The 57,671-nt window shown below is 66.1% G+C and carries 48 protein-coding genes (1 of these 48 only partly in view); 23 read left to right on the top strand and 25 right to left on the bottom strand.

The window, feature by feature from the left end; genetic code table 11:
* On the top strand, positions 1–86 hold the end of the coding sequence (locus QX070_RS01940; RefSeq protein ID WP_315734336.1) for an acyclic terpene utilization AtuA family protein. Its footprint begins 1,249 nt before the window's first position; 86 of the gene's 1,335 nt are visible here — the last part of the coding sequence; the start codon falls outside the window, past its left edge; it ends in the stop codon at positions 84–86.
* Positions 87–171: 85 nt separating this feature from the next.
* Complete coding sequence (locus tag QX070_RS01935; protein ID WP_315734333.1) at positions 172–1,722, top strand: GMC family oxidoreductase; 1,551 nt, start codon at positions 172–174, stop codon at positions 1,720–1,722.
* Between the two features lie 3 nt (positions 1,723–1,725).
* Here QX070_RS01935 and ggt read toward each other — a convergent pair whose 3' ends face one another.
* Positions 1,726–3,399, bottom strand: coding sequence for a gamma-glutamyltransferase (gene ggt / locus QX070_RS01930; protein WP_315734330.1), 1,674 nt, complete (start codon positions 3,397–3,399; stop codon positions 1,726–1,728).
* A 215-nt stretch (positions 3,400–3,614) separates the two neighbouring features.
* On the opposite strand from ggt, the gene QX070_RS01925 reads away from it, so the two are divergent.
* Together QX070_RS01925 and QX070_RS01920 are read left to right on the top strand one after the other, a co-directional pair.
* Positions 3,615–5,108, top strand: a complete 1,494-nt coding sequence (locus QX070_RS01925; protein WP_315734328.1) for an amidohydrolase family protein — start codon at positions 3,615–3,617, stop codon at positions 5,106–5,108.
* Entirely contained in the window at positions 5,105–6,034 is a 930-nt protein-coding gene (locus tag QX070_RS01920; protein WP_315734326.1) for a GTP-binding protein, read from the top strand. The genes QX070_RS01925 and QX070_RS01920 overlap by 4 nt, the downstream gene beginning before the upstream one ends.
* A 16-nt stretch (positions 6,035–6,050) precedes the next feature.
* Here QX070_RS01920 and QX070_RS01915 read toward each other — a convergent pair whose 3' ends face one another.
* Complete coding sequence (locus QX070_RS01915; RefSeq protein WP_315734324.1) at positions 6,051–7,187, bottom strand: GGDEF domain-containing protein; 1,137 nt, start codon at positions 7,185–7,187, stop codon at positions 6,051–6,053.
* 101 nt (positions 7,188–7,288) lie between these two features.
* Positions 7,289–8,365, bottom strand: coding sequence for a J domain-containing protein (locus tag QX070_RS01910; protein WP_315734322.1), 1,077 nt, complete (start codon positions 8,363–8,365; stop codon positions 7,289–7,291).
* A gap of 482 nt (positions 8,366–8,847) precedes the next feature.
* Between QX070_RS01910 and QX070_RS01905 the strand changes: the two genes are divergently transcribed.
* The 4 genes from QX070_RS01905 to QX070_RS01890 all read left to right on the top strand — a co-directional run bounded on the left by QX070_RS01905 (position 8,848) and on the right by QX070_RS01890 (position 15,087).
* The gene (locus tag QX070_RS01905; RefSeq protein WP_315734320.1) at positions 8,848–9,723 is read left to right on the top strand and encodes a dihydrodipicolinate synthase family protein; all 876 of its coding nucleotides are present in this window, start codon (positions 8,848–8,850) and stop codon (positions 9,721–9,723) included.
* A gap of 196 nt (positions 9,724–9,919) precedes the next feature.
* Positions 9,920–12,259, top strand: a complete 2,340-nt coding sequence (locus tag QX070_RS01900) for a xanthine dehydrogenase family protein molybdopterin-binding subunit (protein WP_315734318.1) — start codon at positions 9,920–9,922, stop codon at positions 12,257–12,259.
* A gap of 406 nt (positions 12,260–12,665) precedes the next feature.
* The gene (locus QX070_RS01895) at positions 12,666–13,727 is read left to right on the top strand and encodes a linear amide C-N hydrolase (RefSeq protein WP_315734316.1); all 1,062 of its coding nucleotides are present in this window, start codon (positions 12,666–12,668) and stop codon (positions 13,725–13,727) included.
* A 241-nt stretch (positions 13,728–13,968) separates the two neighbouring features.
* On the top strand, positions 13,969–15,087 hold the full coding sequence (locus tag QX070_RS01890; RefSeq protein ID WP_315735676.1) for an amidinotransferase: 1,119 nt from the start codon (positions 13,969–13,971) through the stop codon (positions 15,085–15,087).
* Between the two features lie 12 nt (positions 15,088–15,099).
* On the opposite strand, the gene QX070_RS01885 is transcribed toward QX070_RS01890, so the two are convergent.
* The 4 genes from QX070_RS01885 to QX070_RS01870 form a co-directional block, all read right to left on the bottom strand.
* The gene (locus QX070_RS01885) at positions 15,100–15,417 is read right to left on the bottom strand and encodes a multidrug efflux SMR transporter (protein WP_315713960.1); all 318 of its coding nucleotides are present in this window, start codon (positions 15,415–15,417) and stop codon (positions 15,100–15,102) included.
* A gap of 685 nt (positions 15,418–16,102) precedes the next feature.
* A complete protein-coding gene (locus QX070_RS01880) occupies positions 16,103–16,351 on the bottom strand; it encodes a hypothetical protein (RefSeq protein WP_315734314.1) in 249 nt (82 codons plus the stop codon).
* Positions 16,352–17,205: 854 nt separating this feature from the next.
* Complete coding sequence (locus QX070_RS01875; protein ID WP_315734311.1) at positions 17,206–18,630, bottom strand: sensor histidine kinase; 1,425 nt, start codon at positions 18,628–18,630, stop codon at positions 17,206–17,208.
* The gene (locus QX070_RS01870; RefSeq protein WP_315734309.1) at positions 18,605–19,270 is read right to left on the bottom strand and encodes a response regulator transcription factor; all 666 of its coding nucleotides are present in this window, start codon (positions 19,268–19,270) and stop codon (positions 18,605–18,607) included. The genes QX070_RS01875 and QX070_RS01870 overlap by 26 nt, the downstream gene beginning before the upstream one ends.
* Before the next feature lie 120 nt (positions 19,271–19,390).
* On the opposite strand from QX070_RS01870, the gene QX070_RS01865 reads away from it, so the two are divergent.
* From QX070_RS01865 to QX070_RS01840, 6 genes are all read left to right on the top strand, one after another.
* Entirely contained in the window at positions 19,391–20,170 is a 780-nt protein-coding gene (locus tag QX070_RS01865; RefSeq protein WP_315734307.1) for an ABC transporter ATP-binding protein, read from the top strand.
* A 17-nt stretch (positions 20,171–20,187) separates the two neighbouring features.
* Positions 20,188–21,054: an ABC transporter permease gene (locus QX070_RS01860; RefSeq protein ID WP_315734305.1), complete on the top strand. Its 867-nt coding sequence runs from the start codon at positions 20,188–20,190 to the stop codon at positions 21,052–21,054.
* A gap of 41 nt (positions 21,055–21,095) precedes the next feature.
* A complete protein-coding gene (locus QX070_RS01855) occupies positions 21,096–22,112 on the top strand; it encodes an ABC transporter substrate-binding protein (RefSeq protein WP_315734303.1) in 1,017 nt (338 codons plus the stop codon).
* 178 nt (positions 22,113–22,290) lie between these two features.
* The gene (locus QX070_RS01850; protein ID WP_315734301.1) at positions 22,291–22,902 is read left to right on the top strand and encodes a LemA family protein; all 612 of its coding nucleotides are present in this window, start codon (positions 22,291–22,293) and stop codon (positions 22,900–22,902) included.
* Positions 22,903–22,917: 15 nt separating this feature from the next.
* Positions 22,918–23,817 carry a YgcG family protein gene (locus QX070_RS01845; RefSeq protein ID WP_315734298.1) on the top strand — a complete coding sequence of 300 codons (900 nt, stop codon included), beginning with the start codon at positions 22,918–22,920 and terminating at the stop codon, positions 23,815–23,817.
* Positions 23,818–23,834: 17 nt separating this feature from the next.
* Entirely contained in the window at positions 23,835–24,332 is a 498-nt protein-coding gene (locus tag QX070_RS01840; RefSeq protein WP_315734296.1) for a TPM domain-containing protein, read from the top strand.
* Positions 24,333–24,507: 175 nt separating this feature from the next.
* Here QX070_RS01840 and QX070_RS01835 read toward each other — a convergent pair whose 3' ends face one another.
* Positions 24,508–25,491: a YafY family protein gene (locus tag QX070_RS01835; RefSeq protein ID WP_315734294.1), complete on the bottom strand. Its 984-nt coding sequence runs from the start codon at positions 25,489–25,491 to the stop codon at positions 24,508–24,510.
* An 86-nt stretch (positions 25,492–25,577) separates the two neighbouring features.
* Here QX070_RS01835 and QX070_RS01830 point away from each other — a divergent pair, with 86 nt between their 5' ends.
* Positions 25,578–26,222 carry a glutathione S-transferase family protein gene (locus QX070_RS01830; RefSeq protein ID WP_315734292.1) on the top strand — a complete coding sequence of 215 codons (645 nt, stop codon included), beginning with the start codon at positions 25,578–25,580 and terminating at the stop codon, positions 26,220–26,222.
* A 117-nt stretch (positions 26,223–26,339) separates the two neighbouring features.
* On the opposite strand, the gene QX070_RS01825 is transcribed toward QX070_RS01830, so the two are convergent.
* Positions 26,340–27,200: a right-handed parallel beta-helix repeat-containing protein gene (locus tag QX070_RS01825; RefSeq protein ID WP_315734290.1), complete on the bottom strand. Its 861-nt coding sequence runs from the start codon at positions 27,198–27,200 to the stop codon at positions 26,340–26,342.
* 384 nt (positions 27,201–27,584) lie between these two features.
* Here QX070_RS01825 and QX070_RS01820 point away from each other — a divergent pair, with 384 nt between their 5' ends.
* Complete coding sequence (locus QX070_RS01820) at positions 27,585–28,247, top strand: hypothetical protein (RefSeq protein ID WP_315734288.1); 663 nt, start codon at positions 27,585–27,587, stop codon at positions 28,245–28,247.
* Positions 28,248–28,347: 100 nt separating this feature from the next.
* Here the strand turns inward: QX070_RS01820 and QX070_RS01815 are convergent, their stop codons facing one another.
* Positions 28,348–29,037 carry a hypothetical protein gene (locus QX070_RS01815; protein ID WP_315734286.1) on the bottom strand — a complete coding sequence of 230 codons (690 nt, stop codon included), beginning with the start codon at positions 29,035–29,037 and terminating at the stop codon, positions 28,348–28,350.
* A gap of 815 nt (positions 29,038–29,852) precedes the next feature.
* On the opposite strand from QX070_RS01815, the gene QX070_RS01810 reads away from it, so the two are divergent.
* Both QX070_RS01810 and QX070_RS01805 read left to right on the top strand, forming a co-directional pair.
* On the top strand, positions 29,853–31,790 hold the full coding sequence (locus tag QX070_RS01810) for a hypothetical protein (RefSeq protein ID WP_315734284.1): 1,938 nt from the start codon (positions 29,853–29,855) through the stop codon (positions 31,788–31,790).
* Positions 31,791–31,917: 127 nt separating this feature from the next.
* Positions 31,918–33,492 carry a hypothetical protein gene (locus QX070_RS01805; protein ID WP_409998859.1) on the top strand — a complete coding sequence of 525 codons (1,575 nt, stop codon included), beginning with the start codon at positions 31,918–31,920 and terminating at the stop codon, positions 33,490–33,492.
* 1 nt (position 33,493) lies between these two features.
* Here the strand turns inward: QX070_RS01805 and QX070_RS01800 are convergent, their stop codons facing one another.
* From QX070_RS01800 to QX070_RS01790, 3 genes are all read right to left on the bottom strand, one after another.
* Complete coding sequence (locus tag QX070_RS01800; RefSeq protein ID WP_315734282.1) at positions 33,494–34,702, bottom strand: CoA transferase; 1,209 nt, start codon at positions 34,700–34,702, stop codon at positions 33,494–33,496.
* Positions 34,703–34,954: 252 nt separating this feature from the next.
* Positions 34,955–35,155 carry a cold-shock protein gene (locus QX070_RS01795; protein WP_315734280.1) on the bottom strand — a complete coding sequence of 67 codons (201 nt, stop codon included), beginning with the start codon at positions 35,153–35,155 and terminating at the stop codon, positions 34,955–34,957.
* 253 nt (positions 35,156–35,408) lie between these two features.
* On the bottom strand, positions 35,409–37,136 hold the full coding sequence (locus tag QX070_RS01790) for an adenylate/guanylate cyclase domain-containing protein (protein WP_315734278.1): 1,728 nt from the start codon (positions 37,134–37,136) through the stop codon (positions 35,409–35,411).
* 184 nt (positions 37,137–37,320) lie between these two features.
* Between QX070_RS01790 and QX070_RS01785 the strand changes: the two genes are divergently transcribed.
* Positions 37,321–38,868, top strand: a complete 1,548-nt coding sequence (locus tag QX070_RS01785; RefSeq protein WP_315734276.1) for a glycosyltransferase family 39 protein — start codon at positions 37,321–37,323, stop codon at positions 38,866–38,868.
* A 3-nt stretch (positions 38,869–38,871) separates the two neighbouring features.
* On the opposite strand, the gene QX070_RS01780 is transcribed toward QX070_RS01785, so the two are convergent.
* The gene (locus tag QX070_RS01780; protein WP_315734274.1) at positions 38,872–39,900 is read right to left on the bottom strand and encodes a TIGR01620 family protein; all 1,029 of its coding nucleotides are present in this window, start codon (positions 39,898–39,900) and stop codon (positions 38,872–38,874) included.
* Entirely contained in the window at positions 39,897–41,360 is a 1,464-nt protein-coding gene (locus tag QX070_RS01775) for a YcjX family protein (protein WP_315734272.1), read from the bottom strand. Before QX070_RS01775 ends, QX070_RS01780 begins: the two co-directional genes overlap by 4 nt.
* 191 nt (positions 41,361–41,551) lie before the next feature.
* On the opposite strand from QX070_RS01775, the gene trhA reads away from it, so the two are divergent.
* Both trhA and QX070_RS01765 read left to right on the top strand, forming a co-directional pair.
* Positions 41,552–42,247 carry a PAQR family membrane homeostasis protein TrhA gene (trhA, locus tag QX070_RS01770; RefSeq protein WP_315734270.1) on the top strand — a complete coding sequence of 232 codons (696 nt, stop codon included), beginning with the start codon at positions 41,552–41,554 and terminating at the stop codon, positions 42,245–42,247.
* A gap of 24 nt (positions 42,248–42,271) precedes the next feature.
* Complete coding sequence (locus QX070_RS01765; protein ID WP_315734269.1) at positions 42,272–43,063, top strand: SDR family oxidoreductase; 792 nt, start codon at positions 42,272–42,274, stop codon at positions 43,061–43,063.
* Positions 43,064–43,849: 786 nt separating this feature from the next.
* Here QX070_RS01765 and QX070_RS01760 read toward each other — a convergent pair.
* A complete protein-coding gene (locus tag QX070_RS01760) occupies positions 43,850–44,323 on the bottom strand; it encodes a MarR family winged helix-turn-helix transcriptional regulator (RefSeq protein WP_315734268.1) in 474 nt (157 codons plus the stop codon).
* Between the two features lie 86 nt (positions 44,324–44,409).
* Between QX070_RS01760 and QX070_RS01755 the strand changes: the two genes are divergently transcribed.
* Both QX070_RS01755 and QX070_RS01750 read left to right on the top strand, forming a co-directional pair.
* Positions 44,410–45,207 (top strand): SDR family NAD(P)-dependent oxidoreductase, encoded by a 798-nt coding sequence (locus QX070_RS01755; protein WP_315734267.1) that lies wholly within the window; start codon positions 44,410–44,412, stop codon positions 45,205–45,207.
* A 423-nt stretch (positions 45,208–45,630) separates the two neighbouring features.
* Positions 45,631–47,325 (top strand): outer membrane beta-barrel protein, encoded by a 1,695-nt coding sequence (locus tag QX070_RS01750; protein ID WP_315734265.1) that lies wholly within the window; start codon positions 45,631–45,633, stop codon positions 47,323–47,325.
* A 428-nt stretch (positions 47,326–47,753) separates the two neighbouring features.
* Here the strand turns inward: QX070_RS01750 and QX070_RS01745 are convergent, their stop codons facing one another.
* The 9 genes from QX070_RS01745 to QX070_RS01705 all read right to left on the bottom strand — a co-directional run bounded on the left by QX070_RS01745 (position 47,754) and on the right by QX070_RS01705 (position 57,578).
* Positions 47,754–49,529: a hypothetical protein gene (locus QX070_RS01745; RefSeq protein ID WP_315734263.1), complete on the bottom strand. Its 1,776-nt coding sequence runs from the start codon at positions 49,527–49,529 to the stop codon at positions 47,754–47,756.
* Between the two features lie 4 nt (positions 49,530–49,533).
* Entirely contained in the window at positions 49,534–49,824 is a 291-nt protein-coding gene (locus QX070_RS01740) for a hypothetical protein (RefSeq protein WP_315734261.1), read from the bottom strand.
* A gap of 33 nt (positions 49,825–49,857) precedes the next feature.
* Positions 49,858–51,504 (bottom strand): benzoylformate decarboxylase, encoded by a 1,647-nt coding sequence (gene mdlC, locus QX070_RS01735; protein ID WP_409999148.1) that lies wholly within the window; start codon positions 51,502–51,504, stop codon positions 49,858–49,860.
* Positions 51,505–51,589: 85 nt separating this feature from the next.
* A complete protein-coding gene (locus QX070_RS01730; RefSeq protein WP_315734257.1) occupies positions 51,590–52,438 on the bottom strand; it encodes a MaoC family dehydratase N-terminal domain-containing protein in 849 nt (282 codons plus the stop codon).
* Between the two features lie 2 nt (positions 52,439–52,440).
* Complete coding sequence (locus tag QX070_RS01725) at positions 52,441–53,553, bottom strand: CaiB/BaiF CoA-transferase family protein (protein WP_315734255.1); 1,113 nt, start codon at positions 53,551–53,553, stop codon at positions 52,441–52,443.
* Between the two features lie 9 nt (positions 53,554–53,562).
* Positions 53,563–54,729, bottom strand: a complete 1,167-nt coding sequence (locus QX070_RS01720) for an acyl-CoA dehydrogenase family protein (RefSeq protein WP_315734253.1) — start codon at positions 54,727–54,729, stop codon at positions 53,563–53,565.
* A 162-nt stretch (positions 54,730–54,891) separates the two neighbouring features.
* On the bottom strand, positions 54,892–55,473 hold the full coding sequence (locus QX070_RS01715) for a thiamine pyrophosphate-dependent enzyme (protein ID WP_315734251.1): 582 nt from the start codon (positions 55,471–55,473) through the stop codon (positions 54,892–54,894).
* On the bottom strand, positions 55,473–56,018 hold the full coding sequence (locus tag QX070_RS01710; protein WP_315734249.1) for a thiamine pyrophosphate-binding protein: 546 nt from the start codon (positions 56,016–56,018) through the stop codon (positions 55,473–55,475). Before QX070_RS01710 ends, QX070_RS01715 begins: the two co-directional genes overlap by 1 nt.
* Before the next feature lie 288 nt (positions 56,019–56,306).
* Positions 56,307–57,578, bottom strand: coding sequence for a cytochrome P450 (locus QX070_RS01705; RefSeq protein ID WP_315734247.1), 1,272 nt, complete (start codon positions 57,576–57,578; stop codon positions 56,307–56,309).
* Between the last annotated feature and the right edge of the window lie 93 nt (positions 57,579–57,671).

The following is a 57,671-nucleotide window of genomic DNA, read 5'->3' as shown; positions in this document are numbered from 1 at the left end:
AATCGGCGCGCGAGGTGATCGCCGTCGTTTCCTGTCTCGTTCCCGAGGACGTGCCGCAGCTCTGCGTCGGCATGCTGGTGGCTTGAGCTTTCGAGGGCTTCACGGATCGCTCCCGGCAGCGCAAGCTGGTGGTCATGGTTGCGATGCCTGAGAACAGCGAGAATTCAGTCCATGTATGACGTCATTGTCGTCGGCGGCGGCTCCGCGGGAGCGGCCGTCGCTGCGCGCCTGTCGGAAGACTCCCAGACGCGGGTCCTGCTGCTGGAAGCCGGCGCCGACTGGCGCGCGGACGACGCGCCGTGGGAGATCGTGACGCCCAATCCGATTCCGATCATCCATGATCGCGCCTTCCAGGAGAAATGGCAGTGGCCGCAGCTGATGTCCCGCCGCGTCGCCGGGCAGGACATGCGCTTCTACTGGCGTGGCAAAGGGCTGGGCGGCAGCTCGATGATGAACGGCCAGATCGCGATCCGCGGTGTGGCCGATGCGTTCGACGAATGGGCGGCCAATGGCTGCACGGGATGGTCGGCCAAGGACATCATGCCGCTGTTCGCGGTGATCGAGGACGATCTCGCATTCGGCGATCGCGAGGGGCACGGTCGCGGCGGCCCGCTTCCGGTCTACCGCGCACCGCCTGACAAGTGGGGCCCGATCGACCGCGGCTTGCGCGATGCTGCGCTGGCGAGCGGCTATCCCTGGTGCGACGATCTCAACGGGCCCGACGGCGAAGGCGTCGCCTGCTATCCGATCAACAGCCGCAACGGCCGCCGTATTTCCACCAATGAGGGTTATCTCGAGCCGGCCCGCGGCCGTTCGAACCTCGAGATTCGCGGCCGGGCGCTGGTCGATCGGCTCCTGATCAGCGACGGCAGGGCGACCGGCGTGCGCATCCACATCGAAGGTGAAGGCGTGAAAGACGTCGCGGCGCGCGAGGTCGTGCTGTGCGCCGGCGCCATCCATAGCCCCGCGATCCTGCTGCGCTCGGGGATCGGCCCCGCGGCGGATCTGCAGGCCATGGGGCTTACCGTCGTGCGCGATCTTCCCGTCGGCCGGCACTTCTTCGATCACCCGCTGTTCCGCACCACCATTCAGTTGCGCGAGGCGCTGCGTCCGACCGACCGCGACACGCGCCACACCAATTGCTGCGTCACCTACTCATCGGGCCTCGCCGACGGCGGCAAGCGCGACATGATCCTGATCGCGTTCAATCACCGCGGCATCGGGATCCCCGGCGCGATCGGCGCCGGCCTGTTCAACGCCTTGTCACGGGGCACGCTCAAGCTCGTCTCGACCGATCCGAGCGTGGATCCGATCGTCGAGGAGAACATGCTGGCTGATCCGCGCGACATCGCGCGGATGCGTGACGCGGTGAAGCGGCTGGCGCTGATCACGGTGCAGCCGGCGCTGCGCGACATCGCCGACTGGATTCGCCTCGGCGATACGGAGCTCACGCTGCCGCAGGCGGCGGCGCTGCCCGATGCCGAGCTCGACGCGCTGCTGCGCCAGGTCACCGGCGACATCCAGCACGCCGCGGGGAGCTGCCGCATGAGCGGCTTCAACGATGACGATGGCGTGGTCAATCCGGATGGCACCGCGAAGGGGATCGCGGGGCTTCGCGTCGCCGACGCCTCGATCATGCCGTCCGACTGTCGCGCCAACACCCACTTGACGACGGTGGTGATCGGCGAGGCGATCGCGCGGATGATGCGAACGAGCCGATAGGCGCTACGCGATCGCGAAGCGAAGCCCGGCGCGGGCGCGCCCGCCGGAGATCGCGATCGGGGTGCCGTCGGCGCGCCAGCACGCGGCCCCCGTCAGCGTGCCGTCGTCGCCGAACGCAATCGCATTCATGCCGCCGGCCACGACCGGCTCGCGCCTGATCTCGTGGCCGCGTGCGGCGAGCTCCCGCGCCACATGGTCGGGAAACGCCGGCTCGAGCTCGAGCACGCCGCCCTGCGTCCAGAGCCGCGGCGCCTCCACCGCCTCCTGCAGCGACATGCCGTGGTCGATCAGGTTGACCAGCGCCTGGAAGGCCGAGGGAAAGATGCGCAAGCCGCCGGGCAGGCCGAGCGCATAGCGCAAGCGGCCGTCGCGCAGCGCCATCATCGGCGCCATCGAGGTGAAGACGCGCTTGCCCGGCTGGATCGACAGCGCGCGGCCCGGATGCGGATCGAAATTGTACATGTAGTTGTTGGCGGTCATGCCGGTGCCCGGGATCTGCACGCAGGCGCCGAACAGGCCGTTGATGGTCTGGGTCGCCGCGACGACGTTGCCCTCGGCATCGGCGACCGTGACATGGGTGGTGTTGGCGGACTCCGTCGGCGCAAGGCCCGGGCCGAAACTTCGGGCCCGGCTCATGTCGATCTGCGCCCGCCGCTCCGCGGCATAGACCTTCGACGTCAGCCGCTCGACCGGCACGTCGACGAAAGCGGGATCGGCGGTGGCGACCGCGCGGTCGGCGAAGGCGATCTTCAGCGCTTCGGCGAGCAGATGCACGCCATCGGCCGAACCGAAGCCGAGCCCGCCGACGTCGAAGCCTTCGAGGATGTTCAGCATCTGCACGATATGCACGCCGCTGGAAGACGGCGGCGGCGGGCCGATGATCTCATGGCCGCGATAGAAGCCGCGGATCGGCGCGCGCTCGATCACGCGGTACGCGGCGAGATCCGCTGCATCGATCAAGCCGCCGTTCTCCGCCATGTAGCTGGCCAGCGCGGCACCGAGCGCTCCGCCGTAGAGCGCCCCGGGTCCCTGGTCCGCGATCAGATGCAGCGATGCCGCGTAGTCGCTCTGGATGACGCGCGTGCCGGCCTTCACCGGCGCGCCGCCGGGCAGGAACAGCGCGGCGAGACGCGGATCGCGCGCGAGATCGCTCGCGACCAGTCGCACGCAGTCGTTGAGATAGGGGCTCGCGATGAAGCCATGCTCGGCGAGCCGGATTGCCGGTGCCATGACCTCGGCCAGCGGCAGCCGGCCGTAGCGTTCCAGCGCCTCGCACCATCCCTTCAGCGCGCCGGGCACGGCGACCGCCAGCGCGCCGATGACATTGCGGCGGCCGCGGGTCTCGCGCGCCAGCGCGATCTCGTCGGAGACCGGATCATACATGCCGGGGTCAGCGCGCGACGGCGCGGTGCTCAGGCCGTCGAGCACGACGTGGCGGCCGTCGGCGAGGCGGATGTGCGACAGGCCGCCACCGAGAATTCCGACCATCATCGGCTCGACCACGGTGAGCGCAAACAGGGAAGCGACCGCGGCATCGATCGCATTGCCGTCGCGTATCAGCATCTCGGCGCCGGCGCTGGAGGCGAGCGGATGGTTGGTGACGACCATCCCGCGCGAGCCCGTCGCCGGCTGCTTCTCGCAGGTGAAGTCGGCGATGCGCCGTGTGGGCGAAGCCATTCGGGTCTCCTCTGTCGAACGGCGGATGCCGAGAGGTCGTTTTTCGCAATCCTGACCGATCCCTTGCGCAAGGGGAAGAGCGGCGCCCCAGTTCGACGAACTGATAAGTGCGTCACGCATGGCTCGGAGAGCATCGATCTCTCCCGCCGCGTTCTCATCGCCGCGCATCTGTGTTAGGCCTGCGCGCAGTTCCACTTTGCGAGCCCAGCTGATTCATGCCTCACTACGATCTGATCATTCGCGGCGGCCGCGTGCTCGACCCCGAAACGCAACTCGACGTCACCGCCGACGTCGCGATCAAGGATGGCGCGATCGCCGCCGTGGGCGACGTCACCGGAGCGGCGGATCAGGTCATCGATGCGGCCGGCCTTGCCGTCGTGCCCGGCTTCATCGATCTGCACGCGCACGGCCAGTCGCTGCCGGCGGACCGCATGCAGGCGTTCGACGGCGTCACCACGACGCTCGAGCTCGAGATCGGCGTCATGCCGGTGGCACGATGGTATGACGAGCAGGCGGCGATCGGCCGCCTTCTCAACTATGGCGCCGCTTCCGGCTGGGTGTTCGCGCGCATCGCGACGATGACGACGCAGCAGACCGCATCCAGCATCGCCGGCATGGGCGAGGCGATGCGCGACAAGCGCTGGGTCGAGGAGGTCGCGACTGCGGCCGAGACCGCGGAGATCGTCGAGCGCACCCGGCAGGGGCTGGAGCAGGGCGGCCTTGGCATCGCCTTCCCGAATGCGTATGCGCCCGGCACCGGCATGAAGGAGCTGTCGGAGCTGTGCAGCCTGGCTGCCAAGCAGAACGTGCCGACCTATACGCACATTGCCTACATGTCGAATGTCGATCCGCGCAGCTCGGTCGACGCCTATACGCGGCTGATCGGGCTTGCCGGCTCGACCGGTGCCCACATGCACATCTGCCATTTCAACAGCACCAGCCTGCAGGATGTCGAGCGCTGCGCCGAGCTGGTGCAGACCGCGCAGGCGCAGGGCCTCAAAGTCACGACTGAAGCCTATCCCTACGGGACCGGCTCGACGGTGGTCGGCGCCGGCTTCTTCGCCGATCCGGCGTTCTGCCAGCGCATGGGCACCGGCTATGACGCGATCGAGATGGTCGCCGAGCGTCATCGTCTCGGCAGCCGCGACGAATTGCTCGCGCGGCAGCAGGAAGATCCCGGCGCATTGGTGCTGATCCATTTCCTCGATGTCGCCGTCAACCAGCGCCACCGCGACCTGCTCGACGTCTCCGTGCTGTTTCCAGGGGGCGCCATCGCGTCGGACGCGATGCCGTGGATCCTGTCCAACGGCACGGACTACACCGGCGACGCCTGGCCGTTGCCGGACGACGCAGTGTCGCATCCGCGCTCATCGGCGACGTTTACCAAATTCCTGCGCGAATGGGTGCTGGACCGCAAGGCGGTGCCGCTGATGGAGGGCCTCGCCAAGTGCACGCTGATCCCGGCCCGGATTCTGGAACCATCGACGCCCGCGATGCGAAAGAAGGGACGGCTGCAGGCCGGCTGCGACGCCGACATCGCGGTGCTCGATCTCGCCAGCCTGCGCGACCGCGCCGACTTCCTCAACATGAACCGGCCGTCCGAGGGCGTGCGGCATCTGCTCGTCAATGGCCGCGCCGTCATCGCAAATGGTGATCTTGTTCGCGATGTCAGGCCGGGACAGGCGGTGCGCCGTCCGGTCCTGTCATGATCGTCCCGGTCCTGCTGGTTGCCGGATCGCTCGGCGCCGGCAAGACGACCCTGCTCAATCATCTGCTCGCCAACCCGGACGGGCGGCGCATCGCCGCCATCGTCAACGACTTCGGCACGGTCGACATCGACGCCCAACTGCTCGGCACTGTGACGGAGGAGGTGATCAGCCTGAAGAACGGCTGCATCTGCTGCTCGCTGCAGGGCGACCTGCTGCGCACGCTGTCGTCGGTCATCAAGCGCGATCCGGCCCCGGATGCGATTGCGATCGAGACCTCGGGCATTTCCGATCCGGCCGAGATCATTCGCAACCTGATGGATCCCGTGATCTTCAAGGTCGCGCCGCTGGAGACCGTCGTCACGCTGGTCGATCCGCAGCGGCTGCGCGACGATCCTGAGATCGAGCACGACGCGCTGTGGCGCTCGCAGCTGCGCGCCGCCGATTTCGTGCTGCTGAGCAAGGCCGACCTGCTCGACCGCGCCGCCCTCGACGAGGTCCGCGCCGTCGTGGGCCGCACCAAGCCGCAATCGGCGATCTTCGAGATCGCCCATGGCATCGTCGCGCCGGACCTGCTGTTCAGCCGCGACATTCGAGCGCCGCGAGAGCTGCCCAAGCAGGTGCCGACGATGTCGCAACCTTTCGCAACCCTGACTTGGACCTCCCAGGCCCCGCTGTCGCTGGCCCGCTTTCAGCAGGTGATCGGAAAGCTCGCGCCGCGCACGCTGCGCATCAAGGGCATCCTGCTGTTCACCGACCATCCGGGACAGCCGATCCTGTTTCAGTCGGTGGCGACGCGCGGCACGTTGGCGCCATCGCCGGTGCCGCCCGCGGACGGCCTCACGGCCCAGCTCGTGCTGATCGGACGCGAAGGTGAGCTCGACGCCGCCGAGATCGACGCACTGCTGCGCGAGATGGTCGTCGTTTGAGATCGAAGGGCGCGCGTCAGCTCGCCTGCCGCAATGCGCCGTCGGCGGCTTCGGCCCAGGTGCAGCAGCCGCCCCCGGCGCGCTTGGCGGCGTAGAGCGCGCTGTCGACCTCGCGCAGCACCTCGTCCATGGCCTCGTCCGTGAGCGGCCGGTCGTTCACCAGCAGGCCGGCGCTGGCGCCGATCACCACGGGGATGTCGGACAGCAGGAACGGCATCGATAGCGAGCGGACCGCCTCGCGCGCGAGCCCCAGCGCCTCGTCGCGTCCGTTCGCGCCGCGCGCGACCGGCCTCAGCAGCATGAACTCGTCACCGCCGAAGCGCGCGGCGAGGCCGCCCGGGCCGACACAGCTCGACAGCCGGGTCGCGACTTGCCGCAACAGCTCGTCGCCCGCGTGGTGCCCGTGGCGGTCGTTGACAGGTTTGAAACCGTCGAGGTCGATGGCAATGATCGCGATGGTCCCGACCGCGCGTTCAAGCGCGGCCAGGAAGGCGGCGCGGTTCGGCAGGCCGGTCAGGAAATCATGGTTGGCCTGGCGGGCCAGTGCGTGCTTGGCCTCGAGCCGTTCGATGAAAGCGGTGCTGAGATGACGCGATGCCTCGCGGATCGAAAACCAGAACAGCACCAGCAGAACGGCGCCGAGCTGATAGGGCAGCTCGGGGCGCATCAATCCGGCGATCAGCGTCGGGGCGAGCAGCACGGCGGTGGTCGTCAGCACGACCCACGGGCGGATCGCCGCGCGGGACACCATGCCGACGCAATAGGACATCGACAGGCCGAAGGCGATCCATGCGCCCGGAGCATCGTTGAGCTGGAACGCGCGAAAGGTGAGGGCCCCAAGCGCAAGGCCGAAGGCGGCGGCGCCCGCGGCGTAGACCTTCTCCCAGAGGATCACGTCGCGATCGGACAGGCGCCCCGCATATTGCTTGTAGCGCAGCAGGCTGACGACGCGACCGATGGCGTTGACGATGATCGCGAACGAGATCGCAATGTAGCCGGGATCGTCGTGCAGGACCGCAAGCGTGACAGAGCCGGTGATGGCGGCCGCATTGATCGACATGACCTGCGGCAGAGAGGTGTACAGGAGATCGACGAGCTCGCGCCGGATCGCCGGGTTCGGATGGATGAATCTGGAAAGCAGCCCGTGTCCCATGGGGACACCATGCGACACCTTTCCTAACAGTTGATGGGCTTGAACGATTCGCGCGACGAAGGTTCGAAGTTACCTTAAATCTTCGTCAATCCGTCAATCGCTCAAGGCGCGCGGCTGGGATCGGTGGTCGGATAGATCGGCGTCGCCGTCGACATTCGCGAGGGCATCGGCGCCGCCGCCGCCACTTTCGGCGCCTCGGCCTTCGGCGTTTCCGCCTTGATGTCGGATTTGGGCGGCTCGAGCTTCAGCGGCCGCAGCGGCTGACGCTTCGCCATCGCGTCGAGCACGGCGCGGTTGGTCTTCTCGATGCGCTTTGCGGCCGCGACGTCGGCAAAGGCGCGGTCGAACTTGCGCATGCGATAGAACACGATGCCGCGGTCGATATAGGCCTCGTGGTAACGGGGGTCGAGCTGGATCGCGGCGTCGAGATCGGCCAGCGCCGCCGCGAAATCGCCCTTCTGGAACGCGGCCATGCCGCGATCGTGACGGGCCTGGGCCTCGCTCGACGCCGTGCCGCCGGCGAGCATTGCATCTGCCGTGCATGGCGCGGTCGCGCCCGCCGCGCAGGGCGCACGCTCCTGCTCGGCCGAATAGACCACGTCCACCTTGCTGACCCGCAACGGCAGCGGCTCGGCGGGAGCGGAGGCATTGCTGCTCGACGCATTGCCGTTGCCGACCGTCGTGCCGGCAGCCGGGTCGCTGCCGGGATTCGCGGCCGCGTCGCTGGCCGTCGCCGCGTCAGTGAGGCTATCGATCGGCCTGGCGGGAACCTGGTTCGGCTTTACCTTGTTGGTCGCAACCACGATCGGCTCGAGCGGCGCGACGGATGCCGAGGACATGTGGGTGAATAGGAGGTAGCCCGTCAGCGCCAAGGCGGACGCGCCGGCCAGCGCCATCACGCCGGACGCGACTTTGTGCACCTTGGCGACGACGGCGAGCTTGGAATCCTGCCGATGCTCGTCCTGCGCGGCGCCGAGCAGCCGGTCATAGGCCGTGCGCTGCTCCTTGTCGCCAAGAATGTCGTTGGCGCGGATGATCTGTCGAAACCGCAGCGCGGCGTCCGGATCGCCGGGATTGACGTCGGGGTGGCTCTCTTTGACCGCTTTGCGGAAGGCCACCCGGATATCGTCAGCGTCATCGTCCGGAAGAGCTCCGAGTAAATCGTAAAGCGTCTTCATCGTCGTTCTCGCTGCAGGCTTCCCTCGTCTCCGATCGAAATTCCTACGGCGAATTTACGCTGGAGCACTCGTACTAACTGTTTCCGCTTGGCATGATGGTTGGTCAATCCGGCGGAAAAATGACTGAAAATGGCGAAGTTCGTAGCCATTTTTGCCGTGTTTGAGCCATCGCGCTCGTCCTTCCTCGTCATGGTGCGCGCAATCTCAGATTGAATCGCTGCTCTCTAGTCGCCTCCGCCGCCGGACCTTCCTCTATGGTGAAGAGAAAGTTTGAAGCCGGATTTAACGGGAGCTGATTGGCAGGTCAGTTATTTGCGACAACATGCGATTGCCGCAGCAGTGTGGCACCGCCGCTCACCCGCCCGCGCGAGCCAGGTTCCGTCAGGGCGGACGCCGTTTTTGGAAACGCTCCGTGCAGCGGAAGCCGCCCGCGATCAGGCGCCTGCTTGCGGAACCAGCGGCGCGGCCGCTATACCGGCCGCATGACTGAATTTCATGGTGTCTTTCCCTACCTGGCCTCGCCGATCGGCGCGGATGGCACGATCCGTACGGAGGTGCTGGGGCGTCTGTGCGACGACCTGATCCATGCCGGTGTGCACGGCCTGACGCCGCTCGGCTCCACCGGTGAGTTCGCCTATCTCGATCGTGCCCAGCGCATGGCCGTCGTGGAGACGACCATCGATGCGGCGCAGGGCCGCGTTCCCGTGATCGCAGGCGTGGCCTCGACCGCGATCGCTGACGCGGTGGCGCAGGCCAAGGCTTACCAGAAGCGCGGCGCAACCGGCATCCTGGCGGTGCTCGAAGCCTACTTCCCGGTCAACGACGCCGGCATCGAGGCGTATTTCCGGGCGATTGCCGATGCGGTCGACGTTCCCATCGTCATCTACACCAATCCCCAGTTCCAGCGCTCGGACCTGTCGCTCGATGTCATCGCGCGCCTCGCCGAGCATCCGCGCATCAACTACATCAAGGACGCGTCCACCAACACCGGCCGGCTGTTGTCGATCATCACTCGCTGCGGCGACGCCATCAAGGTGTTCGCTGCGTCCTCGCACATTCCGGCGGCGGTGATGCTGATCGGCGGCAAGGGCTGGATGGCCGGGCCGGCCTGCATCATCCCGCGCCAGAGCGTCGAACTCTACAATCTCTGCAAGGCGTCCCGCTGGGACGATGCGATGCTGCTGCAGAAGAAGCTGTGGCGCGTCAACGAGGCCTTCGCCCGCTTCAACCTCGCGGCCTGCATCAAGGCCGGCCTGTCGATCCAGGGCTACGACGTCGGCGATCCCGTGCCGCCCCAGGCCCCGCTCACGCTCGAGCAGCGCAAGGTCGTCGAAGAGGTCCTCAGCAGCCTGGGGTAATGCCAAGATCCTTACTGCCGTCATGGCCGTGCCGACCCGGCCATCCATGCCGAGCGGAAACGAAGTCGTGGATGCCCGGGCCCAGCCCGGGCATGACAGTGTGGTATGCCGCACCAGCACAATCACGGCTTGGCCAGCGGAACTGCGATCCGCTAAAACGCATGCAATTGCATTTGAACTGACCAAGGACTGACGAATGAACATTCTTCCCAACAATATGCGGTTTGGTGCGGGGCAGCCCGTCAAGCGTCTGGAGGATCAGCGGCTGCTGACCGGGAAGGGACAGTTCATCGACGACAAGGCGGAGGACGGCGCGCTCTGGCTCTACGTGCTGCGCTCGCCGCATGCCCATGCGAAGATCGTGTCGATCGACACCGCCGCCGCCCGCGAGATCGCCGGCGTGCAGGCGATCTATACCGGCGCGGACCTCGTCGCCGACGATGTCGGCACCATTCCGACATTGGCGATCTTCAAGCGTCCCGACGGCAAGCCGATGACGGTGCCGCCGCGCCGCCTGCTGGCGCACGAGATCGTCCGCTTCACCGGCGAAGCGGTCGCCGCCGTGGTCGCGACCTCGCGCACGATCGCGCAGGAAGCGGCGGAAGCGATCGTCGTGGACTACGAGGTGCTGCCGGCGGTGACCGATCCGCTGAAGGCGCTCGAGCCGGGTGCGCCCGTCGTCTGGGCCGAGGCGCCGGACAATATCGTTGCCGCGATGAGCTATGGCGATGCCACCAAGGTGGAGGAGGCCTTCTCCAGCGCTGCGCACAAAGTGTCGCTCGACATCACGAGCCAGCGCCTGGTGCCCTCGGCGATGGAGCCGCGCTCGACCATTGCCGAGATCGAGAAGAAGACCGGTCGGCTGTTGCTCCATGTGCAGTCGCAGACGCCGGCCTCGACCCGTGACGTGCTTGCGGAAGCCGTGCTGAAGCGGCCGAAGGAAAGTGTGCGCGTGCTGGTCGGCGACATCGGCGGCGGCTTCGGCCAGAAGACCAACCTCTATCCGGAGGACGGCATCGTCGCCTATGCCGCGACCAAGCTGGCCAAGAAGATCCGCTGGCGCGCCGAGCGGACCGACGAGTTCGTCGGCGGCACGCATGGCCGCGATCTCACCTCGACGGCCGAGTTCGCGCTCGATGCCAAGGGCAGGGTGCTGGCCTATCGCGTGCGCTCGATCGGCGCCACCGGCGCCTACTCGTCGGGCGCGGCCAACATCATTCCGCTGGTGCTGGGGCCGTTCGTGCAGACCGGAGTCTATGACCTGCCGCTGGTGCATTTCGAGGTCAAGACCGTGATGACGCATACGGCGCCGGTCGGCGCCTATCGCGGTGCCGGACGCCCCGAGGCGGTCTTCATCGTCGAGCGGCTGTTCGATGCGGCCGCGCGCCAGATCGGGATCGATCCGCGCGCGATCCGCAAGGCGAACTATATCAAGCCGGCGCAGCTGCCCTACACCAACGCGGTCGGACAGGTCTATGATTCCGGCGCCTTCGCCCACATGCTGGAGCGCGCGTCCAAGCTTGCCGATTGGGACGGCTTCAACGCGCGCAAGCGCGAGGCGAAGAAGCGTGGCATGCTCTACGGCCGCGGCCTGACCAGCTATATCGAATGGACCGGCGGCCGCGCCCACACCGAGAAGGTGTCGCTGCACGCGACCTCCGAGGGCCGCGTCATCCTGCATTCCGGCACCATGGCGATGGGGCAGGGGCTGCAGACCACCTACACCCAGATGATCTCCGATACGCTCGGCATTCCCCTGGACAAGATCGACGTCGTGCAGGGCGACACCGATCTCGCCACCGGCTTCGGCAGCGTCGGCTCGCGCTCGCTGTTCGTCGGCGGCACCGCCGTGGCGGTGTCGTCAAACGATCTCATTACCAAGGCGCGCGAGAAGGCGTCGAACCTGCTGGAGACCGCGGTCGAGGACATCGAATATCGCGATGGCGTCCTGACGGTCGTTGGCACCGATCGCCGCATCAGCCTGTTCGAGATCGCCGGCAAGGAGAAGCAGGCCAAGCTCTCGGTCGACAGCGAGGGCGAGGTCGATGGTCCGAGCTGGCCGAACGGCACGCATGTCTGCGAGGTCGAGATCGATCCGGAGACCGGCATCAGCCGCGTGGTACGCTACACCACGGTCGACGACGTCGGCGTCGCGGTCAATCCGATGCTGGTCGCCGGCCAGATCCATGGCGGCGTCGCCCAAGGCATCGGCCAGGCGCTGTACGAGAACGTCGCCTATGATGCCGACGGCCAGCTCCTGACCGCGACCTATCAGGACTACTGCATCCCGCGCGCCGACGACGTGCCGCCGATCGTGGTCACCCTCGACGATTCTGCGCCGTGCCGCACCAACCCGCTGGGCGCCAAGGGCTGCGGCGAGTCCGGTGCGATCGGCGGTCCGCCCTGCGTCACCAACGGCGTGATGGACGCGCTGTTCGAGTTGGGCATCACCAACCTGCAGACGCCGCTGACGCCGGAGAAGGTGTGGCAGGCGATCTCCGAGGCGAAGGCGGCAAAGGCCAAAGCGTCGGCCTGAGCGAGCGCGCGGGACGCTCCCGCGCGGGACGCTCCCGCGTCGGACGTGCTCCTGTTGCGTCGCTCAACGCGCCGATCTGCGCCGAGCTGTTCGGTGACGAGGGCGGCGAGGGTTACGCCCGCATCTGGTCGCGCCCCTGCATGCGCAGCGGCGACTGATCTCGCTGCGTCATAGCCCGCCATTCCGGGGCAGCCCGTCAGGGCTGAATCCGGAATCTCGAGATTTTCGGTGCAATTGCGCCCTGAGGGGACGATGCTGTCGGATCGCCCCGCCGAGCCCGGCAAGATAACGATCTCATGCGAATCGTCGCGGCGCCGCGACCGCGAGCGACGATGATTGACCCAGATCAAGGTCGCCGACTTGCACTCGCCTCTAGATTGTATCCAACACAACGAGGAGCGCGACCATGCGGCGGTGTGCGGACGTGATGCGCGGGGCGATGGCTTTGGCAATGGTCGCGTTTGGATCATCTCTGGCGGACGCGTGTTCGCGCGTCCTCTGGGCCGATAATGGTCAGGCCGTTGTCACCGGGCGCAACATGGATTGGCCCGAAGACATGCGCACCGATCTCTGGGCCTTCCCGCGCGGCCTTGCGCGCAAAGGCGAGAGCGGCGACGACAACGAACTGAGCTGGACGTCGAAATACGGCAGCGTCGGCGGGGCGGTTTATAATCTGGCGATCGCCGACGGCATGAATGAAAAAGGTCTTGTCGCCAACCTGCTGTGGCTCTCCGAGAGCGATTACGGAAAGCGCGATCTCAAGCGCCCCGGCCTCGCGCTGTCGCTATGGGCGCAATACAACCTCGACAACTTTGCCACCGTTGCCGAGGCCGCGGCCGACATCGAAACCGGTCGCTATCAACTCATCACCGCCGGCATGCCCGGATACGCGACGGCGACCGTGCATCTGTCGCTTTCGGACGCGACGGGCGATTCGGCGATCATCGAAATCGTCGATAGCGGCAAGGTGCGCGTTCATCACGACCGCCGCTATCTGGTCATGACGAACTCGCCGCCCTTCCCCGAGCAGCTCGCCAATCTGAAAAAATACCACGTCTTTGGCGGCACCGAAGCGCTGCCGGGGACGAGCGAAGCGGCCGACCGCTTCGTCCGCGCCGCCTATTACATCCAGAACCAGACCAAGCCGTCGGACACCCGCCAGACCGTGGCCCGCATGTTGTCGGTCATGCGCAACGTGGCGCAGCCTTTCGTGCGGCCAGACCCGAAGCGGCCGGAGGCGTCGCATACGATCTGGCGGGCCGTCGCCGACTCAACCGACCGGCTCTATTTCTTCGAATCGACCCTCAGCCCGAACATCGTCTGGGTCAACTTGCCGCTCATCGACCTTTCCGTCGGCGCTCCGATCCGCAAGCTCGACCTGTCCGGGGCGGACAGCGATCTGGTCGGCGAGGTGAGCAGCCAGTTCAAGCCGGCCGCGCCGCTCGAATTCAAGAAAGGCGGCTCCTGACGGGGCGGAATCCTGAGGATAGATACAACGTCATCCTTATATCTGCGTTGTGGCGCTCGCACGCCGCGCGACATGATTGCGGGCGCTCGCCGTGCAGCCCTGCCACCGCACCGGGCCGGAAGCGCCGCGCCGTTTGTTAAGGACGGATTGTGGTGCATTGCAGCACTGAGGCTATGCGCCGGCGATGCTGTCGCACCAGAGTATTCCTGCCACATCAGCAACCTCCTGCTTTGGTCATGCCATGATCACGCACGAAATCGGCCCGGATGCCGACCGCAAGGTAAGGATCTCTCCGGTCAACTCGCACAATGAGTGGGATCCACTCGAGGAAGTGATTGTCGGAAGGCTCGAAGGCGCGACGATCCCATCCGCCCATCCGGTCGTCGCCTGTAACATTCCGGGAATGGCTGCACGGGCGCAAGCGCTGCTCGGGGGCTTCCGCTATCCAAGGATGTTGATTGAACCGGCTCAGCGCGAGCTCGATGGCTTTATTGCGCTGTTGCAGTCGCTTGGCGTGGTGGTCACCCGACCGGAACCGGTTGATTTCAAGAAGCGCTTCAGCACGCCCGAATGGTCTTCGCGCGGCTTCTGCAACTCCTGCCCGCGCGATAGCATGCTCGTGATCGGAGACGAAATTATTGAAACGCCCATGGCGTGGCCCAGCCGCTATTTCGAGACCCATTCCTTTCGTCCGGTCCTGAAGGACTATTTCCGTCGCGGCGCCCGCTGGACTGCCGCGCCACGGCCGCAACTCACGGACGAACTGTATAACGCCGATTTCAGACGGCCCGAAGAAGGTGAGCCGATGTCATATATTCTGACTGAATTCGAACCGGTGTTCGACGCTGCCGATTTCGTTCGCTGCGGGCGCGATCTGTTTGTAACCCTCAGCAATGTCACCAATGCATCCGGCATCGAATGGCTGCGCCGCCATCTCGGCGACGGCTATCGCATCCACGAGATCGAGAGCCGCTGTCGTAGCCCGATGCACATCGACACGACCATTTTGCCGCTGGGGCCGGGCAGGCTTCTGATCAATCCCGAATACATCGACGTCAGCCGCCTCCCGGACATACTGAAGAAATGGGACATTCTCGTCGCTCCCGAGCCTGATCCGATCACCGATCGCTTGCTCAATATCACGTCGCTATGCGGAAAATGGCTCAACATGAATGTGCTGATGGTGGACGAAAAGCGCATCATCGTTGATCCGCATCATGTGCGAACGATGCGTGCGATCGAGCAATGGGGTTTCGAGCCGATCCCCTGCGAATTCCTGCATTACGCCGCATTTGGCGGCGCATTCCATTGCGCGACACTCGACATCAGGCGGCGCGGGGCGCTCGAGAGCTATTTTTGAGGATTGGCACGCCTATCCGGACTCGAGGCGCAGTCCGACGATGCCAAGTACAATGAGACCAATCGAGGCGAGCCGGGTCGCGGTCGTCGGCTCGTCGAACAGATAGATTCCGAAGAGAGTGGCGACGGCGATGCTCGCGCCGGTCCACGCGGCGTAGGCCGTGCCCATCGGGATCGTCTTCACGGCGAGGCCAAGACAACCGACGCTGGCGCCCATAAAACCCACGGTGACCAGGATCGACGGCAGGCGCGAGAGACCTTCGGAATATTTGAGAGCGATCAGCCAACCCACCTCGCAAAGGCTGCCAATGAATAAGATCACCCAGGCCATGAGAGGTTCTCCCAAAAGATGGGCTTAACGATCCTCGACGGAGTTCGTGTCAGAATTCCACGGTCTCGCTATTCTGCCAACTCGTTCCGCCAAGCCCTTACACTTTGCAAGTGCGCGCTGGAAGGCTACGGAAAAGCCGGCTTGTCGGATCACCCTGGGTAAGCGGTTCAAGAGCCAACAAATATGAGTCGATCATCAATTGAGAGCTGCCTGGGCACCTGATGGAGATTTCGTCTACGGCCGCCGTGGTGATCGAACAGCACGGCATGTCGGCTCATGGCCCGAAGCGTAAGAGCTGGAGCGCGCCCGACATTTCCGGAGCTGGGGTCAGATCGGCTGTGCCACCCGCCTGCCGGCCACAGCCGCCCTTGGTCCGAAGTTGACATCCAAAATTGTAGGCTCCGGTAGAATCTACTTCGCTCTTACGACCCCGCCGCAAATCCCCCAGCCTCGAAAAAGACTGGTTGCTCGCGGTCGGCCAATCGGGATGGTGAGCCTTCGCAGGACCGCGCAGAAGTGCGGCTCGATCCCTCTTGCGGTGGTGGCCTGACGGTGGACAAGGGTGGGGAGTCGGGCGATTCAGCGATGAGCAGACGACGTAATGTCACGCCCCGGGCGTCCAGTCAGCGCGAGAGGCCGTATCGTTTGGGCATCATCATTGGAAAGCAATGAGTTGAGAAGAGAACTAGGGTTTAGTTTCCCATTTCAAACAAAACTCAATGTCGTCCCATCCGATACACGCCTTATGTTCATCCCAATTGACACAGATCTTCTTTTTTCCAAAACTTACACAGTATTTTCCCGATGCCTTTGCCAAGGATGGCTCGACATATATTGTCTTTCCATCGATCTCGGTTCGCACCAAAATGGTTTTGCCTTTTTTGTCCGTTACTGTTGTTTTGTCTTTACTGAGAAACAGATCTTCATCGGTCATGGTTCTTTCTCCTCAATTGCGCGCTGCCACTTGCGTCCCGGTTCGATGTCAAGCGGTCAACTCAATATAAAACCGACCAGCACCCGTTAGCTTGGCGCGAACTTGAATTCAGTCATGCTTACACCTAGAAGTAGAAATTATCTCAGAATACTACGTGTTGATTTCGATCAAAGTCGGTCGGTCCGTCTACGACGAAAACACCCAAGCTAAAGCTGCCGGGAATGCTGGCAAGCCAGGATGTCCGCCCCAACGGTCGCGACCGGGGGCGGCTGAGTCGGGCAAAACGCGCGAAGATTTGTGCCGGTCCGATCGTACGGGAGTGCCGTAGGGGACGAAAAATCATGGGCGCGCAAAAACTCATTTCGCCAGCCGTTTCAACGCGCAAGGGCTGGTGAGGCCGTAGTCCCGAAATTTTCCTCTTTCTTTTTATCAGAAATCATGGATGATGCACGCATCCCGCCTCGACGAGAGGGGCGTTGCGCGCGATCGTCACGACACGCGAGGCGGGGATGCGATGGACGTTTTTGCGGCGTGAGACGAACGCGGCGAGGGCGGACGTGAAGTCGTGTGGTTCTGGCATCCCGACGCTGATGCTAAGTTGCTTGGGTGATGATCCGAGCGACGACGGTGGCCAAAAAGCCCGGTGCACCGAGAAGAGCACGATATAAGCGTTAAAACCGTCGCGCAGGGAAGGCCGGGACGTCTCGGCCGAACCTGTGGTTCCTGCCCCGTGCATTTTGTTCGCACGGGGGCCATGGGGGCGGCGAGCTCCCGGCCTTCCCTGCGCCCTCTCGATCTTCGAAAGGGCATGTCGATCGCAAGACCCGGGCGTGATCCGCCGCGGGACGACGACGTCATGTCTGCTGCTGTTTGAGATGTGAATCTGGACGTGGATCGACTGCTGTCGACCGATCCACCGGCAGCTCCAGTCGCACACTGAAGTCGCCTGCCACTCCGCTGAACCGCAGACGGCCGCCATGGGCCTGCGCGACCTCGCTCGCAATGGCGAGGCCGAGGCCTGAGCCGTGGGAGCCGTCGCCCTTCTGGAAGGGAGATAGCAATCGCTGCTGCGCCTCGGCGGCGATGCCGGGGCCGTCATCCCAGACGATGATCGCGACATGGCTCGCCTTGCTTTCCACCGTCACCATCAGCCGCATCTTTGCACCATGCGCCAGCGCGTTGTGAATGAGATTGGCGAGTGCCTCGCGCAGGCTGATGGCATCGACGGCGATGACGGCATCGTCTTCTGCTGGCACGAAGCTGACGGAGACCTCGCGGTCGAGCGACAGCGGCACGCTCTGCGATAGCACCGACTTGGCCAGCGCGTTGATGTCGGTCGCGGCGAAGCGCGGCGCCTGGGCGCGGTGCTGGATCATGGCGTGATCGAGCAGTTGGCTGGTGAGGCGGGCGAGATCCGCGATGCGACTGCGCAGCCTGTCGAGCGCCTTCGGGTCCTTGGTCTGATCGCTCAGCAGCTCGACCTCGGCATCGATCGCAGCCAGCGGCGTGCGCAGCTGGTGGGTGGCGTCGGCGATGAAGCGCTGCATCAGCGCGATGCGCTCGGCGAGGCGCTGCATGAAGCCGTCGATCGCGCCGACCAGCGCGCGCACCTCGCGCGGCGGCGTGATCGCGATCGGGCTGAGATCGTCCGGCCGGCGCTTGACGATCTCGGCCTCGATCCGCGTCAGCGGCGCGAACACCAGCCGCAGGCATAGCGCAGTCGCCACCAGCGCCAGCACGCTCATCGCGGCGATGAGGCCGATCGCCTTCGAGGCAAGATCCCAGGTCAGTGCGTCGCGGGCGCGCAGGGTCTGCGCCAGCACGATCTGGCTCCAGCCGTCTCCGGGCGCGCCGTCGAGCTTGCGCGCTACCGCGGCGATGCGCACGGCCTGGTCGCGATAGATGCCGTCGCGCAGCACGACGCCCTCGCGCAGCGCCCTGGCGGGCGCGGTGACGGCGAGATCGTCATAGCCGGCGACGACGACGCCGCGCGGATCGGTGACGCGATAGAACACGAGGTCATAGGCCGACAACGTCGCAAACGCTGCCGCCGGCGGATCCAGCGTCACGACGCCACCCTGCATGTAGATGTTCTCGGCGATCTGCACGGCGCCGCCGGCGAGCAGCTTGTCGTAGGCGTCGCGCGCGGCGGTGGCGGCATATTGCCAGGCGGCGAGGCTCAGCACGACGGCGCCGACGGCCAGGATCGCGCCGATCGCGATCAACAGCCGCGCGCGCAGCGAGGTCCTGAGGTCACGAAGCGTGGAGCTGATAGCCAAGGCCGCGCTCGGTCTTGATTTCGACTGTTGTCGCCGCCAGCTTGCGCCGCAGCCGGGCGACGAACTGCTCGACGGCGTTGGGGCTCGGATCCTGGTCGAAGCTGAACAGCTGCTCGACCAATTCCTCCTTGGCGACGTAGCGGCCGGGACGCGCCGCGAGAATCTCCAGCACGGTCAGCTCGCGCCGTGTCAGATCCAGCGGCTGGCCGGCGACGCTTGCAGTACGGCCGGCGCGGTCGATCACCAGCGGTCCCAGGGTCAGCAGATTGTCGGACTGCCCGGCCGCCCGCCGGAGCAGCGCCCGCGCCCGCGCCTCCAGCTCGCGATAGTCGAACGGCTTGATCAGGTAGTCGTCGGCGCCGAGGTCGAGCGCGCCGATGCGGTCGTCCACCGCCGAGCGCGCGGTCAGCACCAGCACCGGCGTGCGCAGGCCGCGCTTGCGCAGGTGCTTGAGCACGGCAAAGCCGTCCATGTTCGGCAGCATCACGTCGAGCACGATCAGGTCATAGGTCTGCACCTCGATCAGCTCGCTCGCGGTGCGGCCGTCCTTTTCCCAGTCGACGGCGTAGCCGATCCGCTCGAACCGGCTGGTCACGGCGGCGCCGATCTCGGGCGTGTCTTCCACCAGCAGGATGCGCACGGTCTCGTTGTCCGCCTCGGAGTCAGGTTCGCGTCAGTCTCCTCCTCTATCACCTCGGATAAGGGCGCCGAAGTGCACCAAGCGAAATTTCGCACTGCAATATAACGGAGGGGAGGACGCATGACCGTCCATCAATCGCCATCTCAGTTCGAGCCGCTGCTCTCCGTCGAGGGCGTGACGCTCCAGTACAAGACGCCGGACACCTTGGTCACGGCGACCTACCGCGTCGATTTCAAGGTCTTCGATTCCGACCGCTTCGTGCTGCTGGGGCCCTCCGGCTGCGGCAAATCCACGCTTCTCAAGGCGATCGGCGGTTATCTGAAGCCGACCGAGGGCCGCATCCGCCTCAAGGGCCACGATGTCGCCGAGCCCGGCCCGGACCGCATGATGGTATTCCAGGAGTTCGACCAGCTGCTCCCGTGGAAGACGGTGCGCGAGAACGTCGTGTTCGCGCTGACGGCCAGCGGCCGGCTCGGCACCGCCGAGGCCAACGAGCGCGCCAGGTCCTATATCGACAAGGTCGGCCTCACCAAGTTCATCGACTCCTATCCGCACATGCTCTCCGGCGGCATGAAGCAGCGCGTCGCGATCGCCAGGGGCATGGCGATGGAGCCCGACGTGCTCTTGATGGACGAGCCGTTCGCCGCGCTGGACGCGCTGACCCGGCGCAAGATGCAGGATGAGCTCCTGCAATTGTGGCAGGACACCCGCTTCACCGTGCTGTTCGTGACGCATTCGATCGAGGAGGCGATCAAGATCGGCTCGCGCATTCTGCTGCTGTCGCCGCATCCCGGCCGCGTCCGCGCCGAGCTCAACAGCGTGCCGCCGGGCACGATGGGCTCGCCCGAGCAGGTCGCGCTCGAAGGGCGCATCAACGACATGCTGTTCGGCCATCACTGAGACACGAGGAGAGCATCATGAGCGAGACGCTGGCGCTGCGCCCCGAAATCGTCAATGCAGACACGCCCCTCGGCGACGTCAAGGTCGAGGCCAGCCTGTCCTGGCTGGAACGCATCTACCACGTCGGTGCGGTCCGCAAGGCCATCATCCTGGTGGCACTCGCCGCGCTGTGGCAGGCCTATGGGCTGTGGCTCGGCAATCCCCTGTTGTTTCCGACCTTCACCGACACGCTCTCAGCCTTCTTCGAGAACATCGGTAACGGCATCATCCCTGCGCGCACCCTCGTGTCGCTGGAGACGCTGCTGATCGGCTACGGCATCGGCATCGCGCTGGCGGCCGTGCTGACCACGATCGCGATCGGATCGCGGATCGGCGCCGACATGCTGGAGGCGCTGACCTCGATGTTCAATCCGCTGCCGGCGATCGCATTGCTGCCGCTGGCGCTGATCTGGTTCGGGCTCGGCAAGGGCAGCATCATCTTCGTGCTGGTGCATTCGGTGTTGTGGGCGATCGCGCTCAACACCCATTCCGGCTTCCGCTCGGTGTCGAACACCTTGCGCATGGTCGGCCTGAACTACGGCCTGCGCGGGTTGAAGCTGGTGCGCTTCATCCTGATCCCGGCTGCATTTCCGGCCATCCTCACCGGCCTGAAGGTGGGCTGGGCCTTCGCCTGGCGCACCCTGATCGCGGCCGAGCTGGTGTTCGGCGTGTCCTCGGGTTCCGGCGGCCTCGGCTGGTTCATCTTCGAGAACCGCAACCAGTTGGAGACGGCCAACGTCTTCGCCGGCCTGTTCACCGTGATCTTCATCGGCCTCGTCGTCGAGAACCTCGTGTTCGCGACCATCGAGCGCAAGACGGTGCGGCGCTGGGGCATGCAGCACTGATTTTCGAGTTATAAGCACAACAACACGGAAGGGAGACGACCATGTCCTGGAGCAAATCACTCACGGCCGCCGCGCTCGGCCTCACCGCGCTGCTCGGCGCCACCGGCGCTTCGCAGGCCGAGGTCAAGGAGATCAGGCTCTCCAAGGGCTACGGCATCCTCTATCTGCCGCTGATCGTGATGGAGGATCAGAAGCTGATGGAGAAGCAGGCGGAGAAGGCCGGGCTCGGTCCGTTCAAGGTGAACTGGCAGATGCTCGACGGCGGCAACATCATCAACGACGCGATGATGGCCGGCTCGCTCGACATCGCCGGCACCGGCGCGCCCGGCTTCATCACGCTGTGGGCCAAGGCCAAGGGCATTCCGGCGGTGGAGGTGGTCGGCGTCAGCGGCCTCAGCTCGACCTCGCTGTGGATGAACACCAACAATCCTGAGATCAAGTCGCTGAAGGATTTCAAGCCGAGCGACAAGATCGCCCTGCCGGGCATCAAGACCTCGCTGTCGGCGGTCATGCTGCAGATGATGGCGGCGCAGGAGTTCGGCAAGGAGAACTACGCCAAGCTCGATCCGATGACTGTCGGCCTGCCGCATCCGGAGGCGCTGGCGGCGCTCACCTCGGGCAAGACCGAGATCACGGCGCATTTCACCTCGCCGCCGTTCTCCTACATCGAGCTGAAGGATTCGAAGATTCGCCGCGTTGCCAATTCCGCCGACGTGCTCGGACGGATGACGATGGACGTGGTGTTCGCGCCCAAGCGCTTCGTCGACGCCAATCCCAAGGTCGTGCAGGCGTTCCTCGACGCGCTCGACGAGGCCTGCACGCTGATCGCCAACGACAAGGCTGCCGCGGCCGAGATCTATGCCCGCACCGCCAAGGTGAAGACCACCAAGGAGGACGTGCTGGAGATGCTGCAGGACAAGGACACCTGGTTCTCGTCGACGCCGGAGGGCGTGCTGAAGATCGCCGAGTTCATGCACGGCGTCGGCTCGATCAAGGTCAAGCCGGCGAGCTGGCAGGACATGTTCGTGACCCAGCTACGCGACCGCAAGGGCAGTTGAGCGAGACCCGTCACGGCCTGCGCGGCCAATGACTGGCATCCGCGAGGTCACCCGGGAACTCTCCCGAACCCACGCTCCGGCCGCCGAGACTTATGTCCGGCGGCCGCCGGCCGTCATTGCGCCGCTGCCCAAGCTGTGCTCTGACGAGGCGGCACAACCGGGAGAAGGGGGACGCGCGATGCGGAAATTGCTGACCGTGCTGGCGGCGCTGATGACGCTGAGCCTGACCAATTGCGGCTACAATGCCATCCAGACCAATGACGAGCAAGTCAAGGCGGCTTGGTCCGAGGTCGTCAACCAGTATCAACGCCGCGCCGACCTCGTGCCCAACCTGGTCAACAGCGTGAAGGGTTTTGCCCAGCAGGAGAAGGACGTGCTGCTCGGCGTCACCAACGCCCGCGCCAAGGTCGGCAGCGTCCAGGCCACGCCCGACGTCGTCAACGATCCCGCTGCGCTGCAGAAGTTCCAGGCCGCGCAGAGCGAACTGACCGGCGCGCTGTCGCGGTTGTTGGTCGTCACTGAGAATTATCCGCAGCTGAAATCGGACGCGCTGTTCCGTGACCTGATGTCCCAGCTCGAAGGCACCGAGAACCGCATCACGGTGGCGCGCAACCGCTACATCAAGGCGGTCCAGGAATACAACGTCGGCATCCGCACCTTCCCGAACAACCTGACCGCAATGATGTTCGGCTACAAGGAGAAGGCCAACTTCACGGTCGAGAACGAACGCGAGATCTCGGTGGCGCCGAAGGTCGATTTCAACGCGCCGTCGCCTGCGCCCTCGAAATAGCCGGAGCAGGGAATCGTGCGCGCGCTGCCGGTCCTCAAGGCGCTGCTTGCGACGCTGCTCGTCTGCTTCGCCACGATGGTGCTGGCCGACGTCGCGGTGCCGCAGCTCACCGGCCGCGTCGTCGACCAGACCGGCACGCTGTCCTCCTCGGACATCGCAGGCCTCGCGCAGAAGCTGAAGGACCTGGAAACCCGCAAGGGCAGCCAGGTCGCGGTGCTGATCGTGCCGACGACGCAGCCCGAGACCATCGAGCAGTTTTCGCTCCGCGTCGCCGAGACCTGGAAGATCGGGCGCAAGAAGGTCGACGACGGCGCGCTGCTGGTGATCGCCAAGAACGACCGCAAGCTGCGCATCGAGGTCGGCTACGGCCTCGAAGGCAGCCTCACCGACGTCACCGCGCGCCGCATCATCGACGAGGTCATCACGCCGAAATTCCGCACCGGCGACTTCGCCGGCGGCATCGACGCCGGCGTCGACCGCATCATCGGCGTGATCAATGGCGAGACCCTGCCGGTGCCGCAGCCCCAGGCCTCGCACGGCACGGATCTCGACATCGACTCGATCTCCTCCTTCGCGCCGGTGGCGCTGTTTGGTGCGCTGGTGATCGGCGGCATCCTGCGGACCTTGCTCGGACGACTGATCGGATCGCTCGCGACTGGCGGCGCCATGGGCGTGATCGCCTGGCTGCTGGTGGGATCGGCGGGGCTGGCGGCACTGTCGGCCATCGCCGGCTTCGTCATCGCTTTCATTGCCGACAGTTTCGCCGGGATGAATACGCCGGGCAGCGGCCGCCGCGGCGGCTGGTCGAGCGGATCGTCGTCGGGCGGTTGGAGCAGCGGCAGCTCGAGCGATAGCGGCAGCTTTTCCGGCGGGGGCGGCAGCTTCGGCGGCGGCGGCGCCTCGGGCAGCTGGTAAGGACGGGACGCGCGACCATGGGCATCAAGCGGATCGGCAGGCATCTCCTGCATCGTCCCTGGCAGCTGAAGCGCATCTTCACGCCTGCAGTGCTCGCGCGCATCGAGCAGGCGATCAAGGATGGCGAGCGCACCCATGCCGGCCAGCTTCGCTTCGTCGTCGAGGGCGCGCTCGACGGCCGGCCGCTCTGGCGCGACCAGCCGCCGCGCGAGCGCGCGCTGGACCTGTTCTCGCACCTGCGCATCTGGGACACCGCGCACAACAACGGCGTCCTGATCTATCTCCTGCTTGCCGATCGCGACGTCGAGATCATCGCCGACCGCGGCATCCACGACCGTGTCGGCGCGGCGGGTTGGGAGGCGATCTGCCGGGCGATGGAGGCTGAGTTTCGCCAGGGCCACTTCGAGCAGGGCGTCATGCAAGGCATCTCCGCCGTCTCACGCGAGCTCGCCAGGCACTATCCGCCGCACGCCGGCGATCCAAATGAGCTGCCCGACGCGCCAGTGGTGCTGTAGCGATCCATTCCGCGGCACACGTCTCGCTCAACCCGACTTGAAATTGGCGGGCACGATTCCAACCCCGTCATTGCGAGCGCAGCGAAGCAATCCAGACCGTCTCTGCGGAGGGATTCTGGATTGCTTCGCGGCGCCGCTGCGCTCGCAATGGCGCGGACGGAGCCGTGTTTGCCATTCACGTCGTCGTCGCAGAAGCGCCGTACCGCTTCGCCATCGCCCCCGCCATCTCCGTCATCTTCGCCCGCAACTCGGGCGGATCGAGCACTTCGACCTCCGGCCCGAAGCGCAGCAGCTCGCCAACCGCATGCCATAGTGTTGTTCCGGTCGGGATCGTCGCGATGCGCCAGCCATCGGCATCGGCTTCGTCGGCCAGGCGCGTGCGGGCGCGCACATAGGGCTGACTCAGCGCCTCTAGCAGCCGCACGCCGAGCGGTGACAGCCGCACCGTTGCGAGCTTCGGATGCAGCTCCGCTTCCAGCCGCTCGGTCGCAGCCCGCCAATAGGCGGCGAGATCGAAGTCGGCGGGCCGCGCGAAGGTCTCCACTGTGACGGTGCAATCGAGCACGCGCGCCACGCGATAGGTGCGCACGCTGCGCTCGACCTGCCCTGCGAGATACCAGCCGCCGCCCTTGAGCACGAGGCCGAGCGGCGCCACCCGGCGGCGCTTCTCGGCGCGCCAGCTCTGATAGCGGATGTCGATCAGGCGGTCGGCGAGCAGCGCGTCCGCAATGGTTCGCAGATGCGTCGGCTCCTCGGACTCGCCGAACCAGCCAGGCGCGTCGAGATGGAAGCGCGCCTGCATGCGGCCGGCATTGGCGCGCAGGCTCTCCGGCAGGGCCGCCACCAGCTTGGTCTGCGCCGCGCTCATCGCGCCATCGAGCCCGAGCGCGGCGGCGGGGCCCGGCAGGCCCGCCATGAACAGTGCGTCGGTTTCCGTCGGCGACAGCCCGTTCAGCCGCACGCGATAGCCGTCGAGCAGGCGGAATCCGCCTTCGGCGCCGCGCTCGGCATAGACCGGGATCCCCGCCGCGGCGAGCGCGTCGATGTCGCGATAGATCGTGCGCACCGAGACCTCGCAGGCGTCTGCGAGCTCGGGCGCGGTAACCTGTCCCCTGGCCTGCAGGGTGGTGAGGATCGAGAGCAGCCGGCTCGCGCGCATGCCCTTCTTTAAACATACCTGACACACCTTGTCAGGTATGGTGTGCGACAAGCCCGCACCGCAGCCGGCAATGGGAGGACACCATCATGACCGCCGACGACAAGATCACGCTGTATTACTCACCGCAGACCCGCGCCGCCGGCACCCGCGTCCTGCTCGAGGAGCTGGGCGCGCCCTACGATCTGCATGTCCTCAACATGAAGGCGGGCGAGCAGCGCAAGCCGGAGTTCTTGGCCGTCAATCCGCTCGGCAAGGTGCCGACGATCGGACATCGCGGCCAGATCGTGACCGAGCAGGTCGCGATCTTCATCTATCTCGCCGATCTGTTTCCGCAAGCGGGGCTGACGCCGGCGCTCGACGATGCCATGCGCGGGCCCTATCTGCGCTGGATCGCCTATTACGGTGCGTCGTTCGAGCCCGCCGTGATCGACCATTTCATGAAGCGCGAACCGGCCCCGATCACGCAGTCGCCCTATGCCGACTACGATACGATGCTGGGCGCGCTGGAGCAGCAGCTCGCCAAGGGGCCGTATCTCCTCGGCGAGCGCATGACCGCCGCCGACGTGCTGTGGGGCGTCGCCTTCAACTGGACCATGATGTTCGGCGTCGTGCCGCGCAAGGACGTGTTCGTGCGCTATGCCGAGCGCATCACCCAGCGTCCGGCGTTCCAGCGCGTCACCGCCGCGGATGCCGAGATGGCGGCCCAGCACGCGGCCGCCGCCGGCGTCTGAGCGCCAGCATCGACGCAATCGAGCGAGGTCCCGCCGGCAACGGGACCTCGCTGATGTGATTGCACGTTGTCCGGCAGGCGCAGCTCGCCAGATGCCGGGCTTCCCGCGGCGGCGCCGCTAGTTCAGGCTGATCCCCGTGAGCGGCGTGCCGTCGACGCCGTTGTTGCTGATCGCGTTGTTCTTGAAGGACGAGACGGAGCCGCCGCCGGTCTGGACGACGCCGTTGGCGTTGCCCTGGATGACGGAATTTCCCAACGTCACGATGGCGCCGCTGCCGCTCGCCAGAACGCCGGTGTTGTTGAACTCGGAGGTCAGCCGGTCGAGAAACACGCCCATCCCCGGCTTTCCGGCCGGGACCGTGGCGGATATCCCGGCATTGGCATTTTCGATGGCCTTCGTGTTCGAGACGAGCACGCTGATCGCGCTGCTCGAATTCGCGGTCGAGACCGTGACGCCGAACGCGGACGCCTTGAGCGAGGAGTCTGCGATCACCACCTGTGCCGCACCGGTCGGCGCGACCGAGATTGCGCTTTGCGAGAAGTTCTCGAAGGTACAGTTCTCGACGACGAGCTTTCGGCCGGCCAGGAAATTGACGCCGTTGAGGCCGAGGGTCGTGCCGGCGCCGTTGATGCTCAGATTGCGCAGGATGATGACGTCGTTGGCGCCGGCATTCACGTTGATGCCGTTGGTCGCCGACGCCAGGATCGAGGCCATGGTCCCCCCGCCGTCGATCGTGATCGATTTGGTGATCGTGACGGCGCCGTAGCCGCCGGGATCGAGCACGTCGATCTCACCGCCGGCGGCGGTCTTCGAGATCGCACCGGCGAAGGTCTTGCAGGGCGCCGTGCGGCTGCACGGGTTGACGTCGTCGCCGACGCCGGACACCCAGGTCCGCGTCGCCTGCGCGTGAGCCCCTGGCGAGGCCAGGATCAAAAGTGCGGCGCACAAAAATCCGATCGAAGAAATGAGCTTTCGCATGAGCGCTCCCCTTGAAATGCTGGAAATGAAAAAATAACCCGAACGCAGAGTATTAGTCTACGAAAGCAACCAGAGCGTTCATCGAAAACGGCGAGGGAGACGGCACATTTGCGATCGAGAACCGGCGCCCAGCCGAAACGCGGTGAGAATTCATGACGACGCCGGCAAGACAGCTCATAGTTTGCTCGCCTTCGCCCCTCCTGCCAATTGAGTGCACATTGTCCTGTGATTTGGCGCAGGCGCCTTGGAAGATCGCTCTGCGCAGGATCAACGTTTTTTTTAAGAGCGACGTAAGTAAAAATGTTTGAAGTATTCGGCGCCGCCCCTCTGGCGGAGTGGGTCGAAACTCGTTCTGCGAGATAAGTCTTTTTCGGGAGAAGTCGCGTGATTGAAAGGGTCTGGGTGAGTGACTGCTTCATGGACTCTTCCAATATTTCGAAATTCAATCTGAACCCGGATGACCAGGGCAAGGATTACTGGCAAGATACCGAATATCGGGAAGAACTGGACCGTCTGGACAAGCTCATGCGCAAGCACGAGGACGGTGAAACGTTGACGGAAGATGAGCGTCCGAAGCGGGCCTACCCGAGGTACAAGGATCGGCGCATTGGAAAGTTGTCCGATTTCTTTCGGGTCAATGCCTTCATCGTTGTCTCTTCCGATTTTGCCGAAGTGCTTGGGAGATTCGAGCTTGGAAAGGGCGGCCTGTCCAACATAGAGCTCTATCAGGGCAATCGCGTCGAACGGGTGCCGGGGGCCTGGTATTTCCTAAATCTCGGATGTCAGAAGCAGACCTTTCGTTCCGGGCGATCAACCGGCGGTTTCGTTCAGCCGGACTTGTGGCCCAAGGGCAAACTGATGGTTAGCTTGCCCAAAGACAACCAAATTGCGGTCGGGGCGGCAGCTCTGGAAGGTTGTGACCTCTGGACCGACCCGAGCCTTGCGGGTGCGCTGTTTCTGAGCGGGCGGCTCGAGGCTGCGCTGAAGGCCGCGAAGCTGACCCGTAACGTGCGGCGAGCACGGTGCATGATCGTCAATGAAGATTGAGGGGCGCAATGGGCTGAAGCCAGAGACCTCGGCATCTCTCGCAAGGGAGTTGAGGTGACAGTCCTGGACCGCAAACTTAGTTCGTGGATGGAGAGGCTTGTTAATCATCGATCACGCGCTGGGACAGCGGAACGACCGGTGGAGGCTCGGGGGCGGCCAGGAAGTTGAGGTGCTCCGCAAAGCTGCCTCTCCGATCGACGTCCATCTTCAGGCCGATACGCCCCGCCAACCTGTGGCGCGCGGCGGCGAACCAGCGAAAAACCTCGTAGAATATCGGGCAGTGGCTCTCATATCCAAAATGAGGGATCCCCACGAGACACGGTTGACCGAACCCCATTTCTTCATGATCACGCCTGGTGCCGTCGCCGTGGTAGACATTCCATCTGATGTCGGCGTTCTTCGACACCACAAGATCGCCAGCGAAGATCGAGATGTCGTGGACGATGTTGATGCCGTGATATGGACCGGTCCACGCCGGCTCGTAGTCATGAATGGCTGAAATGACTTCGCCGTCGCTCGGCAACAGGTGTCCGCCATATCTGAAGATCCAGCTGTCGAGTGTCGGCAGAAATCGGTCCGATAGCGTCAGCTCGATCGAGAATGACCTCAGATAGTCCGCCAATGCTTTGAGGCGGCTTTGCTTCTGCGCGAGAAAATAATCGAAGTTTGCCCTGATTTTTGCGTCTGACAGAACTGCCTCGCTGTCGTGAAATGGAGGCGAATAGATGGGGTAGTCGAAAAGTGCACGCCGGACTTTCCGATGATCGATCATGTTCGCAATGAAGCGCATGCTTCCTTGTCCAATCAAATGCCGTGAGCCAGGTTAGCAAGGAATTCCGGCGCCGTGTTGAACGCACCGGCTTGGATCAACCGCCTTGCTCTCCGCCCCGCACGACGGGCAATTCCCGCATCCCTCTCATGCGCCAACTGCCCGTCGAGCCAGTTTGTCGCATGTGTGCCGCCTTGCGGCGTCGGGCAAATCGCGACGATGATCCCGGCCATCCCGTTCGCGATGAGGAGGGGCGGCTCGGCCGATCGTCACGAGGCGTAGCAGCGGGGAGCGGTGGCCGTATCGGGCTTGGGGCTCTGCGCAAGCGGGCCGGCGAGCAAGCGTGGTACGGACGGTCAAGTCGTAGGGTCCTGGCATCCCGATGCCGATGCCAAGTTCGCATACAGGCTTCGCCTCGTGCGGATGACGGTGACCAGAAAGCCCGGCGCACCGGGGAGACTACAAAGCAGCCGTAACGCCATCGCGCAGGGAAGGCCGGGTGCCAGTCGGCACCCGGCCTTCCCTGCGCCCTCCGACTAATGAGGAGGGAATGATCGTCAAAGCTCGGGCGCAATCGCGCCGCGAGAGCGGCTCCGTTCGTCTCCGCGTCGACCGCGCTGCGCCGCGAGCCGATCGGAGCCTGCTGACACCGGGCGATGCCGCCCAGAGCTGAATATTCGGGCACCGCCCGCCACATCTGCTCCACTTTGTTGGCGCAAATCCGCCCAGTATGAATCCCTAAAACTCAGGTAAGCCTTCCAAAAGTAAGATTTTGGCAATCAATCGAACGCTAACTAAGGTTACCAAGTGCTCAACGTCATGCGGAGACTCTGAACGTGAGCGACCAAAAGCCCGAACGGGCCAGCCTTGGCGTGGCCGATACGACTGGCATGGCCAGTGCGAGTGTCGACCTGATGCCGAAGACATCCGCGTTCCCCGATGCAGTCGACCTGGCCGTGCCTGCGATCGCGACCGTCGCCCCGCCCATGATCGCGCCGGATCACGAAGCGCCTGCGGCTGACCGTCCGGGCATTGACCCCAAGGCGGCGATCGTGGAAGCGGTGACCGCGCCCGAGCCGCAGGCCGAGGCCAACAAGTCTGAGATCAAGACCGAGATGACGGCCGACACCGAGATCGGGACGATCAGCGTCAAGCCGGTCAAGCCCGAACAGGTCAAGGTCGAAGCCCTTACGGCCGAGCCGGAAAAGATCGAGCCCGCCAAGATCCAAGCGGCGAAGCCGGAGCGAGCCAAACCAGAGCCCGCGCGGCTCGACCTGGTCAAGTCCGACAAGGGCAAATCCGACAAGGTCAAGCCCGAGCTGACCAAGGCCCAGGCGGCGGGGGGCAACCTTGCGGCGACGGGCAAAGTCGAAGCCGCAGCGAGCTCGAGTGCTGCGAGATCTCCCTCGACGATCCTGGATCTGATCAGGACGGAGCCGGTCAAGTCGGAGCCGATCAAGACGGCTGCGGCCGGTGAGCTCCTCAAGGTCGAGACACCGAAGCTGTCGATGCTCGCGGCCAATGCGCCGAAAGTCGGCCCGATGGCGGCGGCTGCGCCGAAGCCGGAGACGGCCATCAAGCCGGACGCGCCGATCAAGTCCGTGGCTGCCACCAAGACAGAAGCCGTCGTCCGGCCAGAGCCGGCTGCCAAGCCGGAGACTGTTGCCAGGCCAGAGACTGTCGCCAAGTCGGAGGCCAAGTCGGAGCCCGTTGCCAAGCAGGCATCCGCGGCCAAACCCGAGGTGTCCGCGACGCGCCCGGTCACGCCAGTCCAGGCGGATGCCGGACCGGCGACCAGGGCGGGTGCTTTTGCCGCGGTCGACAAGGCCGCGGCCTGGGCCAAAGCGAAGTTCAAGACCGAGCCTTTCAAGTTCAATGCGGCGTCCAAGCCGGCGGCCGCTGCCGCAACGGCGGCCAGCGCGACCGCTGCCGGAGCGGCGCTGCCGCCTCCGCAGCCGGGCCAGGCCCCGCCGCCGCATGCCGTGAACGGCAGGCTCGGCCTGCCGGCCATGGCTGCGATCCTGCTGCTGTCGATGATTGTCGGCGGCGTTGCCGGTGGTCTGGTCACGGCCAAGTTCGTCACGCGCTCCGGCGGCGGTGACGTGGCCGATGCGGCGGCAGGCGAGGCTACAGACTCCACGCTTGGCGCGACCGTGGCGCGGATCGACAATGATGTCGCCGCGCTGAAGGCGAGCCTCGACCAGACCAATCAGACCAGCCTCGTCGAGCTCAACAAGTCCGCCGAGCGTCTCGACCGGCTCGAGAAGATCCTGGGTGACCTGTCGACGAAATCGTCGGCCAAGCCGAGCGAGCTGCAGCGTCTGAGCGAGGCCGTGGACCGGCTGCGCGCCGCGCAGGCGTCCGCGACCGCGCAGGCCCCCGCGCGAGACAGCGCCGCGTCCGTGCCGCAGGCGGTGGGCGCGATCAATGCGGCGGCGCCGCCCGCGGGCGTGGCGAGCCGGGCCGACGCGGCCAGGACCACCGAGGCAGCCAGGACCGAAGCAGCAAGGGCAGAGGCGAGCCGGGCCGAGCCGGCGAGGGCGGAGACCGCTCGCCCCGAGCCGAGCCGCGCGGAGGCCACCAAGCCCAAGGTCGTCGAGGGCTGGGTGCTGCGCGACGTCGGTCGTGGTGGCGCGCTGATCGAGGGCCGCGGTGGCCTCTACGAGGTCTATGCCGGCGATCCCGTGCCGGGCCTCGGCAAGGTCGACGCGATCCGCAAGCAGGACGGTCGCTGGGTGGTCGTCACCACCAAGGGGCTTGTCGTCGCGCGCTGACGGACCATCTGTTTTTGGAGACAAATCTGACGAGGCGCCTCACCGCGACGTGAGGCGCCTCGTCGCACAATTGTCCGAAGCCGCCCGCCTTTCGGCTATCTTCGAGGACTAGCAGGCCCTCAATTGCATGTTCGTGGAAGCGAGGAGGCGCGTCTTGCGACTGTCGGTATTCGGCCTTGTCATGCTGTGCTGCGGCCAGCTCGCTCATGCGGACGAGAGCGCGCCGATCGAGCGCGGCGCCGCCATCCTCGAGCCGTTCGCGCTGCGTGAGCTCGACAACGGCGCGTTCGGCCTTGGGAAGATGCTTGCGCGCGCGAGCGATGCGCCGCTGACCGACGCGGCATTGTTTGCGCTGCCGTCGATGATTCCCGTGCGCAAGGCGCTCGACGCGGAGTTCGACCGCTATGTCGACAAGCACAAGACCACGCTGCCGAACGAGAGCATTGGCGTCGGCACGTCCTACGCGTTCCAGCTGTTCGACCGCACCATGCTCGATTCGTCCGATGCCCGCTTCGTGCTGGCCGGCGTCGTCAATCGCATGGATCGCGCCTTCGTCGATCCCGACCATTGCGGCGAGGTGCGGCTGCTGTACCGCCTGACGCGGACCACGCCGCCCGAGGCCAAAGATGGCGAGGTCGCCTCGCCGCGGCTGCCGATGACGCTCAACATCGTGCTCAAGGCGCGCAGCGATGCGGAGGCCAAGAGCAATTCGCCGAGCTGTGCCGAGATCGCCAAGCGCTGGCTGGCGATGTCCGATCTGCAACTGACCGGCCCGGAGCTTGCCGCGAAGCTGACGGCGCCGGACGGCCCGCTGGCGCTGATCAGGCCCGAGAACATCCACCGCATCGAGACCAACCTGCAGATCGCGCATGCGCCGAAATCGGCGATCCGCGATTTCCGCACCGACTACATGATGAAGGTGTTCGACTATCAGGCCGCGAGCGGGACGTTCGAGGAGGCGGTGCTGGAGGATCAGGTCGATCGCGACCGGCTGCTGGCGGATGCCGCTCTGGCGCGCGAGTTCAAGGCCTGGCTGCTCGACCCGGTCCATCTCGGCGAGCTCGACCGCGGCACCGCGGTGATCCCCGAGCAGTTCCTGGCCAAGGTTGCGGTGGCGCCGACCCCGGTCGGATTCGTCAATTCCGATCTGCTGCCGGCCTACGGGCTGGTGCAGGGGAGCGCGGCCGGGCAGGGCGCGGTGTTCACCGAGGCCGACGTGGTCGGTGCGCTGGAGAAGGCGGCCGCGCAGGGCATCGTGCTGCAGAACATCCGGTCGGTCGCGGGCTTCGAGCGCCGCCTCAACGATTCGAGCTGCGGCGGCTGCCATCAGACCCGCGGCATCGGCGGCTTTCACTTTCCCGGCGTCGACTGGATGGCGGAGAAGCCGTCCAACACCGTCGTGGTGCCGGGCTCGCCGCACTTCTTCGGCGACCAGGTCCGCCGGCGCGACATCCTCAACGCCTTTGCCGAGGGGCGGACTCCGGATTTCTCGCGCGGCTTCGCCAGCCGCCCGCAGCTGCGCGGCAGCGATGAGCTCGTCGGCACGGTCTACAACGACGGCTGGGGCGGGCATTGCTACGCGAGCCACGCCGCGGCCGCGGACAATGACAAGAGCTTCTCGACCTGGACCTGCGCCGCGAACCTGTCCTGTCAGACCGGCCCGGCGACGCGGTTCGGCATGTGCTTCATCGCGACCCGCTAGCTCAGGCCACCGCGCCGCGCGCGCGCAGGTCGCGGATGGTCTCGTCGTCGAAGCCGGCGCTGCGCAGGATCTCGTCGCTGTGCTGGCCTATGCCGGGCGGCTTGCGCGGGGTGACCTTGCGCTGGCCGTCGATGAAAATCGGGCTGTTGACGGTCAGCATGGTGTCGTTCTCGAACGGCACCAGCACCTCGTTCTCGATCATCTGCCTGTCGTTTGGAATGTCGTCGAGAATTCCGACCACCCCGAACACGAGCCCGCTGCCGTCGAGGACCCGGCGCCATTCGGCCAACGGTCTGGTCGCGAACACCACGTCGAATTCGTGGATCAGCTCGACCGAGCGGGCGTGGCGATCGGCCTTGGTGACGAAGCGCGGATCATCGATCAGCTCCTCTCGGCCGAGACAACGGGCGAGGATCGGCCACTGCTTCTCCTCATTGAGGAGCGACAGCATGATCCAGCGGCCGTCCTGGCACTTGTAATGATTGGCGACCGCGTTCAGCGCGCGTTCGCGTGGCCGCCGCTCGACGAAGGTCGCGCCGCAAAGCTTGGCCTGAGCAAGCACGGAGGCCGCCCAGACCCCGTTCGCCATCAGGTTGGAGGCGACATGGCAGCCCTTGCCGGTCTTCTCGCGCTGGTACAGCGCCGTGACGATCGCGCCATAGAACGCCATCGCGCAGGGGTGGTCGCCCATCCCGGCGACGGAGCGGGCGGGTGTCGTGCTCTCGTCGGCGCGGACCAGGTCCATCAGTCCGGAGCGCGCCCAATAGGCATTGCTGTCGAAGCCGGGTTTGTCGGCTTCCTCGCCCTTCTCGCCATACCCGGTGAACGACGCATAGATCAGCCGCGGATTGAGCGGCGCCAGCTTTTCGTGGGTGAGGCCGAGCTTGGCGCGGACCGACGGCGGGAAGTTGGTGATGAAGACATCGGCTTCACTCACCAGCCGCTGCAGCACGGCTTGAGCTTCGGATTTCGAAAGATCGAGCGCGAGGCTCCGCTTGTTGCGGGCTTCGAGATACCACGCGTAGTTATGCTCGCTGCGCGGATAGCCCGGCAGGTTCGGCAGGTTGCGGTAGGGATCGCCGGCGCCGGGCGGCTCGATCTTGATGACGTCAGCGCCGAAATCGGAAAGAACGGTGGCGGCTGCAGGGGCCGCGATGAAGCTCGCGCAGTCCAGCACCTTCAGGCCATGGAAAATGCCCTTGTCGTCCATGATGCGTCGCTCCCGTCGCTTGTTTCCGCGCGCTGGAATTCTGCTGACGGCGCGGTTCGAGGCGCATTTGACCCAGGTCGGGCGAGCGAGGCAATGGCGGGGAGGGAGCCGAAACTACAAACAAACGTAAAGATGTGATCAGGAGCGGGCACCGCTCCTGTCTATTTCGACGTGTCGACAATCATGCTGGCTTGGTGAGGGAAACGATCGCGCCGAAAAGCCGCGAGGCGGAATGGCGCGCCAATTGGTCCACTACACTTTCAGGTTCTCGGCCGAACTCCTGCCGCGGTTGGCGATCTCGTCGTACTCGATCGTCTGGCCCTCGTTGAGGGTCGTCAGCCCGGCCTTCTGCACTGCGGAGATGTGAACGAAAATGTCCTTGCCCCCGGCCGCGGGCTGGATGAAGCCATAGCCCTTGGTCGGGTTGAACCACTTGACCGTACCTTTAGCCATACGTCGCCTCCGCGGGACCAATCCGAGTACGAGCCGGCGGTCCCCGCAAACCGTCAGGCCCGGAATTCAAGACTACTGCGGTTGCGACAGGCGTGATAGCGCAAACCGCGGGCGGTTTTGGCCCGAAATGATCGATATCGTGGCGGCTTTGCGGCTTTTGACCGTAGCGCCACCGTTCCGCCAGTCACCGCGGACCCGCTGCAACCGTTCTCGGTATGACAGCGCAGGCTGCAAACAGGTTCAACGCAACGCGTCATGCCGCGGCCCCTTCGTCCGAGAGCATAGCGAGTTCGGCGGCATCCATGGCCGTCCTGACGCGCATCGGCTCGGCGCGGCCGCGAATCTCGACCTCGCGTTGCGGCAGCATGTCGGAGGCGAGTCGCGCCCGCGCGTAGACCTCGTCCGAGATGATCACCTGGCAGCCGAGGATCTTCGTCATGTCCTGCAGTCGTGATGCGACGTTGACGGCGTCGCCCAGCGCGGTGAACACCATGTGGTCGCGATAGCCGATCTCGCCGACGATCACCTCGCCGCCGTGAATGCCGATGCCGAAGCGGATCGGCTCATGCAGATCATGGCTGAGGAACGCGTTCAGCTCGGCGATGTTGGCCGCGATGTCACGCGCTGCCTGGATTGCCTGGCCGCAGGCGACATGTGAATCGGCGGCTAGTCCGAACAGCGCGAGCATACCGTCGCCGACGAACTGATTGGGCTGCCCGCCATTCGCCAGCACGGCCTGGGAGACGGCGCTGAGGAAGCGGTTGACGATGAACACCACGTCGAACGGCAGCCGTTTCTCAGCGAGGCCGGTCGATCCGCGCATGTCGACGAACAGGCTGACGAGGTAGCGCTCCTGCCCGATTCCGGCACGCGAGCTGCCGCGCTCGCCGGGTGTCGGGTTCGGCATGAACAGTTGAAAGAATGAGAGATCGTCAGTGGGGCGCAACTGACAGGCCAGCCTGACCGACGGGTCCGCCGCGCCGATCTGCGCGAGCACGAAGGCCTCGCGAGGCGAGGGGGGCGGCAGCGCGCCGGGATCTCCGATCACCCTGATGCGGCAGGTCGAGCAGCGCGCGCGGCCGCCGCACATGCTGGCATGCGGTACGTTGTTGCGCAGACTGGCCTCGAGCACGGACAAACCCTTTGGCACCCGGATGGAGCGGCCATTGTTGTAGGACAGCGTGACCATGCCGCCACGTCGCTCATGGACTGCTCGCACGCCGCGCGCGGCGAGCGCCAAGCCGATCAGGCCGCCATAGCCGACCAGAAAGCCGTTCATGATGGTCTCCAGCACCGCCTGTTCAGATGGCGTGCCGGTCTGCTTCAATGAAAGATTTTCGGCACGCCACTGCGGTGTTGCGTTGGCGGCGATGACGTCTCGACCTCCACGGTAGAAGCCGAGCAGCGCCAGCGCCGGGAGCAGCACGGCGCAGGCGAGCAGCCACGGCGCCGCGCGCTTGTAGAACGGCTTGAGCCGCAGCCAGAAGTGCAGCCCGATGCAGCCATGCGCCCATGACGTCAGCAGGGCTGCCGACATCAACCAGATCCGCCAGGACGGGCCGGTCCAATACGAGTACAAAACCTGCGGGTACAGCTTCTCCTGTCCGTACAGGGTCTGTCCGATGCGGACGCCGGCGATGTGGCTGAAGATCAGCGCCGGAATGCTCAGGCCGAGCAGCAGTTGCAGCGGCTCCATCGTGCTGCGGCTGAATTGCCGGCGCTGATAAAGCGCCCACACGCCGAGCCCGCCATGGGTAAGAGCGGCCGCATAGAACAGCACGGCGATCGGAAGAAACTGCCAGAACGCCACATGATAGGACACGCCCTCGGCGAGCGCCTGCAGCGAGATGTTGCCGAGCGCATGGTTGAGAAAATGACTGAGCAGGTAGCTGAAGAGTATGAAGCCGCAGATCAGCCGCACCTGCCGCACACCGATGCCGCGACAGGCGGACTGCAAACGATGGTAAATCGAAATGGTCATGTGGTCCGTATGATCTGGAGCGGCAATGCTAGAGATTTATTCCCTGTTGTCCTAGAGGGCTGGTGACGGCGGTCATCCGGCGGCGCGAGCTGTGCGCGGGAACGTTGACTCGCCCGGCGGAGTCGGGGAAAAGCACCGTGTGACGGCCATTTCCCCAGGCATCGACAGCCCAGAGTCTCGGTCCATGCGCGCTGCGTGGCTGATGGCTGCGGCCGTGATCGCGAGCATGACGATCATCCGCATCGTCTATGCCGGGACGCTCGATCTGCGCACCGACGAGGCCTATTACTGGACCTGGTCGAAGGAGCTGCAGCTCTGCTTCCTCGATCATCCGCCCATGATCGCCTGGTTCATCCGGCTGGGCACTGCCCTGTTCGGCGATACCAATCTCGGTGTTCGCTTTGCCGGCATCCTCGCGATGGGGGTGACGCAGCTCCTGCTCGCCGACATCGTTCGCCGTACCACTCACGATATGCGGGCCGTGATCCTCGCGGTGCTGCTGCCCGAGGCGGCGCTCTACTATGGCCTGCTGATGGCCAAGGTGGCGCCGGATGTCGCGGCGATCCCGTTTGCACTCGCGATGATCTGGGCGCTGGTGCGCCTCGCCGAGAGCGACGATGGCCGCTGGTGGCTCGCGGCCGGCCTGTTCGGTGGACTGGCGCTGTTGTCCAAATTCACGGTGGTCATGCTGCTGCCGGGCGTGGCGGCGTTCCTGCTCGTTCCGGCCTGGCGCAGCCGTTGGCTTGCCAGCCCCTATCCCTGGTGCGCGGCGCTGATCGCGCTTGCCGTGTTCTCGCCGGTGCTGATCTGGAACGTTCAGCACGACTGGGCCTCGTTCCGCTTCCAGTTCGTTCGCGCCACGGCGCCGCATGATTTTTCGTTGCGGACGCTGGGCGATTACATCGGACTGCAATTCGGACAGGTCGGCTTCGTCCTGCTGCCGGTCACGCTGTCGGCGCTGACGCTCACGGCCTGGCGCGGCTGTCGCACGCGTGAGCCGGTCGCGATTCTGCTGTCGACGGCGGTGCTGGTGCCGTTCCTCTACTTCCTCTGGAAGTCGCTCACTTTGCGGATCGGTGACACCTGGCCGATGTTCATGTGGCCGATCGGGTTTGCGGCGGTCGCGATCAACATCGTCAAGCTGACGCAGGATGGCGCATCCGCCTGGTTCGTCCGATCGACCGTGCGCTGGGCGCGCATCGCCGTCGTCAGCGGCATTGCCATGGTGGTCCTGATCTTCCTCTACTACGTCGCAGCGCCCTGGAATTTCCTCGGACGAGCCGATCCGATCGGCGCCGAGGCGGGCTATCAGCAGGTTGCGGCGCGCGTTGAGCAGGAACTGGCAAACACCGGCGCCACCTGGATCGCAACCTCCGACTACCGCACCTACGCAATGATGCGGTGGTTCTTCAGAGGCCGCGTGCCGGTGGTCCAGATCAACGAGCGTGCCCGCTTCATCGGCTTCCGTGATCCCGGCATGGACCTGATCGCAGGACATGCCGGCCTCTATGTCGTGCGCGAGCCGGACAATGCCGGCCCGCTGCTGGCGGACACGACCGCGCACCGCGAGCCGCTCGGACATGTCGAGCGGAGCTGGCGCGGCCACGTCATGGACACTTACGCGTTCGGCAAGCTGACGGGCTGGACGCCGGAGCTGGCGCCGCCACCGGACTCGCCATTGTACCCATGGCGCTGGCTCGCCGGTGACCCCGATCACACGCCGCGGGCCTGAGCTTCATGCCTGGTCCTCCTGCTTGCGCAGGAGATCCTTGGCGAGATCCGCCAGCGCCGGCCGCGGCAGCGCGGCGAACGGCATCGGCCGCGTCACGTCGATGGCCGCGAGGCCGAGCCGCGCCGTGAGCAGTCCGTTGAGCACGCCTTCGCCGAGCCGCTGCGACAGTTTGGCCGCGATGCCATGCCCCAGCACCTGCTGGATCAGGCTGTCGCTCGCGGCCATGCCGCCGGTGATGGCGAGATGCGCGACGACGTGGCGCAACAGGCTGATCATGCCGAGCGCGCCGGGACGGCCGCCATAGAGCCGCGCCAGCTGACGGATCATCCGCAAGCTTGCCACGAAGACGAACAGCACGTCGATCAGCGCGCGCGGGCTCACGGCCGTGACCACGGAAACCCGTTGCGCCGCGACCGACACCAGCCGCCGTGCCTCGATGTCGAGCGGCGCCATCAGCTCGCGCTCGGCGAGCTTGATCATGTCACCGCCGTCGATGATGTCGTCGGCGTGGCCGGCAAGCGCGGCACGCGGACGCGCCAGCCGGGGATTGGCATGTGCGATCCGCAGCAGCTCGGTGACCACCTCGCGGCTCTCGGCGCGATCGTCGGACAGCAGCACCGCGGCCGCGCGCTGATGCAGCTTCTCGATGGTGGCGAGACGCACCAGCCCGTAGGTTTCGCGGGCAGTGACGGCCGCCAACGCGATCGCGGCTGCGGCCGCGAACCCCGCGCCGACATAGCCGAGGGCTTCGCTGCGGGCGAACAGATCCTCGATCAGTCTGACGACGCCGAGGCCGAGGCCGAGCAGGACGAGGCCGGCGACCGAGCCCCAAAAAAGCGCGCCCCAGCCAAAGCCGCGCCGCGCCGGCAGTATGGTCTCGACCTGCACCGGCAGTTGCGCCGGATCGGCCTCCGGCGTGATCTGGATGGTGCCGCGGCCCGGCCGGGTGGCCTCCTCGGCATCGACCACGACGACGTCGGGATCGTCGAGCCGGAAGGTCTGGGGACGACGTGGCTTGGCGCGTTCGCTCATTGCAGCCGGTCTCCGATCAGGAACTGAAGGGCGCGGTCCATGCGGATATGGGGCAAAGCGGGCTCGGCGCCAGCATCTGGGGTCAGCAAAGGCGGGCGGAACCGAAGGAAGCGGAAATCGGTCCCGTCGGCGGCGGCGCTCGACAGGCCGCGATAGGCGCCGCCCTTGAACAGCTCCTCGGCGTCGGCCGGCAGCTCGCCCGGAAAAGTGGCGACCTCGGTGTTGCCGTCGAAGATCTCGCCATTGGCGCTTTCGCCGGCCGCCGGCGTGCCGAGCAGCGAGGGGAGCTTGTCGCGGCCGCGGGCGACCAGCGCCTCGCGCGTCGCCCTGACCGCGGCCAGCGCCACGACGTCGATCGCAGCGCCCGTGCTCTCGGCGCGCGAGACGGCATGGTTGACGGCACGCCGCAGCACCGCTTCGAGCCGGTCGTGGCTGGTGTGATGCAGATGGTCGGCCTTGGTGGCCGCGAACAGGATGCGATCGATGCGCGGCCGGAACAGCGCCGTCAGCATGTTTCCGCGCCCGACGCGGAAGCAATCGAGAATGCCGGTCAGCGCGGCCTCGAGATCATGCAGCGCCTCGGGGCCGGCATTGAACGCCGCCAGCGCGTCGACCAGCACGATCTGGCGGTCGAGCCGGGCGAAGTGGTCGCGGAAGAACGGCCTCACCACGATGTCCTTGTAGGACTCGTAGCGCCGCGCCATCATCGCCCACAGCGATCCGCTCGGCGCCTGGCCTTCGGCCGGCACGTCGAGCGGCGCGAAGGTGAGCGCCGGCGAGCTCGCGAGATTGCCCGGCATCAGGAAGCGGCCGGGCGGCAGCAGGCTCATGGCGAAGCGCTCGTCGCGGCAGGCACGCAGATATTCGGTGAACAGCCGCGCCGCCTCCAGGGTCGCCGGCTCGTCCTCCAGGCCTTCGGGGGCGAGCGTCGCCAGATGCGCGTGCCAGTCCTTGGCGACATGCGCGCGCGGCTCGCTGCGCGACAGCGCGAGGCTTTCTTGCGCCCACTGCTCATAGCTCTTGTTCAGCAGCGGCAGGTCGAGCAGCCATTCGCCGGGATAGTCGACGATGTCGAGCGTGAGCGTCCGCTCGGCGCCGTTGGCGCGCTGGAATTCGATCACCAGCCTGAGCTCGCTGATGTCGACGGTCGAACTCGGCCAGCGCCGCTCGGCGACCAGCGCCCGCAAATGACTCTCATAGGCAAAGCGCGGCACGCCGTCGTCGGGTTGCGGCGTCAGATAGGCGCGGGCGATGCGGCCCGATGCCAAGGCCTCGAACACCGGCATGCGCCCGCCGCGAACGAGGTCATGGATCAGCGCGGTGATGAACACGGTCTTGCCGGCCCGTGACAGCCCGGTGACGCCGAGGCGGATGGTCGGGTTGAGGAAGCTCTCGCCATAATCGAGCAGGGCACGGGCCGAGAGCCGCGCTTCCTCGACGAGTTCGGAAAAGGTCACCATGGGAGGAGGGGGAATTCGCAGTTGAAAAGGGCGTGAGCGATTTTTGACAGGTGGCGATGCAAAACGCCGGATTCAAGCTCACAATTCCGGCCCGTTTCCGGATAGAACCAGACTTTGAACGGAACGTTGACCACTGGAAACCATAATCCTTCCGACACAATTGTCCCGGAAAACCGGCACCAGGTTCTGACATGACCGTATTTCAACTGAAGCAGTTCGCCTCGACCTCCGTCCATGCCGCCACCGGCGCAATGCGCTGGAACTACGACAGGGTCGAGATGATCGCGGACGGCGTCGTCCACGTCGTCGGCATCGCCGCCGGGCTGGTCGCCGCAACCGTGCTCGTCGTGCTGACCTCGATCTATGCCAGCGCCGTCGACATCGTGGTGGTGTCGATCTACGTCGCGGGACTGCTCTCGATGCTGACGCTGTCGGCAACCTATAATCTGTGGCCGGTGTCGCCGACCAAATGGGTGCTGCGCCGCTTCGACCACTCCGCCATCTACGTGCTGATCGCAGCCACCTATACGCCGTTCATCGCCGCCCTGAAGGATACGGTATTCTCGGCCGCGCTGCTGCTCGGTGTCTGGGGCGTCGCCATCTTCGGCATCGTGCTGAAGCTGCGTTGGCCCGGGCGCTTCGATGCGCTCTCGATCGGCCTGTATCTCGCGCTCGGCTGGAGCGGCGTGATGATGTACGACCGGGTGATCTCGGTGATGCCGGCCTCGGTCCTGGCCTGCGTGCTCACCGGCGGCATCCTCTACAGCCTCGGCGTCATCTTCCACTCGTGGCGGCGCTTGCGCTTCCAGAACGCGATCTGGCATGGTTTCGTGTTGCTGGGCGCCGGCTTTCACTATACCGCGGTGCTCGATCTGGTCTTGACCTAGAAAATTCCACGAGGAGGGCTTTGCATGCAGGTGACCGGCAAGATTGTTGTGGTCACCGGCGGAGCCCGCGGCATCGGCAAGGCGCTGTGCGAGGCCTTTGCGAAGGCCGGTGCCGCCAAGGTGATCGTGGCCGATCTCGACGAAGCCGGAGCCAAGGCCGTCGCTGATGGCATCGGCGGCGCAGCCTTCAGATGCGACGTCTCCCAGGAAGCCGACATCCGGCACGTGATCGAGGAGACCGAGCGGCAGTTCGGACCCATTGCGCTGTTCTGCTCCAATGCCGGCATCGGCGGCGGCTTCGACCCGTTGTCGGTGAATGCCGGCGGCACCTCCGACGAGCCGTGGGCGCGCAGTTGGGCCATCCACGTGATGGCTCATGTCTATGCGGCGCGGCATCTGATCCCGCGCTACAAGGCGCGCGGCGGCGGCTATTTCCTCAACACGATCTCGGCGGCCGGCCTGTTGTCGCAGGTTGGCAGCGCGCCTTACTCCACCACCAAGCATGCCGCGGTGGGATTTGCCGAGAACCTCGCGATCTCGCACAAGGCTGACAACATCAAGGTCTCGATCCTGTGTCCGCAGGGCGTCGACACCGACATGCTGCGCGCGATCCCGAAGGGCCCGCAATCCGGCGACGGCGATCTGACGCCGGAGCAGGTCGCGCAGGACGTGCTGAAGGGCCTTGCCGAGGAGAGCTTCCTGATCCTGCCGCATCCGCAGGTGCTCGGCTACATGCGCAAGAAGACCGAGAACTACGACCGCTGGCTCGGCGGCATGGCCAAGATCCAGGCGAAGATGCGCGAGGAATTTAAGTAGGTCCAAGGGGAGAGGGCGCATTCACTTGCACCGCGCATAAGCTTGCGAATTTTAAGCGTGTAGGGTGGGCAAAGGCGCGCGGGCGATACTGTGTGCATCATGCCGCGCTCCCTCGCGCGCCGTGCCCACCATTTGCTCCGCGTGCGGAGATCGACGGTGGGCACGCGACCGCCCTGCGGGCGGCTGCTTTGCCCACCCTACGGCAGTGTCGCTCAGGCTCGCCCGATTCACATCTCAAACAGCTTCTGACACGACCTTACGGCCTCGCGGCGGATCACGCCCGAGTGGTTCGGTCGACACGACCCTCCAACACATGGGAGGGCGCAGGGAATGCCGGGTGAAGGCCTCACCCATGGCCCGCCTGCAGCAAAAAATGCAGGCGGCAGGTACCACAGGTGCAGCCGATCACCGGCATTCCCTGCGCGATGGTCTTCACGCTTATACGCAGTCTCCCTGGTGCGCCGGGCTGTTGGCCACCATTGTCCGCGCGGCGCATCAGCGCCATCGCGAACGTAACACCAGCATCGGGGTGTCAGGACGCTGCGACTTCACGTCCGCGGCCACGCCGTTCGTCCGCGTAGCAAGCTACGCTGCGGCATGGCCACGGCCATCGCATCCCGCCTCGCGTGTCGTGACGATCGCGCGCAACGCCCCTCCGTGGTGAGGCGGGATGCGCGGAAAGATCGTCCTGATTTGCCCGACGACGCAAGGCCGCATGCTGCGGCATTTCAACACGACGGGCAGTTTCGTCATGGTGCGTATGCGCAATCTGCCCGTCGGGCGCGCTCATGGCTCCGACGGCTGCATGTCCTGCTCTGCCGCGCGCCAGGCTTCGAGCGCGCGGGCGTACAGCAACAGGCCCTCGCACACCGTGCGCTGCTCGGCTTTCGACAGCGACGACAGGGCGCCGCGAACCTGTTGGCGGCCGAAGGCGTGCAACGTGCCGAGCGTCTTCCGTCCCTTCGCGGTGAGGCAGAGCGGCTTGATGCGGGCGTCGCCGGAATCGATTGTCTCCTGCAACTCGCCGCTGTCGATCAGCTTGCGGACCATGCGGCTGATGCTGGATTTCTCGAGATGCAGGATCGTGCCGAGCTGCATCGCGGTCAGCGGGCCGCGCAGGCCGATCTCCAGGATGGTGTGGACCGCCGACGGCGGAAGGTCGGTGGCGGCCAGCGTCGATTCCATGAAGCCGAGCTCGCGCACCATCAGGCGCGAGGCGGCGCGGATGTCGTCGACGAGCGTGAGATCGGGATCCGGCATCTTGACTCCTGCCATATAGTTGTATCATACAACAAATAGCCGATGCAACGTGGCATCGACGACGCCATATCGCCGGAGGGTCGGAGATGGGTGATACGCAGCTCACGGCCGAGGCACGCTTGACCGCGGCGTCGCGCATGCAGGGGCAGGTCTGCCTCGTCACCGGGGGCGGCTCCGGCATCGGCCGCGCCGCCGCCTTGAAGCTCGCCGCCGACGGCGCGGAGGCGGTCGTCGTCGCCGGGCGGCGCGAGGCCGAGCTGGCCGATACGGCGGCACGATGCCGGGCGCTCGGGGCCGAGGCCCTCGCGGTGAAAGCCGACGTCACGCGCGAGGACGATGTGGCGAGCCTGGTACAGGCAGTGCTGGAGCGCTACGGCCGGTTGGATGCGGCCTTCAACAATGCCGGTGTCCAGGAGCGCCGAGCGCCGATCGAGCAGCAGGGCAACGGCGTCTATGCGGACGTGTTCGACGCCAATGTGCGCTCGGTTTTTCTGTGCCTGCGCGCGCAGTTGCCGATCATGTATGCGCGCGGCCGGGGACGCATCGTGATCAACGCCTCCGTCAGCGGCGTGCGCAATCCGAATGCGGGGCTTGCGCTCTATTCGGCCTCGAAAGCGGCCGTCATTTCGCTGACGCGATCGGCCGCGATGGAGGCGGCACCGCGCGGCGTCCGGATCAACGCGATTGCGCCCGGACGTGTCGTCACCGACATGATGCTGCGCGCCGGTGTCGGCGACGTCGCGACCGTCGCCGCCGGCCTGCCGCTGCGCCGGATGGGGCAGCCTGAGGACATCGCCGAGGCCGTGCTGTGGTTGTTGTCGGACGCGTCGTCCTACGTCGTCGGCCACGTTCTGGCGGCCGATGGCGGCTTCTTGGCTTCCTGAACGGCGGCAACGGCGCAAGACCCGCGATCGCCGAAGCCGGTCTCGGGCGAATGATCGTCGAAACGACATCATGCCGAAGTCCGAATTTCGCCGACTTTGGCGAAGCCCGCGCAACGATTGTCCTCGTTTCAACTAATTAGTGCTGTCTGCGAACGCGGAGATGCCGCGGCGCCGCTTCGCGGCGGTTCATTGCGAACACCTCTCAATCTCGCCTGAAATCGTCCCAGCTCGGCAAAACTTCCGCCGACGTTTGCCGGCTATCTGCAAGGCAAGGGGAGCTCGTCGCGAGCATGCGCTGCGTAGTCGTTGCGGCGGCGCCCCGACCTGACGTCGTCGCGTGATATTGGCATACTCTCCGGCATTGCTTTGCAGGCTCATTCACGACAAAAGACCGGCGCGTTCGCGGTGCGGACCAAGCGGCTCATGGTGACGCGATCCCACCGCGGGGTCACGCTCGCGCTCGTCGAGGTGCTGCTCTTGACCGTGATGGTGGTGGATGCCGCGTCCGGACAGCAGACCATCAAGGCCAAGCCGACGGACGTCGTCCCGGGACGCGCCGATCGGCTGTTCTTCCGTCACGTGACGGCGCGCAGCATCTACTACAACGTTCCGCGGATCACCAACGACAGCCGGACGCTGATGATGCGCCAGGACCCGCGTGGCGTGAGCGCATTGTTGCGTCCGGTGCGGGAGGCCGGCGCGCCGTCGCTGGCCGCGCCGGGCAGGCCCGGCGCGTCGGTCGGCAGCTTCGGATTCTCCGCGTTTCAGCCCGCCCGTGGTGCGCGCGTGGCCACGGCCGAGCCGGCGCGAGACGCTCAACGCGCCGCGCCGCAACCGGCCGCACGGCAGATCGCGGCAAAGCCCGCGGCAGCCGCCGGGGCGCCGCCGGCCAAGCCGGACGAGACCGTGGCAGCCGCCCAGCCCGCGGCCGTGCTGCGCAACCGCGACGTTCTTCCGGATCGCAATCTGAACACGGTGAAGCCGCAGCCGGTGACCGCCGATGCGAAGCCCTACGATCCGACGGGGATGACGGTCGGGTCGTTCCTGGTGAAGCCGGCCGTCGAGATCCTGGCCGGCTATGACACCAATCCCACCCGGCGCAACGGCGGGCAGGGCTCACCGGTCGCGATCGTGGCGACGGAGGTCGCGGTCCGCTCGCAATGGGAGCGGCATCAGCTCAACGCCGATTTCCGCGGCGCCTATACCGAGGACACCAACGTCCGCTCCATCAGCCATCCGACCTTCGAGGCGCGCGCGCAAGGGCGCTACGACGTCACCGAGGGCACGGCCGTCACCGGCGAGGCGCGTTTCGTCAACGACGCCTTGACGCTTCCGGGCGCGCTCAAGCTGCCGCGGGCCACCAGCTTCGGCGGCAGCGCCGGCGTGCTGCAGAAGATCGGTCCCGCCGAGATCGCGTTCAAGGGATCGGCCGACCGGGTCGTCTTCAACGATGCTGTCATCACGGCCAACGTGCCGCTGCGGACGCAGGACCGCAACTACACCCAGCCGGGCGCGCAGGTCCGCGTCACCTATGTGCTGACGCCGAACATCTCGCCGTTCGTCGACATGAGCTTCGATCGGCGCAACCACGATCTGCAGGTCGACTTCAACGGCCAGCGCCGCGATTCCAGCGGCATCACCGCGCGTGGCGGCGCCGTCGTCAACATGGGATCGCTGACCGGCGAAGCCTCGGTCGGCTATCTCACGCGCCGCATGGACTCGCCGCTGATGCCTAACGTCAGCGGCGTGATCGCGGATGCGACGCTCGCATGGGCCGCGACCGACACCACGACCTTCGTGCTGGTGGCGCGCTCGCAGGCCTCGGAGACGCCGGCGATGAACGTCTCGGGCATCCTGTCCCGCGACGTGATCCTGCAGATGGATCATCAGTTCGAGCCGTGGCTGATCGGAACGCTGCGCGGCGGCTACGGCCAGGATCAGTTCGTCGGCATCGGCCGCGTCGACCAGCGCATGTTCGTCGCCGCCGGCGGCACCTACAAGATGAACCGCAACGTTCAGTTGAAGAGCGAGGTCCGCACCGAATGGACCCGCTCCAACATCGCGCTCAACAATTTCATGGCGGTGGTCGGCGTCGTCGGCGTGCGTGTCCAGTACTGAGCGTGTGATGGGGGCCGTTTGGCTGACCGTCGTCGCCAACATCACCGCCGACCCGCAGGGCTATTGCAGATGGCCTTCCCATGGCGGCGCCCTCCGGGCCTCATGGTTCTCAGGGCGATGCAGAGCATCGCCTGAACGCGCCGAAGAGCGGCGCTCCTTACCATGAGGTCTGGCTCCGATACCGGCGCTCGAAGGATGGCCGCGACATGATCGCTCGGTCGCGCACAAAAAAAGCCCCGCAGGGGGGCGGGGCTCAAGGCATGGCATGCCGGGCGGTGGGGGGGGACCGGGGCGCGTCTCACGCGGCGGGGTGAGGTCAGGTCGCCGACGCGTGCGCCGTCCCCGATCGGTTCGGCATGTGGCTGGTGATGGTCTTGTTGTTATGAGCGGGTCCGCGCTGCCGGTCGGCGACGCGGACCGCAATCGCGTTACTGCTCGAGCGCGGCCAGCGCAGCGTTGCCGATCTGCTGCGCCTCGGCCCAGGCGGCCTGGGTCGCCTGCTGAGCGGCGGTGTAGCCGGCCTGGATCTGCTGTTGAGCCGCCGCGCGCAGCGCCCCCTCCTGCTGCTCGCCGGTTTCGCGCGCCTGGGTCAGGGCCTGGTTGTCGGCGTTCAGCGTCGCATTGGCCTGGTTGAAGGCGTTGGCGGTGGTCTGCGCCTTGGCCTGGGCCGCCGCCAGCGCGGCCTGGTTGGCCGCATTGTTGGCACGCTCGAGGACCTCGGCGGCCTCCTGCGCATCCTGCTTGGCCTGCTGTGCCGCCTGACGCGCCTGCTCCAGGGCCTGCCGGTCGGCATTCACCTTCTGCTCGGCCGCTTCCACCGTCGCATCGATCGTGCCGATCTTCTGGTTCAGCGCGGCCTCGACCGTCTTCTGGTTCTGGGTCGCAGCCGCCTGCGCGGCCTGGGTCTTCTGCTGGGCGACCGCGCGGGCCTGCTCGCCGGTCTTCAACGCCGCCTGCAGCGCGGCCTGCTCGGCGGCTTCCTGGGCCGCCTGGTTCTGCTGGTTGTTGTTATTGTTGTTGTTGCCGCCGTTGCCGGCCGCCGCTCCGCCATTGTTGGCGTTGCCACCATTGTTGGCGTTTCCGGCGGCTTGGCCGGCCTGCTGGGCCGCCTTCGCGGCGGCCTCGGCGGTCTCGCGCGCCGTGTCCTTGGCGGCGTTGGCGGCTTCCTTGGCCTCGTTGGAGACGTCGATGTCCTTGTCGAGCTTCTGGAAGGCCGCCTGCAGCGCGGCCGAGGCGGCCGTCAGCTTCGCGGCATTCGCCGTCGCCGCCGCCTGGTTGGCCGCGGTTGGGTTCTTCTCGGCCTGCTCCTGGGCCTCGATCGCGGCGCCTCGTGCGTTCTGCTCGGCCTGACGCGCGACATCGATCGCCTTGCGGTCGGCGGCGACCTGCGCCTCGGCGGTGGCGGCGGTCTGCGCGGCGGCCGCGGCCGCCGCGTTGGCCTTGGCGACGGCATCGGTGCTGCTCGACGCCGCGGCCGCCGCCTTGGCCGGGGTTGCTGCGGCTGCAGGCGTGGCGGTGGCCTTTGCGAGGGCGACAGTGGTGGTTGCCGTCGCTGCGGCAGCCGCGGCCGGCTTGGCAGCGCTCGTGCTCGTGCCCGTGGTGGTCGCGGTTGCAGTCTTGGCCGTGCCAGTCGTCGTCGTTGCCGCGGTGGCGGCCGCGGCGGGCTTGGCTGTGCTGGCCGCCGTAGTGGTGGCCGCGACGGGCTTGGCCGCGGTGCTGGCCGTTGCAACCGTGGCGGTCGGGGTTGCGGCGGCGGTCTTGGCTGCCGTGCTCGCTGCGGTGGCGGCTGCCGTTGCAGCCGCCTTGGCGGCGGCGCTGGTCGCGGCCTTTGCGGCGGCGTTGGCGGCGGCCTTTGAAGCGGCGTCGGCTGCGGCCTTGGCGGCGGCGTTGGTTGCAGCCTTTGCAGCGGCGTTAGCTGCCGCCTTTGCAGCGGCATCGCTCGCCGCCTTCGCCGCAGCCTTGGCAGCTGCGTCCTGCGCCGCCTTGGCGGCGGCAGCGGCTGCGGCCTTCGCCGCCGCATCCTGCGCCGCCTTCGCGGCGGCGTTGGTGGTGGCCGAAGTGGCAAGGGCGGTGGTCATGGCCTGCGCATGGGCCCGATGCGGCAGCGCCGTCATCGTCAGGGCGGTCATCAGGGCCAGCACGCTGACATGGCAATAGAGATCGGTCCTCGACGCCGCGGTTTGAAGGTTCTTCTTGTCCGCCATCAGCTCAACTCCCTTGGTACGCTGGATTGGATGATGGAACCTTTTGAAAATGATTTTGGCTTGCAGCATGGTCGGACCTTGCAAGCAGCAAGGCGTCTGCCTGCAAGCTGACGGCAGGATTTCGCGATGTTTGCGGCGAGCCGGCCGCGACGAGATGGCGCAGGGGAACAGAAAGCTTCTGAAACAAGCGGTTGCCGTCGGTACGCCGGTCGCACGGTTGCGGCGGGCCGATGAGCATTTCGCGGCGAGCCATGCTGCCGCCATTGAAGATGCGACGCATTGTCGCATATGTCATGATTGACAAGTCGTCCGCTGTGCGAACGGCGGATCAGCCTTTTTGCGCGTAGAGCAGCGGGACCGCGGCGTCGACCATCACCTCGACGAGGCTCGTGCCGGCATGTGCGAGGGCTCGCGTCAGCGCACTGGCGAGCTCGGCGGCATGGCTCACGCGCACTGCATCGCAGCCCATGCCTTCCGCGAGCTTGACGAAATCGAGGCCGGGCAGCTCGAGCCCGGGCACGTTGCGCACCTGCATGACCTGGCTGAACGAGCGCATCGCGCCATAGCCGGAATTGTTGATGACGACGACCGTCAGCGGCAGCCTGCGCTGCGTGGCGGTCCACAGCGCCTGCAGCGAATACATCGCCGAGCCGTCGCCGATCAGGCACACCGTGCGGCCCGCGGTGCGCCCCAGCGCCAAGCCGACCGCCGCCGGCAGGCTGTAGCCGAGTCCGCCGCTCGCCATCGTGTAGAACGAATCCGCGCCGGGCATCGGCATGTACTTGTGCATCAGCGGCCGATGCGAGGGGATCTCCTCGACCACGGCGCTGCCCGCCGGAAGCGCCTGCGCCAGCGTATGCAGGAGATAGTCGACCGGGATCGGATCGGCCGGCTTCGGCGCGGCCGGCAGCACGCGGCCCTTCGGCGCCGCGCGCCTGGTCTCCGGCAGCAACTCCAGCAACAGCTCCAGCGCCGGCCGCATGGTGGCAATGATGCTGGTGCCGATCGGCGGCACGGCGGCGCCTTCGGCATCGTCGGTGACCTGATAGAGCGTGGTGGCGCCGTCGAAGATCGCGGCATGGCCCTCGACATGGAAGGTGAACACCGGGGCGCCGAACACGACGACGAGGTCGTGCGGCTTCAGGGCGTCGGACAATTGTCCGGGCGAGGCGTGCAGAAAGCCCTGGAATTGCGGATGGCGCTCGGGAAACGAGCAGCGCGCCGAGAACGGGCTGACCCAGACCGCGGCGTTGGCCTTCTCGGCGACCTCGACCATCAGTTCGACGCAGCCGGCGCGGTCGATGCCGGGGCCGACCACGAGCGCGGGATTCTTCGCGGCGGCGAGCGCGCCCGCCAGTTCGTCCATCGCGGCGCGATCGGGGCCGAGCTCACGGCTGACCTTGCGCGCGGCAACGGGCTGCGCCGGATGCATCCAGTCGTCGATCGGGATCGAGACGAAGGTCGGCCCGCAGGGCGGCTGCATCGCGGTGTAGTAGGCGCGGGCGATCGCGCCCGGCACGTCCTCGGGCCGCGCCGGCTCGACGCTGTATTTGACGTAGGGGCGCGGGAATTCGGACGGACGCTCGGCATAGAGGAACGCCTGTAGAGGCAGGATCGCGCGCGCCTGCTGGCCGGCGGTGATCACCAGCGGCGTCTGGTTGCGATGCGCGGTGTAGATGTTGCCGAGCGCGTTGCCGACGCCGGCCGCCGAATGCAGATTGACGAAGCCGGCATTGCGCGTCGCCTGGGCATAGCCGTCGGCCATGCCGACCACCGAGGCCTCCTGCAGGCCGAGCACGTAGTCGATGTCGTCGGGCCAGTCGCTGAGGAAGGGCAGCTCGGTCGAGCCGGGATTGCCGAAGACTTTTTTGATGCCGAACGCGCGCAGCAGTTCGAACGTGGCCTGCTTGACGGTGACGGGTTTGGTTGTTGTTCTTGTGGTTTTTGGCACGGCGTTTCCTCGAATGACCGTCATTGCGAGGAGCGAAGCGACGAAGCAATCCAGAGTCGCGGGTGGAACTCTGGATTGCGTCGCTTCGCTCGCATTGACGAGACCGACTTCACCAATTCGCCGTGCCCTTCATCGTCGGCTGGCGCTCGGCGTTGGCGGTCCACAGCTCCAGGCCGCCATCCTTGTCATTCGCATTCACCGAGAACGCGCTGCCCTCGAACAAAGGCTGCACGCCGCGATAGGCGAACTTGGCCGGCGGCTTGCCCTTGAGGCTGGCGGCGAACTCGACCAGCAGCGCGGCCTGCAAAGGTCCGTGGAAGATCAGTCCGGGATAGCCCTCGACCTTGGTGACGTAGTCGCGGTCGTAATGGATGCGATGGCCGTTGAAGGTCAGGGCGGAATAGCGAAACAGCAGCACGGCATCGGAGACACGCGTCTCGCTGTGCTGCGCGACCGGTGGAGGCGGCGGCGCTTTTGCCGGCGCAGCCTGCGCCCCGCCCATGTCGCGATAGACGATGTCCTGGCGCTCGCGGATCGCGACACCGCGCGGCGTGGTCACGACGTGCTCGACGGCGACGAAGCAGAGCTGGCCGGTCGAACCGCTCTTCAGGGTGACGTCTGAGATCGTCGAGACGCGGGTGGCGACATCGCCGACGCGCAAGGGATCGATGAACTGCACCTCGCCGCCCGCCCACATGCGGCGCGGCAAGGGTACCGGCGGCAGGAAGCCGCCGCGGGTGGGATGGCCGTCGGGGCCGAGCTGATCGTGCGGAAACACGGGCTGGCCCAGGCACCAATGCACCGTGTAGGGCGCGATGTCGCCGGTTGTCGGCTCGCCGATGTCCTGGAACAGCGTCGCGCGCAGGCCCTTGGTGAGCTGCGCGGTGACGATGTCGGTCGCCTCGGCGCTGCGGCCGACCCATTGCCGGAGATGGTCGAGATCGAGCGTGTCCGTCATGATCATCCCTTGCGCTGATGGGGCGAAGCGGCCTCGCCGATCGCGGGCACGGCGCCGTAATGCCTGTCCTCGCCGACCACGATCGCCGCCGGCGCGGGATAGCTGACGACGCCGTTCGGCGTGTCCACCTCGATGCGCCGCAGATGCGGATGGACCGCGAGATCCGCCATGCTGTTGACCTCGGCGAAGGCGATGTCGGCCGCGGCGAGCTTGGCCAGCAGCGCGTCGCGCGACAATGCCGCGAAGCGCTCGGCGACGATGCCGTCGGTCAGCGCACGATTGCGCACGCGTTCGACCATGTTGGCGAAGCGCGGGTCGTCGGGCAGGGCCGGCTGGTCCAGCACCTTGGCGCACAGCGTCTTCCACTCGCGCTCGCTCTGGATCGAGATCAGGATGTCCTTGCCGTCCTTCGAGGTGAACACGCCGTAGGGCGCGATCGAGGGATGGGCGAGGCCGATGCGCTTTGGCGCATGGCCGGCTTCCGCGTTGAGCAGGGGCACCGTGAGCCAGTCGGCCATCACGTCGAACATCGAGATCCTGATATCGGCGCCTTCGCCGGTGCGGCTGCGCCTGATCAGCGCCTCGAGGATCGCGGCATGGGCCGTCGCGCCGGTCGCGACATCGACGATCGACATGCCGACGCGCGAGGGGCCATCCGGCCCGCCGGTGATCGAGGCCAGTCCGCTCTCGGCCTGGATCAGCAGGTCATAAGCCTTGCGGTCGGCATAGGGACCGGAGTCGCCGTAGCCGGTGATGGTGCAGCAGATCAGCTTCGGATAGTCCTGGCGCAGCCGCTCGCGGGCGAAGCCCATTTTGTCCATCGAGCCGGGCTTGAGGTTCTGCAAGAGAACGTCGGCGCCGGCGATCAGCTTCTCCAGCTCGGCGCGACCTTCCGGTTTTGAAAGGTCGACGATGACGGAGTCCTTGCCGCGGTTGAGCCAGACGAAGTAGCTGCTCTGGCCCTTGGCGGCGGCGTCGTAGCCTCGGGCGAAATCGCCCTCGGGCCGCTCGATCTTGATCACGTGAGCGCCGGCATCGGCGAGACGCGACGAGCAGAACGGCGCGGCCACCGCCTGCTCGACGGCGACGACAATGATCCCTTCAAGCGGCAGCATGGCAGGACCTCAATACGACCTGGGCATGCCGAGCACGTGCTCGGCGACGTAGGACAGGATGAGGTTGGTCGAGATCGGCGCCACCTGATACAGCCGCGTCTCGCGGAACTTGCGCTCGACGTCGTACTCCTCGGCGAAGCCGAAGCCGCCATGGGTCTGGATGCAGGCATTGGCCGCCTCGAACGACGCGTCGGCGGCGAGCATCTTGGCCATATTGGCCTCGGCGCCGCAGTCGAGCCCGGCCTCGTATTTGCGCGTGGCTTCCTTGACCATCAGCTCGGCGGCCCGCATCGACGCATAGGCCTTGGCGATCGGGAACTGGATGCCCTGGTTCTGGCCGATCGGCCGGCCGAACACGACGCGCTCCTTGGCATAGGTGGTGGCTTTCGCGATGAACCATTTGGCATCGCCGACGCATTCGGCCGCGATCAGGATGCGCTCGGCGTTCATGCCGGAGAGGATGTAGCGGAAGCCCTTGCCTTCCTCGCCGATCAGGTTCTCCGCCGGCACGCGCATGTCGGTGAAGAAGACTTCCGTCGTGGCGTGGTTCATCATGGTCCGGATCGGGCGGATGGTGAGCCCGGCCTTCTTGGCCTCGCGCATGTCGACGATGAAGACGGAGAGACCGTCGGTGCGCTTCTGCGCCTGGTCCTTCGGCGTGGTGCGCGCCAAGAGGATCATCAGGTCGGAATATTCGGCGCGGCTGGTCCAGATCTTCTGGCCGTTGACGACGTAGCTGTCGCCGTCGCGCCTGGCGAAGGTCTTCAGCGACGATGTGTCGGTGCCCGAGGTCGGCTCGGTCACGCCGAACGCCTGCAGCCGCAATTCGCCGCTTGCGACTTTTGGCAGCCACTTGGCCTTCTGCTCGGCATTGCCATGACGCAGCACCGTGCCCATCGTGTACATCTGGGCATGACAGCCGCCGCCATTGCAGCCGGCGCGCTGGATCTCTTCGAGGATCGCTGCCGCAGCCGACAGCTTCAGGCCGGCGCCGCCATATTCCTCGGGGATCAGCACGGAGAGATAGCCAGCCTGTGTCAGCGCATCCACGAAGGCGGACGGGTAGGCCATCTCGCGATCGAGCTTGCGCCAATACTCACCGGGGAACTGGGCGCAGAGCTTTGCCACCGCGTCGCGGATGTCGGCATAATCGTCGTGCGGATGGTGTTCGGTCATGCGCTGCTCCGCGGACCGCTGTCGCGCGGCCCCGCGGTCTCCCTATGCTTGTTCGTCATAGCCTATGACGAAGCATGCCAGCCTTGGCAAGCAGGGAATGACCACGCCGCGCGCGTCCGGCCCCGCCCCAGCGGCATGGCGCGCCCGCGCGGTGATCGCGTTCTAGCTGACGGGAAATCCGAGATGGCCGCGAAAGCGGCTCTTCAGGAAAACGCCGTCGCGCGGCGGCAACGCGCGGTCGACATGATCGGTCGAGATCGTCACGCGGGCGAAATGCGGACCCTGCCGATCGCGCAGCTTCGGCCGGAAGGCGTCGAGTGCGGCACGCGTTTCGATCGTGCTCACCGAGGGAAAGCCGGCGCCCGCGGCAATCAGCTCCAGCTTCGCGCCGAGCCCGGAATGACTCATCTGCATCCCGGTCTCGCCGAAATGGGCGTTGTCGAGCACGACGATCGAGAGGTTCTTCGGCTGCTTCGCCGCCGAGGTCGCGAGGCTGCCGAGCCCCATCAGTTGCTCGCCGTCGCCGGTGATGACGACGACCGGGCGCGATGGCTGCGCCAGTGCGAGACCCAGGCCGATCATGGCCGCGCCGCCCATCGCGCCCCAGAGATAGAAGTTCGCGTCGTGATCGCCCGCGGCGAACACGTCGTAGGACGACGAGCCGAGGCCGCTGATCACCAGCAGATCGCCGCGATCATGGAGCAACGCCTTGACGGCGGTGCGGCGGTCGAGCGGTGCTCCCATCACTTCGCCTCCGTCCACTTCTTGGCGCCGATCATGCGCTGGGAGATCAGCACCGCGATCGGCTGATCGCTGTCGAACGCGAGCCTCGCTGCAGCGGCCGCCATCTCGCCGGCGTCCTCGGGACGTTCCAGCCGGAACACCGTGACGCCCATGATCTCGAAGGCCGCCTGCGTCGCTTTGCCCATCGGTACCTGCCACGGATTGAACTCGGCCCATTCGCCGCGCATGGTCACGAAGCTGAGAAACGGGAAGCGGCAGCTCGCCAGCAGCGACAGCATGTTGACGCAATTGCCGACGCCGCTCGACTGCATCAGGAGCACTGCGCGCTGGCCGCCGAGCCAGGCGCCGGCGGAGAGCGCGATACCTTCCTCCTCGGTGGTGAGGACCGTGGTGGCGATCGCGGGATCGTCATGGGCGAGGCTGATCAGGCTGGAATGGCCGGCATCGGGGACGTAGCAGAGCTGCCGGACGTCGGCAGCCTTCAGCGCCTGGTAGATGGCGAGCGGCCAGTCGGGGCTGGGGCTTGGTGTATCGGAAGCGGCCATGGCGTCCTGTGGTTCGTGTGCACCCGTGGTGCAGCGGATGATTTAGCCAGAAACGACCGTCGAAGCCCATTGAATCCCGGTGGACCCAGCCATGCCGTTATAGGCAGCTAAGGCCCCACGGTTCGAGACGCGCCGCAAGCGGCGCTCCTCACCATGAGGGTCTGGAGCCTCGCTCATCCAGGCGGGCCTTCACCCTCATGGTGAGGAGCCGCGTAGCGGCGTCTCGAACCATGAGGCCCGAATTCGGTCGACTGAACGAGTGTCCATTTGGAAGAGGTCGACTGGAGCTCACCCGGGAATCCGCACCGGCAGGCTCTCGTAGCCGCGCACGAAGCTGGAATAGACCCGCTTCGGCTCGCCCACGACCTCGATACGGTCGAAGCGCTTGAGGATCTCCTGCCAGACGATGCGCAGCTGCAGCTCGGCGAGCCGCATGCCGACGCAGCGATGGATGCCGAAGCCGAATGACAAATGGATGCGCGGCCGCTTGCGGTCGATGATGAAGGCGTCCGGATTCTCGATCACCTCCCCGTCGCGGTTGCCCGAGACGTACCACATCACGACGCGGTCGCCCTTCTTGATCGTCTTCCCGCCGAGCTCGGTATCGACCAGCGCGGTGCGGCGCATGTGGGCGAGCGGCGTCTGCCAGCGGATCACCTCAGGCACCATGGTCTCGATCAGTGCCGGATTGTCGCGCAGCTTCTGATACTCGGCCGGGTTCTCGTTCAGCGCCAGCACCGATGCCGTCATGGTGTTGCGCGTGGTGTCGTTGCCGCCGACGATGAGCAGGATCAGGTTGCCCATCAGATTGTCCGGCGTCATGTGCCGCGTCGCCTCGCTATGCGCCATCATCGAGATCAGGTCGCGGCCAGGCTCGGCCTGGCGCGCCTTCCACATCCGGCCGAAGGTCTCGGCGCATTCGCCGAGCTCGCGGCGGCGCTCCTCCTCCGACGAGACGATGCCGCTTTTGGGCAGCGCGGTCGAGACGTCGGACCAGCGCGTCAGCTTGCGGCGTTCCTCGAACGGGAAATCGAACAGGGTCGCCAGCATCTGCGTGGTCAGCTCGATCGAGACCTTCTCGACCCAGTTGAAGGTCTCGTTGCGCGGCAGCGAATCCAACACCTTGGCCGAGCGCTGCCGGATCAGTACCGCCATCTCGTCGAGATGGTCCGGCGTGAACATCGGCTGCACCGTCTTGCGCTGCTCGCCATGGCGGGGCTCATCCATCGCGATGAAGCTCGGCCATTCGTATCCGGGCGGCACGTCTCGGATCATGATCCCGCCATTGCTGACGTCCGAGGAGAAGATCGCGTGGTTGGTGTCGACATGCATGATGTCGTGATAGCGCGTCACCGACCAATAGGGCTCGATTGGCGCCTTGGTGCAGTAGTGCACCGGCGCCTCCTTGCGCAGCCGCTCGAACCACGGCCAGATCGTGTCGTTCTGGAACAGCCGTGGTGCGCCAGGATGGAAGTCCTCGATCGGGGTGGAATAGGCCTCGAGGCGCGCGTCGCGCAGCAGATCGGCCTTATCGGAGCGAAGCGCGGCCTGGGCGGTCATGGGGGCGTCCTTTGCTAAACAGTCGCTCGACAATCGAGACAAGTCATAAGTCTGCTCGCCTGTCGTCGCGAGCAGGACGCGTAGGGTGGGCAA

It is taken from the genome of Bradyrhizobium sp. SZCCHNR1093, assembly GCF_032381175.1.
Lineage (GTDB): Bacteria > Pseudomonadota > Alphaproteobacteria > Rhizobiales > Xanthobacteraceae > Bradyrhizobium.
Note: the sequence above shows the minus strand (reverse complement) of the source record. Positions and strands in the feature narration are given on the sequence as shown.

Bases quoted from the DNA above. Each gene is read 5' to 3' on its own strand.
- QX070_RS01755 (WP_315734267.1), top strand. From the start codon at position 44,410: ATGGGTGATACGCAGCTCACGGCCGAGGCACGCTTGACCGCGGCGTCG.
- QX070_RS01900 (WP_315734318.1), top strand. From the start codon at position 9,920: ATGAACATTCTTCCCAACAATATGCGGTTTGGTGCGGGGCAGCCCGTC.
- QX070_RS01910 (WP_315734322.1), bottom strand. From the start codon at position 8,365: ATGAAGACGCTTTACGATTTACTCGGAGCTCTTCCGGACGATGACGCT.
- QX070_RS01880 (WP_315734314.1), bottom strand. From the start codon at position 16,351: ATGACCGATGAAGATCTGTTTCTCAGTAAAGACAAAACAACAGTAACG.
- QX070_RS01835 (WP_315734294.1), bottom strand. From the start codon at position 25,491: ATGCGCGCGAGCCGGCTGCTCTCGATCCTCACCACCCTGCAGGCCAGG.
- QX070_RS01855 (WP_315734303.1), top strand. From the start codon at position 21,096: ATGTCCTGGAGCAAATCACTCACGGCCGCCGCGCTCGGCCTCACCGCG.
- ggt (WP_315734330.1), bottom strand. From the start codon at position 3,399: ATGGCTTCGCCCACACGGCGCATCGCCGACTTCACCTGCGAGAAGCAG.
- QX070_RS01765 (WP_315734269.1), top strand. From the start codon at position 42,272: ATGCAGGTGACCGGCAAGATTGTTGTGGTCACCGGCGGAGCCCGCGGC.
- QX070_RS01730 (WP_315734257.1), bottom strand. From the start codon at position 52,438: ATGACGGACACGCTCGATCTCGACCATCTCCGGCAATGGGTCGGCCGC.
- QX070_RS01715 (WP_315734251.1), bottom strand. From the start codon at position 55,473: ATGGGAGCACCGCTCGACCGCCGCACCGCCGTCAAGGCGTTGCTCCAT.
- QX070_RS01865 (WP_315734307.1), top strand. From the start codon at position 19,391: ATGACCGTCCATCAATCGCCATCTCAGTTCGAGCCGCTGCTCTCCGTC.
- QX070_RS01740 (WP_315734261.1), bottom strand. From the start codon at position 49,824: ATGACATATGCGACAATGCGTCGCATCTTCAATGGCGGCAGCATGGCT.
- trhA (WP_315734270.1), top strand. From the start codon at position 41,552: ATGACCGTATTTCAACTGAAGCAGTTCGCCTCGACCTCCGTCCATGCC.
- QX070_RS01825 (WP_315734290.1), bottom strand. From the start codon at position 27,200: ATGCGAAAGCTCATTTCTTCGATCGGATTTTTGTGCGCCGCACTTTTG.
- QX070_RS01720 (WP_315734253.1), bottom strand. From the start codon at position 54,729: ATGACCGAACACCATCCGCACGACGATTATGCCGACATCCGCGACGCG.
- QX070_RS01780 (WP_315734274.1), bottom strand. From the start codon at position 39,900: ATGAGCGAACGCGCCAAGCCACGTCGTCCCCAGACCTTCCGGCTCGAC.
- QX070_RS01885 (WP_315713960.1), bottom strand. From the start codon at position 15,417: ATGGCCTGGGTGATCTTATTCATTGGCAGCCTTTGCGAGGTGGGTTGG.
- QX070_RS01725 (WP_315734255.1), bottom strand. From the start codon at position 53,553: ATGCTGCCGCTTGAAGGGATCATTGTCGTCGCCGTCGAGCAGGCGGTG.
- QX070_RS01905 (WP_315734320.1), top strand. From the start codon at position 8,848: ATGACTGAATTTCATGGTGTCTTTCCCTACCTGGCCTCGCCGATCGGC.
- QX070_RS01760 (WP_315734268.1), bottom strand. From the start codon at position 44,323: ATGCCGGATCCCGATCTCACGCTCGTCGACGACATCCGCGCCGCCTCG.
- QX070_RS01815 (WP_315734286.1), bottom strand. From the start codon at position 29,037: ATGCGCTTCATTGCGAACATGATCGATCATCGGAAAGTCCGGCGTGCA.
- QX070_RS01830 (WP_315734292.1), top strand. From the start codon at position 25,578: ATGACCGCCGACGACAAGATCACGCTGTATTACTCACCGCAGACCCGC.
- QX070_RS01785 (WP_315734276.1), top strand. From the start codon at position 37,321: ATGCGCGCTGCGTGGCTGATGGCTGCGGCCGTGATCGCGAGCATGACG.
- QX070_RS01895 (WP_315734316.1), top strand. From the start codon at position 12,666: ATGCGGCGGTGTGCGGACGTGATGCGCGGGGCGATGGCTTTGGCAATG.
- QX070_RS01915 (WP_315734324.1), bottom strand. From the start codon at position 7,187: ATGGGACACGGGCTGCTTTCCAGATTCATCCATCCGAACCCGGCGATC.
- QX070_RS01745 (WP_315734263.1), bottom strand. From the start codon at position 49,529: ATGGCGGACAAGAAGAACCTTCAAACCGCGGCGTCGAGGACCGATCTC.
- QX070_RS01750 (WP_315734265.1), top strand. From the start codon at position 45,631: ATGGTGACGCGATCCCACCGCGGGGTCACGCTCGCGCTCGTCGAGGTG.
- QX070_RS01925 (WP_315734328.1), top strand. From the start codon at position 3,615: ATGCCTCACTACGATCTGATCATTCGCGGCGGCCGCGTGCTCGACCCC.
- QX070_RS01805 (WP_409998859.1), top strand. From the start codon at position 31,918: ATGTTCGTGGAAGCGAGGAGGCGCGTCTTGCGACTGTCGGTATTCGGC.
- mdlC (WP_409999148.1), bottom strand. From the start codon at position 51,504: ATGACGGTCATTCGAGGAAACGCCGTGCCAAAAACCACAAGAACAACA.
- QX070_RS01800 (WP_315734282.1), bottom strand. From the start codon at position 34,702: ATGGACGACAAGGGCATTTTCCATGGCCTGAAGGTGCTGGACTGCGCG.
- QX070_RS01795 (WP_315734280.1), bottom strand. From the start codon at position 35,155: ATGGCTAAAGGTACGGTCAAGTGGTTCAACCCGACCAAGGGCTATGGC.
- QX070_RS01850 (WP_315734301.1), top strand. From the start codon at position 22,291: ATGCGGAAATTGCTGACCGTGCTGGCGGCGCTGATGACGCTGAGCCTG.
- QX070_RS01860 (WP_315734305.1), top strand. From the start codon at position 20,188: ATGAGCGAGACGCTGGCGCTGCGCCCCGAAATCGTCAATGCAGACACG.
- QX070_RS01710 (WP_315734249.1), bottom strand. From the start codon at position 56,018: ATGGCCGCTTCCGATACACCAAGCCCCAGCCCCGACTGGCCGCTCGCC.
- QX070_RS01790 (WP_315734278.1), bottom strand. From the start codon at position 37,136: ATGACCATTTCGATTTACCATCGTTTGCAGTCCGCCTGTCGCGGCATC.
- QX070_RS01920 (WP_315734326.1), top strand. From the start codon at position 5,105: ATGATCGTCCCGGTCCTGCTGGTTGCCGGATCGCTCGGCGCCGGCAAG.
- QX070_RS01840 (WP_315734296.1), top strand. From the start codon at position 23,835: ATGGGCATCAAGCGGATCGGCAGGCATCTCCTGCATCGTCCCTGGCAG.
- QX070_RS01705 (WP_315734247.1), bottom strand. From the start codon at position 57,578: ATGACCGCCCAGGCCGCGCTTCGCTCCGATAAGGCCGATCTGCTGCGC.
- QX070_RS01775 (WP_315734272.1), bottom strand. From the start codon at position 41,360: ATGGTGACCTTTTCCGAACTCGTCGAGGAAGCGCGGCTCTCGGCCCGT.
- QX070_RS01890 (WP_315735676.1), top strand. From the start codon at position 13,969: ATGATCACGCACGAAATCGGCCCGGATGCCGACCGCAAGGTAAGGATC.
- QX070_RS01935 (WP_315734333.1), top strand. From the start codon at position 172: ATGTATGACGTCATTGTCGTCGGCGGCGGCTCCGCGGGAGCGGCCGTC.